The 57671-nt window shown below is 61.5% G+C and carries 46 protein-coding genes and 1 pseudogene (1 of these 47 only partly in view); 11 read left to right on the forward strand and 36 right to left on the reverse strand.

Annotated features, from left to right (window positions below; genetic code table 11):
• The first annotated feature begins 215 nt into the window (after positions 1-215).
• A complete protein-coding gene (locus ACQK2L_RS29845) occupies positions 216-710 on the forward strand; it encodes a division/cell wall cluster transcriptional repressor MraZ (protein WP_425400709.1) in 495 nt (164 codons plus the stop codon).
• A gap of 154 nt (positions 711-864) precedes the next feature.
• On the opposite strand, the gene ACQK2L_RS29850 is transcribed toward ACQK2L_RS29845, so the two are convergent.
• On the reverse strand, positions 865-1284 hold the full coding sequence (locus ACQK2L_RS29850) for a DUF1844 domain-containing protein (RefSeq protein WP_425400710.1): 420 nt from the start codon (positions 1282-1284) through the stop codon (positions 865-867).
• Positions 1285-1294: 10 nt separating this feature from the next.
• Complete coding sequence (locus ACQK2L_RS29855; RefSeq protein WP_425400711.1) at positions 1295-2989, reverse strand: CTP synthase; 1695 nt, start codon at positions 2987-2989, stop codon at positions 1295-1297.
• Positions 2990-3200: 211 nt separating this feature from the next.
• On the opposite strand from ACQK2L_RS29855, the gene ACQK2L_RS29860 reads away from it, so the two are divergent.
• Positions 3201-4049, forward strand: a complete 849-nt coding sequence (locus ACQK2L_RS29860) for a DUF3472 domain-containing protein (RefSeq protein ID WP_425400712.1) — start codon at positions 3201-3203, stop codon at positions 4047-4049.
• 166 nt (positions 4050-4215) lie between these two features.
• Here ACQK2L_RS29860 and ACQK2L_RS29865 read toward each other — a convergent pair whose 3' ends face one another.
• The 7 genes and pseudogenes from ACQK2L_RS29865 to rpsP all read right to left on the reverse strand — a co-directional run.
• Positions 4216-4821: a PEP-CTERM sorting domain-containing protein gene (locus ACQK2L_RS29865; RefSeq protein WP_425400713.1), complete on the reverse strand. Its 606-nt coding sequence runs from the start codon at positions 4819-4821 to the stop codon at positions 4216-4218.
• 215 nt (positions 4822-5036) lie between these two features.
• Positions 5037-6260, reverse strand: coding sequence for a DUF1444 family protein (locus tag ACQK2L_RS29870; RefSeq protein ID WP_425400714.1), 1224 nt, complete (start codon positions 6258-6260; stop codon positions 5037-5039).
• A 97-nt stretch (positions 6261-6357) separates the two neighbouring features.
• On the reverse strand, positions 6358-6780 hold the full coding sequence (locus tag ACQK2L_RS29875; RefSeq protein ID WP_425400715.1) for a YraN family protein: 423 nt from the start codon (positions 6778-6780) through the stop codon (positions 6358-6360).
• A gap of 6 nt (positions 6781-6786) precedes the next feature.
• Positions 6787-8256 (reverse strand): Gfo/Idh/MocA family protein, encoded by a 1470-nt coding sequence (locus ACQK2L_RS29880; protein ID WP_425400716.1) that lies wholly within the window; start codon positions 8254-8256, stop codon positions 6787-6789.
• A gap of 204 nt (positions 8257-8460) precedes the next feature.
• Positions 8461-8823, reverse strand: coding sequence for a 50S ribosomal protein L19 (rplS, locus tag ACQK2L_RS29885; RefSeq protein ID WP_425400717.1), 363 nt, complete (start codon positions 8821-8823; stop codon positions 8461-8463).
• A gap of 44 nt (positions 8824-8867) precedes the next feature.
• A complete protein-coding gene (gene trmD / locus ACQK2L_RS29890; RefSeq protein ID WP_425400718.1) occupies positions 8868-9584 on the reverse strand; it encodes a tRNA (guanosine(37)-N1)-methyltransferase TrmD in 717 nt (238 codons plus the stop codon).
• 108 nt (positions 9585-9692) lie between these two features.
• Positions 9693-10055 (reverse strand): annotated as a pseudogene (gene rpsP, locus ACQK2L_RS29895) (30S ribosomal protein S16); the annotation flags it as partial.
• Positions 10056-10603: 548 nt separating this feature from the next.
• Here rpsP and ACQK2L_RS29900 point away from each other — a divergent pair.
• Positions 10604-11254: a PilZ domain-containing protein gene (locus ACQK2L_RS29900; protein WP_425400719.1), complete on the forward strand. Its 651-nt coding sequence runs from the start codon at positions 10604-10606 to the stop codon at positions 11252-11254.
• A gap of 2 nt (positions 11255-11256) precedes the next feature.
• Here the strand turns inward: ACQK2L_RS29900 and ACQK2L_RS29905 are convergent, their stop codons facing one another.
• The 11 genes from ACQK2L_RS29905 to ACQK2L_RS29955 form a co-directional block, all read right to left on the reverse strand.
• Complete coding sequence (locus ACQK2L_RS29905; protein ID WP_425400720.1) at positions 11257-11616, reverse strand: hypothetical protein; 360 nt, start codon at positions 11614-11616, stop codon at positions 11257-11259.
• Positions 11617-11745: 129 nt separating this feature from the next.
• Positions 11746-12669, reverse strand: coding sequence for a TRAFAC clade GTPase domain-containing protein (locus tag ACQK2L_RS29910; protein WP_425400721.1), 924 nt, complete (start codon positions 12667-12669; stop codon positions 11746-11748).
• Positions 12670-12755: 86 nt separating this feature from the next.
• Positions 12756-14069 (reverse strand): formylglycine-generating enzyme family protein, encoded by a 1314-nt coding sequence (locus ACQK2L_RS29915; RefSeq protein ID WP_425400722.1) that lies wholly within the window; start codon positions 14067-14069, stop codon positions 12756-12758.
• A 42-nt stretch (positions 14070-14111) separates the two neighbouring features.
• Positions 14112-14576: a hypothetical protein gene (locus ACQK2L_RS29920; protein ID WP_425400723.1), complete on the reverse strand. Its 465-nt coding sequence runs from the start codon at positions 14574-14576 to the stop codon at positions 14112-14114.
• Positions 14577-14819: 243 nt separating this feature from the next.
• Entirely contained in the window at positions 14820-15938 is a 1119-nt protein-coding gene (carA, locus tag ACQK2L_RS29925; protein WP_425400724.1) for a glutamine-hydrolyzing carbamoyl-phosphate synthase small subunit, read from the reverse strand.
• Positions 15939-16010: 72 nt separating this feature from the next.
• Positions 16011-16676: a hypothetical protein gene (locus tag ACQK2L_RS29930; protein ID WP_425400725.1), complete on the reverse strand. Its 666-nt coding sequence runs from the start codon at positions 16674-16676 to the stop codon at positions 16011-16013.
• Between the two features lie 163 nt (positions 16677-16839).
• Positions 16840-17169, reverse strand: a complete 330-nt coding sequence (locus tag ACQK2L_RS29935) for a hypothetical protein (protein WP_425400726.1) — start codon at positions 17167-17169, stop codon at positions 16840-16842.
• 320 nt (positions 17170-17489) lie between these two features.
• On the reverse strand, positions 17490-17822 hold the full coding sequence (locus tag ACQK2L_RS29940; protein ID WP_425400727.1) for a hypothetical protein: 333 nt from the start codon (positions 17820-17822) through the stop codon (positions 17490-17492).
• An 8-nt stretch (positions 17823-17830) separates the two neighbouring features.
• Positions 17831-19057 carry an aminotransferase class I/II-fold pyridoxal phosphate-dependent enzyme gene (locus tag ACQK2L_RS29945; protein WP_425400728.1) on the reverse strand — a complete coding sequence of 409 codons (1227 nt, stop codon included), beginning with the start codon at positions 19055-19057 and terminating at the stop codon, positions 17831-17833.
• A 359-nt stretch (positions 19058-19416) separates the two neighbouring features.
• Positions 19417-20982: a PQQ-dependent sugar dehydrogenase gene (locus ACQK2L_RS29950; RefSeq protein ID WP_425400729.1), complete on the reverse strand. Its 1566-nt coding sequence runs from the start codon at positions 20980-20982 to the stop codon at positions 19417-19419.
• Between the two features lie 93 nt (positions 20983-21075).
• Complete coding sequence (locus ACQK2L_RS29955) at positions 21076-21336, reverse strand: hypothetical protein (RefSeq protein WP_425400730.1); 261 nt, start codon at positions 21334-21336, stop codon at positions 21076-21078.
• Positions 21337-21526: 190 nt separating this feature from the next.
• Between ACQK2L_RS29955 and ACQK2L_RS29960 the strand changes: the two genes are divergently transcribed.
• Positions 21527-22543 carry a sialidase family protein gene (locus ACQK2L_RS29960; protein ID WP_425400731.1) on the forward strand — a complete coding sequence of 339 codons (1017 nt, stop codon included), beginning with the start codon at positions 21527-21529 and terminating at the stop codon, positions 22541-22543.
• A gap of 219 nt (positions 22544-22762) precedes the next feature.
• Here ACQK2L_RS29960 and aspS read toward each other — a convergent pair whose 3' ends face one another.
• The 16 genes from aspS to ACQK2L_RS30040 form a co-directional block, all read right to left on the reverse strand.
• Complete coding sequence (aspS, locus tag ACQK2L_RS29965) at positions 22763-24535, reverse strand: aspartate--tRNA ligase (RefSeq protein ID WP_425400732.1); 1773 nt, start codon at positions 24533-24535, stop codon at positions 22763-22765.
• A gap of 107 nt (positions 24536-24642) precedes the next feature.
• The gene (locus ACQK2L_RS29970) at positions 24643-25686 is read right to left on the reverse strand and encodes an NAD-dependent epimerase/dehydratase family protein (RefSeq protein WP_425400733.1); all 1044 of its coding nucleotides are present in this window, start codon (positions 25684-25686) and stop codon (positions 24643-24645) included.
• Between the two features lie 125 nt (positions 25687-25811).
• Positions 25812-27524 (reverse strand): fatty acid CoA ligase family protein, encoded by a 1713-nt coding sequence (locus tag ACQK2L_RS29975; protein WP_425400734.1) that lies wholly within the window; start codon positions 27522-27524, stop codon positions 25812-25814.
• A gap of 105 nt (positions 27525-27629) precedes the next feature.
• On the reverse strand, positions 27630-29369 hold the full coding sequence (locus ACQK2L_RS29980) for a flotillin family protein (protein WP_425400735.1): 1740 nt from the start codon (positions 29367-29369) through the stop codon (positions 27630-27632).
• Positions 29370-29414: 45 nt separating this feature from the next.
• Complete coding sequence (locus ACQK2L_RS29985) at positions 29415-30017, reverse strand: hypothetical protein (RefSeq protein ID WP_425400736.1); 603 nt, start codon at positions 30015-30017, stop codon at positions 29415-29417.
• 179 nt (positions 30018-30196) lie between these two features.
• A complete protein-coding gene (locus tag ACQK2L_RS29990) occupies positions 30197-31108 on the reverse strand; it encodes an ATP-grasp domain-containing protein (protein WP_425400737.1) in 912 nt (303 codons plus the stop codon).
• Positions 31109-31217: 109 nt separating this feature from the next.
• Positions 31218-32132: an SIMPL domain-containing protein gene (locus ACQK2L_RS29995; RefSeq protein ID WP_425400738.1), complete on the reverse strand. Its 915-nt coding sequence runs from the start codon at positions 32130-32132 to the stop codon at positions 31218-31220.
• Positions 32133-32213: 81 nt separating this feature from the next.
• Positions 32214-35708: a HEAT repeat domain-containing protein gene (locus ACQK2L_RS30000; protein WP_425400739.1), complete on the reverse strand. Its 3495-nt coding sequence runs from the start codon at positions 35706-35708 to the stop codon at positions 32214-32216.
• A 3-nt stretch (positions 35709-35711) separates the two neighbouring features.
• Positions 35712-37061 carry a multiheme c-type cytochrome gene (locus tag ACQK2L_RS30005; protein ID WP_425400740.1) on the reverse strand — a complete coding sequence of 450 codons (1350 nt, stop codon included), beginning with the start codon at positions 37059-37061 and terminating at the stop codon, positions 35712-35714.
• A gap of 16 nt (positions 37062-37077) precedes the next feature.
• Positions 37078-37881, reverse strand: coding sequence for a DUF4159 domain-containing protein (locus ACQK2L_RS30010; RefSeq protein WP_425400741.1), 804 nt, complete (start codon positions 37879-37881; stop codon positions 37078-37080).
• Positions 37882-37907: 26 nt separating this feature from the next.
• Positions 37908-40706: a hypothetical protein gene (locus ACQK2L_RS30015; RefSeq protein ID WP_425400742.1), complete on the reverse strand. Its 2799-nt coding sequence runs from the start codon at positions 40704-40706 to the stop codon at positions 37908-37910.
• A gap of 24 nt (positions 40707-40730) precedes the next feature.
• A complete protein-coding gene (locus ACQK2L_RS30020; protein WP_425400743.1) occupies positions 40731-42998 on the reverse strand; it encodes a hypothetical protein in 2268 nt (755 codons plus the stop codon).
• 4 nt (positions 42999-43002) lie between these two features.
• On the reverse strand, positions 43003-45084 hold the full coding sequence (locus tag ACQK2L_RS30025; RefSeq protein WP_425400744.1) for a vWA domain-containing protein: 2082 nt from the start codon (positions 45082-45084) through the stop codon (positions 43003-43005).
• A gap of 3 nt (positions 45085-45087) precedes the next feature.
• On the reverse strand, positions 45088-45990 hold the full coding sequence (locus tag ACQK2L_RS30030) for a DUF58 domain-containing protein (protein ID WP_425400745.1): 903 nt from the start codon (positions 45988-45990) through the stop codon (positions 45088-45090).
• Positions 45987-46991: an AAA family ATPase gene (locus ACQK2L_RS30035; RefSeq protein WP_425400746.1), complete on the reverse strand. Its 1005-nt coding sequence runs from the start codon at positions 46989-46991 to the stop codon at positions 45987-45989. Before ACQK2L_RS30035 ends, ACQK2L_RS30030 begins: the two co-directional genes overlap by 4 nt.
• A gap of 274 nt (positions 46992-47265) precedes the next feature.
• Positions 47266-48729, reverse strand: a complete 1464-nt coding sequence (locus ACQK2L_RS30040) for an arylsulfatase (protein ID WP_425400747.1) — start codon at positions 48727-48729, stop codon at positions 47266-47268.
• A gap of 267 nt (positions 48730-48996) precedes the next feature.
• Between ACQK2L_RS30040 and ACQK2L_RS30045 the strand changes: the two genes are divergently transcribed.
• The 7 genes from ACQK2L_RS30045 to ACQK2L_RS30075 form a co-directional block, all read left to right on the forward strand.
• The gene (locus tag ACQK2L_RS30045; RefSeq protein ID WP_425400748.1) at positions 48997-49554 is read left to right on the forward strand and encodes a sigma-70 family RNA polymerase sigma factor; all 558 of its coding nucleotides are present in this window, start codon (positions 48997-48999) and stop codon (positions 49552-49554) included.
• A complete protein-coding gene (locus ACQK2L_RS30050; protein ID WP_425400749.1) occupies positions 49551-51311 on the forward strand; it encodes a hypothetical protein in 1761 nt (586 codons plus the stop codon). Before ACQK2L_RS30045 ends, ACQK2L_RS30050 begins: the two co-directional genes overlap by 4 nt.
• 139 nt (positions 51312-51450) lie before the next feature.
• The gene (locus ACQK2L_RS30055; RefSeq protein ID WP_425400750.1) at positions 51451-52437 is read left to right on the forward strand and encodes a PEP-CTERM sorting domain-containing protein; all 987 of its coding nucleotides are present in this window, start codon (positions 51451-51453) and stop codon (positions 52435-52437) included.
• A gap of 251 nt (positions 52438-52688) precedes the next feature.
• Positions 52689-53738: a DUF1559 domain-containing protein gene (locus ACQK2L_RS30060; protein WP_425400751.1), complete on the forward strand. Its 1050-nt coding sequence runs from the start codon at positions 52689-52691 to the stop codon at positions 53736-53738.
• A 33-nt stretch (positions 53739-53771) separates the two neighbouring features.
• A complete protein-coding gene (locus ACQK2L_RS30065; RefSeq protein ID WP_425400752.1) occupies positions 53772-54347 on the forward strand; it encodes a hypothetical protein in 576 nt (191 codons plus the stop codon).
• Complete coding sequence (locus tag ACQK2L_RS30070; protein ID WP_425400753.1) at positions 54344-54805, forward strand: carboxypeptidase-like regulatory domain-containing protein; 462 nt, start codon at positions 54344-54346, stop codon at positions 54803-54805. The genes ACQK2L_RS30065 and ACQK2L_RS30070 overlap by 4 nt, the downstream gene beginning before the upstream one ends.
• A gap of 18 nt (positions 54806-54823) precedes the next feature.
• Positions 54824-57671, forward strand: partial view of an alpha-amylase family glycosyl hydrolase gene (locus tag ACQK2L_RS30075; RefSeq protein WP_425400754.1) — the 5' portion only. Its footprint extends 533 nt past the window's final position; only the first 2848 of its 3381 coding nucleotides appear in the window; the start codon lies at positions 54824-54826; its stop codon lies off the right edge, out of view.

A 57671-nucleotide genomic window follows, 5' to 3' on the forward strand; every position in this document is an offset into this window, starting at 1 on the left:
AATCGAACCATAGGGCGCATTTTGTGGGATTTCAGCCCCCAGTGCTTGCATTCGCTAGCGAAACCGCTACCATGACTGCTGAGACGTGGGATTTTGGCCCAAACAGCTGCCCGAAAGGCCAATTCTCGCGGGTTTTCAGCCCATCACAACGGAAGGGAGTCTAGTTTTCAGCCCAGCGTGGCGGCCACAGACGGCATGCACGCGAAACGATTGCCATGCCGTCTATCGAAGGTCTCTTACTCGGTGAAGTCACCCGCACGCTCGACGACCGTTATCGGTTGTCGCTGCCCAGCGAGCTGGCGAGTGGCTTGGCCGAAGGCGAGACGAAAGACGCCACCTGCCTCCTGGCGAAGGAACGCCCCGGCTGTCTAAGCCTGTGGAACCTCGCCCGCTGGCAGAAGCACCTCGACGAGGGTGTCGCGCTGGTGAAGAGCAAGATCGAAGCCGGCAGGCTCGACGGACGCGTGGCCGATGTACAGCAACTCGGGAGACTGCTGTCGACCCGCCACCGCGAAGTCCCGCTCGCCGGGCGAGGCCGACTGGTCATCCCCGAGGGCTTTCGCGAGTTCCTCGGCGTCGAGGCCGGCGGCAACGTGATGCTGGTCGGAGCTGCCGTGTGCGTCGAGATCTGGAACCCCGAACAGTGGGCCACCACGATTGGCGACCAGATGCCGACGTTCCGCGAATTGTTCGACCAACTGTCCAGTTAACCAGAACAACTAACGAGCCACCCTCGCCGAGCTTGTCTCGGCAATAACCACGTTCAGTTTTCTTTCGCGCAAAGCGTTGTTACCCCGTCCGTTGTCACCCGGCGCGGGATGCAAGTCGCCGTGTAACGCTAACGTGAAGGGAGCTGAGCGTGGTTTATTCTTGCGCAGATGAGGCCGACTGCGGCATCTGCACGAACGCCATCTTAAGCGTGTGCAGCAACTCTTCGACGCCGGCGGTTTCCTCCGCCGAGACGTTGCCCTTGGTCTTCTCGTGGAGCATGTCGATCGTGTCGATCAGGTACTTCGCCTGATTGCGGCGCGGCGTCACTTCGCCAGTCAGCGGGTGAGGCATCTGGCCCAGGGCCATCATCGCTTCGGTAGCCAGGGTGGAGATGAGCATCGTGAACGAGGCCGGCGGCATCGGCGGGTCGGCGTCGCTGGCGGAACCAGCAGGCTGGTCTGCGGCGGCTTCGCCCGACTGGGGTTGCTCGCTCGCGGCCTTGGCGGCTTCGCGTTCCGCTTCGACCTGCGACTTCCAGTCCTCGTCGATAATGATCTTCTTTTCTTCAGACATCTTCTATCAATCACGAACTAGTGTGCTGCGTAACGTCGTTCGGGTTTGCCGTGGGTGCGGGCTGGCTAGCCGCTTTTTTTTCGCGGCGCTGTCGGCGATGGTCCACCGCGGCGGCGATGAATCCCGCGAACAGCGGCTGCGCGGCGATCGGCTTGCTCTTGAACTCGGGGTGGTACTGCACGGCCAGGAACCAGGGATGATCCGGGATTTCGATCACCTCGACCAGCTCGCCGTCAGGGCTGGTGCCGCTGATCGAGAAACCGTGCCCCGCAAACTGCCCGCGGTAGGCGTTGTTGAATTCGTAGCGATGGCGATGCCGCTCGGAGATTTCCTGCTGGCCGTAGCACACCGCGGCCTTCGAACCTTCGGCCAGCACCGTGGGCTGCGCGCCTAGACGCATGGTGCCGCCCATGTCGGTGACCGAACGCTGCTCGTCCAAGAGACAGATCACCGGGTGGTCGGTGTCCTTGTCGAACTCGGTACTGTGGGCGTTCTCCAGTCCGCACACGTTGCGGGCGAATTCCACCACCGCGCACTGCATGCCGAGGCAGATGCCGAAGAACGGAATGCCGCGTTCGCGGGCGTAGCGGATGGCTTCCACTTTGCCCTCGATGCCGCGTTCGCCAAACCCGCCCGGCACCAGCACCGCGTCGCAACCGCTGAGCAGCCGCTCGGGCCCTTCGGCTTCGACTTCTTCGCTACGAATCCGCGAAATCCGTACCCGCGCCTTATTGGCAATGCCGGCGTGGTCGAGCGCTTCGTAAATCGACTTGTATGCATCGGCGTGCTCGGCGTACTTGCCGACCACGGCGACGTGAATCTCGTGATCGGGATGACGCAGCCGATGCAGCAACTCGCGCCAGTCGTCGAGGTTGGGCTCGCCGGTCTTCAGGCCCAGCCGCTCGCAGATCAACCCGTCGAGCTTGTTGTCCACCAGGCTAAGCGGCACTTCGTAGATCGAGAAGTCCTTGTCCCGCTCTTCGATCACCGCACTGGGCGGCACGTTACAGAACAGGGCGATCTTCTCGCAGTCCTCGCGGCTAATCGGCTGTTCGGTGCGGCAAATAAGCACGTCCGGCTGAATACCGATCTCGCGAAGCTGATTCACCGAGTGCTGCGTCGGCTTGGTCTTCAGTTCCTTGGCCGCCTTAAGATAAGGCACCAACGTCAGGTGGATGTACAGGCAGTTTTCCTTGCCGACGTCGATCGGGAACTGGCGAATCGCCTCCAGGAACGGCAAACTCTCGATGTCGCCCACGGTGCCGCCGATTTCGGTAATCACCACGTCGGCCGCCGGCTCGTCGCCCTTGGCCTCGCCCACGCGGGCGATGACGCTCTTGATCTCGTTGGTGATGTGCGGGATCACCTGCACGGTTTTGCCCAGGAACTCGCCCCGCCGCTCCTTGTTGATCACCTCCAGGTAGATCTGGCCGGTGGTGTAGTTCGAGTAGCGATTCAGCCGGCTATCGGTAAACCGCTCGTAGTGGCCCAAGTCGAGGTCGGTCTCGCTGCCATCGTCCAGCACGTACACCTCGCCGTGCTGATAGGGGCTCATCGTGCCAGGGTCGACGTTGATGTAGGGGTCGAGCTTCTGCATGCGAACCCGCAGCCCGCGCTTTTCGAGCAGCATGCCAATCGAAGCGCTCGTCAGGCCTTTGCCCAACGAGCTTACTACACCACCAGTAACGAAAATGTGCTTGGTCATCGGCCGAGGTGCCTTCCTGGCGAGGGGGAGAACGGAACGCCTGCTGCCGTTTGATTCTAAACCGAAACGGCCTCGTTGCGGAGGGGTTTTCCGCGGGCTGAGAAAACACGTAGGATTTGCCGCGAATGCCGATTGGCGAAGCGGTAGCCGCTGGCCGCGATGGCGCCGGCCAACTAGATTGGAAACTTCCCTCCCCCAACAGGAAAACACCATGAAGCTGCAGCGTATCGCCCTCTTCATCCTGCTTGCCACACCGGGCCTGGCGCACGCCGATGAGCGGCTGACCGGCATCGCCTGTCGATCTGTTCACCTGCAGTATCCGGGCCCCGAGGCGGTGCTGCTGTACAACGAAATGTCGGTCCAGCAGTCGGCGCCGGGCACCTACTTCATGGCCTGCGGATTCCACGGCGGGTACTTCGGCATCCAGCAACTGGCCGACGACCGCAAGGTGGTGATCTTCTCGGTTTGGGAACCCGGCAACCAGAACGACCCCAACGCCACGCCCGAGGAGCGCCGCGTGAAAGAACTCGGCCACGGCGAGGGAGTGCGTGTCAAGCGTTTCGGCGGTGAGGGGACCGGCGGGCAGTCGTTTTACGACTACGATTGGAAGCTCGACACCACCTATCGCTTCGTAGTGACCGCACGAATTGAGGACGAGCGTTCGATCTACACGGGCTACATATACCTTCCTGAGGAAGAACGCTGGCAGCAAATGGCCACGTTCTCCACGCTCGGCGACGACCGCCTGATCCGCGGCTGCTATTCGTTCGTCGAGGACTTTCGTCGCAACCGCGTTTCGACGACACATCCACGAAAGGCGACTTTCGGCAACGGTTGGTTCAAAACCGCCAAAGGCGTCTGGCACCCGATCGATTCTGCCCGCTTCACGGCCGACTCGAACCGTGCGACGAACATCGACGCGGGCCTAGCCGAGGATCGGTTCTACCTGGCGACCGGTGGCGAGATCGCCAACGACGGGGTGAAGCTCAGAGAGAAAATGGATCTACCCGAAACGGAAGCCAAGCCACCGACGAAACTGCCTAAGCCAGCGGACGACTAATAGCCGGGGTCTGACGACCAATGAAAAGGATTGTAGGCTAAGCGGTCTTTGGAACCGGACTTTCCCGAAAACGATGCTTGGCGATAGCGTCACACGAATAGAAACGCCGACGATTTCAGCCCTCGGCGTGAGCGACTTTCCGGATAAGGGTCAGAAGTGGGAGAGTTCAGAAGCGAATGCGAAGTCCGAAACCCAAAAGAGTCAGTACAGCTAATCCGAGTGTCCCTGGCTCAGGGACGATGTTGAACGTCAGATTATCAAACCCTACCCCATCATTGGATACTACCGATAACGGCTGATAGAACTCGATGCGTCGAATATCTTCACCGGAGACGGACAAGACACTTGTGTCTTGAGCCGTCAAGGTGTTTCCCAATTCTGACAAGCCCTCGTACGTTGACGAGCCAACTAAGTTGTCGGCACTGTCATAAGCATCAAGTTGAGCGTCATTGAAACCAACGTCTATTGCAGAGATTGATACCGAATCCACCGGTGCCGAGAATAGCGCGATTATTGGATTGCCAGCTTTCGGCTGCCGAGCACCATCACTGGACCCAACTTGGAGGGGCGAAGACGTTCCTGGGCGGCCATCAAAGATATCGTCCCAGAAAGCACCTTGAAAAGAGACACCGAGGGCATCGTAGAAGTTATCTATTGCAATCCCCGTTCCTTGCCCGTCGTCAAAATCGATGGATACAAGTTGCCCGTATGAAGCAGGAACAATAAGGAAAACAGAAGCTATTGTTCCGAGAAATCGAAGATGCCAATGCATGGTGTCTGTCTCGATTCGAAGTATCAAGAACGTAGTCGCCAGTTATCGCACGAAGAGAATGTCTTCCACTGGCGGGTGGAACCGCTAGTCTAAGGTCGGGATGCGGGCAAATCAAGCAAGCTGGGGAAGGCTTGCTTTTTCGCGGTTTCTGGGGCTATTTCGCCCTTAACATACAATCCTGTTCCATTGGTCGTAGCACCCGCTACTCGTCATTCCTACGGCGACCCCATCCAATCGGGCGTGCCGAGTTCGGCCAGCACCTCTCGATCGGGAAATCCATCCACGCGATACCGCACGGGGTAGCAGTCCAGAGGCGTAATTAGCTCGCCTGCCACCTGCTCGACCTCTTCCCACTTGGCGGCCGCCGCCAAGTGTTTGGGCATGCCGGTTTCGTCGGAGGCCATGAACATGATGTAGTCCACCTTCGGCAGCAGCGCCGGCATGGCGGCCGGCCAGATGGTGTAGCTCCGCACTACTCCGTCGTCGCCCTGCATGGCGGAATATCGCGACAGAAACGTGCTGTCGCCACTCACTTCGGCTCGCTTGCGGAGCAGTTCCTCCTGCCGTTCGTAGTCGGCCATCAGCCCCTGCACACGCAGCAGTTCGAACGCCGACCGCAGCGGATGGTCGGGCTCCGGCAGCCATGGCGACCACGTTCCCTGCGACAGGCGAAAGGCCATGCTGCTGATGCGTCGCTCGTGCTCCAAGGCTTGTTGCGACATGGCGACCATCGACTGCAAGCCTTCGTCGTTGCCCTCGCCGGTGACGAGCATCATTTCGCGGTTGGGCACCATGGCGATCGGCGCGCCGCTCACCTCGAGGGACTCGATCACGTCGGTCAGCAGCATCCGAGCGGCATCGTGACTGTCGCCGCTGGAGAACAAGAACAGCTCGCCCGCCTGGGCGCACTGCTGCGTCATCTCGCGCAGGTTCTGCTTGGCCAGTTCGATCACCTCGTACAGCGTCACATCCCACGCGGCCAGGTCGTCGGCGCTCAGCGAGCGGATGGAGGTCGGCATGTCGTACACCGGCGCAATCGCCAGGCATTCGGCGAACTCGGTGTAGATCAACTCGTCGGCCAGCGCGAGTTCTTCGGAGCAGAGCGGGATGTCGACTTCGAAGTAGCTGCGATCCCGCACGGTCACCAGTACGTCGGCCTTGGCGTCGTCGAGCGTCTTGGGCAATTCGAACTGCGAGGTAAACCACGTGCTCAGAAACACCCGCACCACCTGCTCGCGGTCCTCTTCGCTCGCCCGTTCGTACTCGGCGAACGCGTTGCCCAGATAGAACGTCTGGTCGTCCTCGTCGCGACACAGGGTGAACGACTCGGCGTCGTACGACACCTGCCGGGTTTCGCCCCCTTGCTGCAACCGCTCGAGCAACATCTGGGCGAACTCGTCCTGGGGGTTTTCGGCGCCAACGGCGTCCGGCTGTCCCATGCGCGGGCCTCCTTGGATTGGGTAAAGCTGACAACCGCCAGCTTACACCAAATCGCCCCCCGCGCCATGCGAGTGCATACTGCGGAACGTCCGAGCCCTAGCTGAAGAACTGCCCCTTATCCTGCGGCTCGAACGCGTTGGGAATATGCATCAACTGGGGCTGCCGGGCGCCGTCGGGCCAGACGAGGGCCACCACGTCGAAACGCACGGGATATTCCAACAGGCCGTGCTGTTTGAGAAATGCCAGGGCGGTGCGGACCAGGCGTCGCTGCTTTTCTTCGTCCACGGCTGCGGCCGCGTCGGACAGCTCGTGGGCGGCGCGGGTTTTGACTTCGACGAAGACGATTGTCTCGCCAAGCACGGCGACGATGTCCAGTTCGCCGTACCGCGTGCGCTTGCCGCCGGCGACGATCTTGTAGCCCTGCCGCTTAAGCCAGCGGGCGACGTACTGCTCGCCACGCTGGCCAAGCGACCGCGGCGCGGGCCGCAGCCACTCAATCCAGCCGGTGAGCGATGCCATGACCGTTTAGACGTTCGAGACCGAAGGCACTTCGAAGCCCGGATTGTTCGGATCCTTCAGCAGCACGTTGGCTTCATCCGCACGATCGCCCACGAATACTTCCTTCGTGGCGTCGAACTCCAGCCATGGACCGACGTTGTAGTTGGTCGAATCGGTCAGTCCGCCGTCCTTTTCCATCATGTCGTGCAGCTTGAGGAAGTGCTCGGCCGCATCGGCGTTGTCGCCGAACTTGGCGGCCTTGGCGTTGAACGGAACCTTCTCGCCCAAGCGGTAGCTGTTGTTGATCAGGTGGCCAACCACGCACGAGTAATGCGCGTCTTCCACGTTTCCGTTCACCAGCGAAGGATCGTTCGCCTTGACGGCCGTGATGAAGCTAGCCCAGTTGCCACCCGGGGTAACCTTGCCCCTGGGCAGTGGCAGCGATTCGAACTTGTCGCTACCGGGACGCTTGATCTTGTAGCGACCTTCGCCAACGATCACGCTGCCGTCTTCCAGGTAGTACTCGTTCTCCACGTGCTTCTTGTAGTTCTTGTGCTCCCAGTTGCGGACGTCGAACATCAAGTACTGACCATTGGGGTATTCGGCCACACCAAACATGGTGTTCGGCGTTTCGCCCTGATCGTCCCAACCGAAGCGACCGCCGATGGCCATCGCCCGCGCGGGGTGCGTTTGATCGGGATCGATCGCCCACTGGGCGACGTCCAGTTGGTGGGTGCCCTGGTTGTTCAGTTCGCCGTTGCCGGTCTTCCAGAACCAGTGCCAGTTATAGTGCACCAGGTTCTCGTGGTACGAGTCGAGCACCGCGGGACCTTTCCACAGCGTCCAGTCGAGGTTGCTCGGCGCCATTGAGGGATCCTTGAATCCAATACCGCGACGCGGCTTGCAGGCGTAGCCGTAGGCGATCTTCAAACGCGGCAAACGTCCTTCCTGCAGCGCTTCGTGCAAGCCGGCGATGCCAGCGTTGCTCCGCCGCTGCGTGCCGTGCTGAATGACGATCCCGTGCTTCTTCTGGGCTTCGACCACCACGCGACCTTCGGCGATGTCGTGGCTCATCGGTTTCTCGACGTACACGTGCTTGCCATGCTGGGCGGCCCAGATGGTCATCAGCGAGTGCCAGTGGTTCGGCGTGGCAATGCTGATCGCGTCGATGCTTTCGTCTTCGAGCACCTTGCGGATGTCGGTCTCCGTCTGGCACTTATGCTTGCCACCCGTGACCTTATCGACCAGCGGCATCTGCTCTTCGAGCACCTTCGTGTCGGGATCGACGATGTAAGCGAGTTCTACGTCCGATCGCTTCCCAAAACCTTCGATGTGAGCCTTGCCGCGGCTGTTGACTCCGACCACCGCCATGCGGACACGATCGTTGGCGCCCTGCACTTGGCCCGATGCACGCGTGCCGGTGATGAGCAGCGAAGCTCCAACTGCTGCGGAGCTGGTTTGCAAGAACTGACGCCGAGAACTGTGCCGCTTGGTCATCGAGAAGTTTCCTTGAGATTAGGTGGGAAGGTAGGCGGGAGGGAGGGAACCGCCAGTATAGCGTGAAAACCGGCAAAACCACAAACTTGCCGGCGCAGGTTCCCTATGTAGGTAACACCACTTGAGGGACAGATTTCCCTCAGTTTCTCCACACAAACCCCAAGGCATCCGAAATATGCGAATCGTCGCGAAGAGATTTCGGAGTTACTTGCCCGTATCGCGGCGACGCTCTTTCAGGCGGACCGCCTTGCCGACACGGTCGCGAAGGAAGTAGAGCTTCGCGCGACGGACCACACCGGAGCGCTTCACGTCCACCTTGGCAACGCGGGGCGAGTGCAGCGGGAACTTCCGCTCCACGCCTTCGTTGTTCACGATGCGGCGGACCGTGAACATCTCGCGAGAACCGGAGCCGCTGCGGGCGATCACCACACCGGTGAAGACCTGGATGCGCTCCTTATCGCCTTCGAGGATCTTGGTGTGCACGTCGACGGTGTCGCCGATTTCAAACTCGGGCACCTCGGTCTTGAGGCTGGTTTGCTCGACCAAATCAAGAATTTGTTGGCTCATGACTTTGTACCCTCGAACTCTCGTTTATCCTTGTCCACCGACAGCTAGTCGGTGCTGTTACCTGATTTGTCTTCTTCGCTTGTGAGCAAATCGCTGCGCCGTTGACGCGTTCGCTCCAGGCTATTTTGCTTTCGCCACTCGGCAATCTCGGGATGATTGCCGCTCAGCAGTACTTCGGGCACCGCGTGGCCCCGGTACTCGCGAGGTCGCGTGTACTGGGCGAACTCCAACAGGCGGTTTTCGCTGCTGAACGAGTCCTGCTTGTTGCTTTGCTCGTCGCCCAACACGCCGGGCACCAGTCGCACCACCGCGTCGATCACCACCATCGCGGCGACTTCACCGCCGTTGAGCACGAAGTCGCCAATCGAAAGCTCATCGGGTTGAAGGATGTCGACCACTCGCTGATCGAATCCCTCGTACCTGCCACACAGCAGCAAAAGCCGCTCCTCATGGCTGTATTCTTCCACCACCCGCTGTCCGAACTGCCGACCACCAGGAGTGAGCATCACCACACGGCCCGGCGGGCTGTCCATCTGCTGGACGGCTTCGACACACTCGACCACTGGCTCGGGCGACAGCACCATGCCCGGTCCGCCGCCAAAAGGTCGATCGTCGACGTTTTTGTGTTTTCCTTTGGCCCAGTCACGTATGTTGTGAATCTGGACGTCCACCAACTCACGCTCAATCGCCAAGTTCAACAAGCTTTGGCTGAGGTAGCCCGGAAACATCTCCGGAAACAGCGTCAGCACGTCGAACCGCATGGCGTGGGTTTACTCCGCCGCCTTTTCCTCGGCAGCCTCCTCGGTGCTCGCTTCGTCGGCGCTGGCCTGCTCGCCACCTTCGGCCGCTGCCTCTTCGGCAGGAGCCGCGTCGCCAGCAGCTTCTTCGCTGGGGGCTTCTTCAGCCGGTGCCTCTGCGGCCTTGGCGGCCGCTTCTTCAGCGGCAATCTCTTCAGCTGTCTTTTGCTTGGCCACAGGTTCGCCACGATCGGGAACCGCCTTGGGCTGGGCCAACTTCTCCACCGCCGATTGATTCGCCTCGGCGTGGGTACCGCCGGTGCCGTACTTCTTGATCAGCACGGCCACTTTCTCCGACGGCTGCGCGCCGACGCCCAGCCAGTAGTCGACTCGCTCGCCGTTGAGCTTCACGCGAGCGTCGGTGTCGGCCACCATTGGATCGTACGTGCCGAGTTCCTCGAGCACCTTGCCGTCTCGCGGGGCGCGCTTGTCCATCGCGCAAATGCGGTAAAACGGGCGATGGGTACGTCCCATCTGTTTCATGCGAATGCGAACTGCCACCTTGTTGGCTCTCCAGCTAGGAATCAGGCGTAACGGGGAATCGCATATTATTGTGGCCTCGATGCCAATTCTGCAAGGGGCTCGCTACCACTAAGAGCAACGGAATTCGAGATTTCTGCCAGCCCGATCCGCCAGAGCCGGAATCTCCCGCCAGCCCCCTCAAACTGCCCGTCTAAGCTTAGGAAACTGGCCATTTTTAGCCCTCGGATTTCCGTACCGCCACCCCCTCTTTCGCGGGGATATCCATACGGCAAGCCGGTGAGATTCTGCTCTCCTACCCCCCAAACGGCGTGCTCCAGCCGGAATGACCGTTCCTTGAACTGGCAGCCCGTCCGCAGGGCGCACGCACGCAGGGCGCACGCATGCGCGAAACCACCATCTTTGATCTAGAGTTTTAAGTGCTTCATCCGCTCGAGTATGACAAAGCACTTGCGCAACGGGCAACTGAACCTGACGCCCTCAGGGATCCATGGGACGCCAACATGGCCGACTCACTCAACAAAGAGATCGAACTGCATTCGATCAACTGCAGCGAAGAGTACCAGGGATCCTTGATGATCACCCGGTGCCAGGGTTGCTACCGCAACCTGCGTTGGCCCGCCCCCTGCGCCGACTCCTGGGCCACCGCGATTTCTTGCCCCGAGTGTGGACAGTACTTCTTCACCGAGGGCCGCTCGACGGATCCGCCCACGCTAACAGAGCAACCAGCTTCGACTCATCCTGGAATCGACATGTCGCACTGGTTGTCGAAGCTGCGACTGATGCAAATGGAACGCCCCCAGTCGATCGAACTGATGACTCAGCTTGTTGGCAATAGCCGGGAAGTCGACGAACGGCGCGAGCACGTTCGCTTCGAAGTCGAGAACCCCATTGTCGGCGTTCCTTTGGACGAACAGGCAAAGCCCACCGGCGTGGCGGTCGATGTTACGCTTACGGACCTCTCGATCTCGGGCATGCAATTGGCCGTCGCCGACGCATGGCACGCGCCGCTGGTGGCGGTCGACTTTGGCAAACTCGGACTGCCCGGCGCGCAACTCATCGCCGAGATCGTTTGGCAAGATGCAGACGACACGTCCACGCGACTTGGCTGCCGGTTCTTGCTCAGCCCCGATGGCCGATTGCCATTAAGTTGAGATTACTCATCAGCCAACAGGCCAAGCACTTCCAGCGCAGCAAAGGCGCGGGTGAGCGACTCTTCGGGCCTCGAGCGCGAGGCATCCCACACCATCAACGCTCGCTTGGCGTATTGCTCCTGCGATTCTTCGATGAGTGGTGTTGCCACTTCGCGGCGCGCGGCGGTCCAGAGTTGGCGCGATCGGTCGAGCGCCGCCGCATCGCCTTCGAGGGCGGCGAAGATCGTGTCGTCCAGCTCTTCGAGCTGATCGAGATCCACGGAGTCCAACTCCACCCCGTCGGCGCAGTGCGATACCGCTCCATCGGCACTCGGCCTGCATGGATGGTTGAATCGGCGTTGGCAGGAGTAGGGACGGTTCATCGTGAAATCTTGAGAGCTTGCAGGGGAACGTAAAAGACAGGGAAATCCAGCTGAGGAGTAGCGCCTCCTCGCTGGGTAGGACCAAACTTCCGGCAAAGTGGTTCACTCCGCTCGATTCCCCCCTCAGAATTACGGCATCTGCTCGATCAGCCAGCCGAAGGGCTCCACGATGCCTGCCGGCTCGACTCGCAGCGGCACTCGGCACCGCCGGCCGCCGATCAGCTTGTATCCCGTGGCGCCGGTCACCGAGGCGGCGAACACCTTGGTGCGGGGGAAGCGGCGGCGGCAGTCCTGCCACAGGGCGCTGGCGTGGTTTTCGGCGAACGTTACCGGATCGTCCGCACAGGCGGGCGTCGAGTCGGCCTTGGCGAAGATTAATGCCAGCGGCAGGTTCTTGGTGCGGCTGACCCAGTGCTTCTTCTTTTTGTCCTTCTTGTTGCACTCGTCGATCAGCGAAAGCATCTTCAGCGCGATGTAGTCGTCGTCGTGCTCGCCCGCTTGCAAACGCTGAGCGTCGGCCATAACCATCACCGCCGAGCACTTGCCCAACACCGCCCGAATGGCCGGGAAGCTGCCAGGCTGTTCGAGTTCTTCGACGAAGGCGTCGCCCGAAAAGTCGGCAAACGCCACGTCGCTGCGACGTCGCCGCCGCCCGCACTCCACACGGCAGTGCACCCAGCAGGTGAGTTCCGGATCGCGTGGCGTCTTGTCGGGATACCAACCGGCCGCCAGCGCAGTGGTGGTCGCCTGCTGCAACGAAATGGACCGCGGGCCCAACAGCGTGGTGTGCAGCGATCCCGCGTCGCGCATCAGCATGTCCATCAACATGCCCAGGTAGGCGGTCTTGCCGGTGTTCGCGGCACCGATGCACGCGATGAGGTGCGCTGGACGTTTGACCTCCTTGTTGATGCGGGCGATCGACAGCGGCGCGGCGCAGATGTGGCACACCTCGGCCGACACCCGATTCTCGTGCTGGCAAATAGCACACTCCAAGGGTGCCGCCTGCCCCGCCAGCAGGTAAGTATCCAGCGGTAGTCGTGTAAGTGTGGCCATAATCTTCTGGGGGCTAGAGGAGGCTTGCGACGCGGGTTACCGGCCAGCAGGCCTGATGTAATTTGCAGATGATTGTTACTCGTTGGCTATTCTTCGGCTTCTGGTGCTGACTCGGCGTCGGCCAGTTCCTGGTCGGCGATCACGTCGAACGAGAGCGCCAGGCGGAAGCCGATGTTGTTGCGACGCGCCAGCGGCCGCTCGCCGCTTCGGAAGTGGCACGTGGCTTGATTCTCGAAGTAAGTGTTGAACGCTCCGCCGTGCAGCACCTGCATCGAGTGACCATCGTTCGAACTGGCCGCGTCGCGGCTGGTTGCGTCGAGCGACGAGGAGGTCCACTCCCACACGTTGCCGATCAGTTGGTACACGCTGCCCAACGACGCACCGAGTTCGAACGAGTCGACCGGCACCGGGCCACGACCACCACTGGCCCACAGCGCGGCGCGACGCGACTCGAACGTGTCGCCCCACGGATAACGCCGCTGCGAGACACGCCCGGGCGAGGTCTCCACCGGCCACGCACCAGCCTTGGTCCACTCGGCGTCGGTGGGAAGTCGCTTGCCGACCCAGCGAGCGTAGGCGCAAGCTTCGTACCAACTGATGCCGACCACCGGAAGGCGTTCGGAACCTTCAGGCATCTGGCCATCGTGCCAACTTGCCGGCGCTGGGATGCCGGTGCGGTCGACGAACTCGAACAGTGCAGGCAGGGCCTCCTCGGGCCACAGGTGGAATTGCTCGTAGCCGCAGTCGTCGACAAAGTGTTGGAACTGTTCGTTGGTGACGCAGAACCGGTCGAGGTAGCAACCATCGATGTGCACCAGCCCGGCGCAGTCGGCCGCCACAGGCGAACTGCCCCAGGTGGCCCGCTCGGCGTACTCGCCCACCAGCACCCGACCGGCGGGCACCACCGACATCAGGTCGTCCAACTCCGCCAGCACTTCGGCCAGCTCTTCGTCGGCCAACTGCGAAGCGGTCTCATTCCGCAGCAGCAGTGCGTATCGCCCCTGCGAGATCATGGTTTGCACCAGATCGGAAGTGGCGGTCTGCTTCCGCTTCGCCTGCCGAGCACGGTGCTCGGCAGGACTTTCGGGGCGGGGTGATTCGGGGGACTCCGACTCGGGATCGGGCGATTCCGGGTTGCGGCGACGTGTAATCTCGGCGCGCACCTGCGACGGCAACACCGTCCCGCGGCGCGAGGCCACCAGACTGTGCACCTTGGCCGCGGCCGCCGCGCCGACACCGCGCCACAAGAAGCACAGCGCCACGGCGCCAACGGCCATCAGGCTGATGTTCTGGAACAACAGTCCCAGCAGAAAAGTACTGACGGCCGCCACCGGCAGTGCAATCGATAGCCATCGCCGCCACGATGGTACGAATGTGTCTTGTTGCAGCGTAGCTTGCATAGCAGTTTCGCAGAGAGAGGAGGGGTGGCTAGGAAGCCGCGGTTAGCGGGAACGACGGGCGGCTTGCTGCTGGCGCAGTTTCTGGAACTGCTTGGCCACGGCGCTAACCGCGGGATCGAGCAGTTCGACACCCGATTTCGTTTTGCTGTCGCGGCTGGGGTACTGCTCCGTATCGGTGACTGCCGCACTGGCTGCGACTACAGGATCTTCCACTTCGCTCAAGCGCTGTCGCAAGTCATCCAGTTCGGCCTTTGCTTGATCCAACTCGGCGGTCATCGCCACGTCGGTCGCTTGCTGTTTGACCAGCTCCTTGCGCCGCTCCTCCACTTCGGAGCGTTGCTGTTCGATTTCCTCCGCCTTCGACGTCAGTTGCTCTTCCCACTGCCTCAGCTCTTGCTCGTACGCCTGCAAACTCGCAAGCGAATCAGTGAGCTGCGCAGCATATTCCTCCTGTTCCTGGCTCCAGGCTTCCATGCACCTACGGATGATGTCGTCGGGCTCGGGCACGGGGTGACTCGCTGGGCACCTTCGGCATCTTACCGCCAACGCGGAATACACCGCGTACGCGATCCTGTGCGTGAGTGCCAAATTGGGAAAAGTAACTGCCGACTTCCGACCGCGGGAGCCAAGGAGACTCAGCCGGCGACGACAGGAGGGAAAAGGGCGTGCCCGGTTGTGGACTTTAAGCGCACAACAGACAACATCAGAAGACTAGGTCACGATTCGAGCGCTGGCAAATCGACTAGCCAATCACTTGCCCATCGATTCGTAAAATCGCTCGAACAAATAGTGACTATCGTGCGGACCGCTTGAGGCTTCGGGGTGGTATTGCACCGAAAATGCCGGAAGTTCACGATGTCGCACACCTTCGACGGTGCCATCGTTCAAGCTGCGGTGCGTCACTTCCAGTGCGTCGGGCAGCGTCGATTCGTCCACGGCGAAGCCATGGTTTTGGGAAGTGATCTCCACTTTTTCGGTCAGCAGGTCGTGCACCGGCTGGTTGGCTCCACGGTGACCGAACTTCATCTTGAACGTCTTCGCGCCGCACGCCAGCGACAGCAACTGGTGACCCAAGCAGATGCCGAACACCGGCTTCTGGCCCAACAGGTCGCGGATCGTGCCAATCGCGTACTCAATCGGCTCCGGGTCGCCAGGTCCGTTGGAAAGGAATACTCCGTCGGGATCGAGTTCAAGGATTTGCGCGGCGTTGTACCCACCTGGCACCACGGTTACCCGGCAGCCCATGTCGACCAGGTGGCGCGGGATGTTCCACTTCATGCCGAAGTCCATCGCCACGACGTGTGGACTATCGGCATTCGCCTCGCGAGTGTCCGACTCCAGCTTGGTCCACGTGCTCAGCGGCTCGCTCCACTGCTTGGCCTCGGTGGCGGCAACTTCCTGCACCAGATCGCGCCCCACCAGGCCGGGGCTCGCCTTGGCCTTGGCGACCAGGCTGGCGTCGTCCATGTCGACGGTCGACAGCACGCCCCGCATCGAGCCCTGCGAGCGTAGTCGCCGCACCAGCGCCCTGGTGTCGATCGACTCGATGGCCACGATACCGTGCTCTTCGAGGTACTCGCTTAGGCTCCGCTCGCAGCGAAAGTTGCTCTGCGTGCGGCTGTGCTCACGGACGATGAACCCGGCGAGATGCGGTTTGGCGCTCTCCACGTCTTCGGCATTTACGCCGTAATTGCCGATCTGCGGGTACGTCATCGTGACGATCTGCCCGCGATAGCTCGGGTCGGTGAGAATCTCCTGATACCCGGTCATCGACGTGTTGAAGCACACTTCGCCGTCGACCTCCCCCTCGGCTCCAACCGAAGTGCCGGTGAAAACAGTTCCATCTTCGAGGGCGAGTTTAGCGGTCATCGTGGGAGGGGTCAGGATTCAGGGGTCGGGGGTCAGGGTTGTAGCAATGGTACGCGAGGTGGGGTTCGATCTTCAAGCCGCCCAATAGCCGCTGGAAGTACGCTGCCGCGCGACGAACACACTTCCGAGCGCCACCCCCAACAGCCCGAGCATGACGGAATTTCCCTCTGGCACTGCCGTGCCGTGAACAATGAGGGTGAAAGTTTCCAGCGAAACGGATGCGCTCTTCACGGTGAAATAGAGGTCTGGAACGCCCACGATGCTGCTACCCGCCAACTCCGCTCGGCCATCCAGTAAGAAGCTGTAGTCGATCGGCTCGTCGCCGCCGGGCAACAGTGATGGCGGGTCATAGACGACGGTCCCCCGCATCGACAATTCCGAACTGAAGTCCTCATCGCCCTCGCCGAGTTGCAGCGTGGTGTAGGCCAACTTCTCATTCCAAGCGGAATCAGTATCCCCTAGTCGCCACCACATGTGCATGCCGTGGTAACTCAGCTCGGGCCCCAAGCCTCCCAAGGCAACACGCTGGACAATTGACGGGCTGTATCCCCCCTCGACGATTAGCTGCACTTCATCTATCGAAGAGAAACCATGAGGAAACTCGACGGGGATCCCACTCCCACCCGATCCTACCAGATCCTTCAAGTCAAGCGCGAACATCTCTGCCCGCGCGGAGCCGCCCACAATGGTGACAGCAAGAAGAAGAACTACCGGGAATGTCCAACAACGCGAGTTCATGACTGCCTCTTCATCCGAACAACTGACTCCCACCTCCATCCTTATACTCCAGAGGTGTTAGACAGACAACGAGCACGACTACAATTTCCGAACAAACACCAGAACACTAGTGTATTCTGATTAGTTTCATGCTCCAAGGGATTTACGCCTTCCTCGAAAGTCCTCACGTGTAGATCGTTGTATTCAGCGGAAATCTTGGCACCTCCTCTGGACCTCTCTTCACAATCCGCAGGTCGAGCGTTGCTTCCGCGCCTAAATCCCCCTCGTCGTGCTGCACGAGAACGACGTGTCCGAGGGGGTAAGTCCATCCAGCAAAACAAAGTACTTTTCCTTTGCTGAACCCTGCGCCAACATACCTGCCTTCGAAGCTCGACTCGCCAAGTTCTCGTGCAACGACCATTCGATTGAATTCGAAACGTGCATTGAAGGATGCAAGTGTCAAGCTCGATACGGCCTCCCATTCTGGGTCAATATGCCCACTCGTGTTGAGCATGCTGATCCCACATGCCGCGTAGCAGTCGAGGCCCTCAAAGCAAACCACGATCCGGTACCATGGCTCACCTCGACAAACCTCAAAAGCCTCCTCGGGCCAGTGCTCTTCTCGCGATGGGTTCCACCCCAGCTTCTCGCACGCGTGGAAGTACGACTCCACGCCAGGTTCCACCTCGCACAGTTGGCGAAACCCTCGGACGATCTCGGTTGGGATGATTCGATCGGACAGTTTTGGTTACCCTTCCGGATTGTCCAGTATCTCCTTCAACCGCTCGGCCAACTTCGCGTCGAACCGAGATTCCCAATAGCCAATGTGCCAACTCAATCCAGGCCAAACCAAGTCTCAATGACTTCCTTCAACTCGCCAAACTCATCGTCCTGCAATTCAAAGACGAATTCGACTTCTTCGTCCAATTCAAGCTTACTGGCCAATTCGGGGGCAAATCGCATGACCAATGAGGCCCTACTCATGGAAACAAAGTCAGGAGGCCCAGTTCCGGAGCGTACAGGCATCTCTCGCGAGCAATGATGATCTCCGTCCACCTTGAGCGACATTTCACCGTAGGTTTGATCACTCCAATTGAAGACGACCCAACCCTCGTGCTGGTCTAGATCAGCTACAACACCAACTCCTGTGGTGACGATTCGCTGCATGGTTCGAGTTACGCCTCGGCCGCCACTTCCTCCTTCGCCCACTCCTCTTCCGCTTCCTTCAAGCACTGCTTGATCTGCCGCACTGCTTGCTTCAGGCGGTTTTCGTTTTCTACCAGGCTCATCCGCAGGTAGCCTTCGCCGGCGGGGCCGAAGCCGCTGCCGGGGCTCACTGCGACGTTGCCCTTCTCCAGCAGCATCATGGCGAAGTCCATCGTGCTCATCCGGCTCTTCCAGGGCTCGGGCACCGGTTGCCAGACGAACATGCCAGCCTTCGGAACGTTCGATTCCCAGCCCATTCGCGCCAGGCCATCGCACAGGGTGTCGCGGCGGCTTTGGTAGATTTGCGATTGCTCCTCCACGGCCGCGTCGGTGTGACGCAGCGCGACGATCGCCGCGATTTGGATCGCCTGGAACATGCCGTAGTCGTAGTAGCCCTTGATGGTGCCCAGGGCGTTGATCATCTCGCGGTTGCCGCAACAGTAGCCCACCCGCCAGCCGGCCATGTTGTAGCCTTTGCTCATGGTGGTGAACTCCACGCCCACGTCGCTCGCTCCCTTCGAAGCCAGGAAACTCGGCGGGTGGTAACCGTCGAATGCCACGTCGGCGTAGGCGAAGTCGCTGATCACCATCAGCCCGTACTTCTTGGCCAGCTTCACCACCTCGTCGTAGAACGCCTGCTCCACCACTACGCTCGACGGGTTGTGGGGATAGCACAGGATCAGCAGCTTCGGCCGCGGGTACAGCGTCTCGCAAGTGTAGGCGATGTCGCTGAGGAACTTCTCGCTGTCGGTCACCGGCAGCGTGATCACGTTGCCCGAGGCCAATGCCACCCCGTACACGTGCACCGGAAAGTAGGGCGCGGGCACGATGGCCGTGTCGCCGGGGCCCATCATCGCCAGGCACATGTGGCTGAAGCCCTCTTTCGAGCCAAGGCAAACCATCACCTCGTCCGTGGGGTCGAGACGCACGCCATACTTCTTGAAGTACTTGGCCCCCACCTCGCGGCGGAGGTTCGCGATACCGTTCGACTTGCTGTAGCGATGGTTCCGCGGATCGCGGGCAGCTTCCACCAGCTTCTCGATCACCAGCTCCTGCGGCGGATCGCTGGGATTGCCCATGCCGAGCTCGATCACGTCGTCGCCGGCCGTGCGTTTGTCGTAGATCATCTTGTTGATCCGACCAAACAGGTACGGTGGCAATCGCGTCACACGCTGGGCAACTTGAATTTGGGACATCACACGCGGAAGGGGTCAGGATTCGGGATTCAGGGGTCAGATTCGAGGGACCAAAAACCGCTCGGATCGGTTCGCTATTAGCCGACGAGCTACAACGCCATCGGAGCTTCGGGGAGTTTTGCCGCACTTCCGCGACAAAACCCTCCCTGCGACAAAACTCTGCGGCATTTCGTAAGTCCTTCTACTGCTGGAGCTTACAGTACTGGCTGGAGGTTTTGTCGCAGTTGCCACGTGACTCAAATCACAACGGGTGCGACAAAACCCCTGCTGCAGCGCGGAGGCTGCGGACAGCCCGCTCCGCAACTTTGGTTTTAGCCGACTGGGTGTAAGAATTCTATCGGGAAACGGCAAGTTCGCCGTCAATAGAGCGGCCGCCGCGCGGTGCGGTGAAGCGAGATGGCCGCACATGCCAGCAGCGCAGCGAACAGTGAATTCGGCTCCGGAACCTGCGCTGCCACCACTGGAGGCACGTAGCTGCTGGCCATCTGGCCGAAGTGATCTCTCCACACCACGTAGTCCGCGGCCGTGACCATGCCGCTGTTGTCGCCATCGGCGGGTAGGTCGGCCCCGGAGCTGCCCAGCGTGTTTCGCCACACGGTGTAGTCGGCCAGATTCACCGTTCCGTCGGCGTTGTAGTCCCCTGGCACGACCGCGTCGGTGTCGATCCGCCAGATGTTGTTGAAGGTGAGGATGTAGACATTCCCATTGGCGTCTTCGGCAAACGCGAGCGGCCCGCCAATCGTGTTACCGTCCATGCCGGGGAATAACTCGTCCTCGATCTGCTCGACCGATCCAACGGGATTGGCCGCGTCGAGACTCCAGAACGCGTCGGACTCGGGGAAAACATCGCCGAACAGATAACGCCCTTGAACTTCCGGATCGGGGCCACGGTACACCACGCCGCCGATCACTGAGACCCCACGAAACCCTTCTGGCGAGTAGGGCTGTCCGTTGTGCGAATAGTCGTACACCGGGTCGACCACGTTCGCGCCGGGTGTGGCTTTCAGCGCATCGCAACTTGTGCCGCCGAGCAGCCCTTCGCAGGGCGACCATCCGAAGTTCTCTCCTCCCATGCTCCCCGCGCGAATCACGTCGATCTCCTCGCGATTCCCTTCGCCGACGTCGCCAATCCACAAGTCGCCCGTCAGTCGATCGAAGCTCGCGCGGTACGGGTTTCGCAACCCGTAGGCGAAGATCTCATCTTCGCCCGTTGTGTTTGCATACGGATTCGATGCGGGGATCGAGTAGTTGCGATTCGTCTCGGGAAAGTCGTCGCCATCCACGTTGATTCGCAACACTTTGCCAAGCAGCGAACCCTCCAGCACTTGTGCTGGTTGATCCGGCGAGTTGGGCTCGTGCCCGCCATCGCCGAGCGTGATGTACAAATTCGATCGATCGGCGCCGGTCGCCGTGGGATCGAAGCCAATCCAGCCGCCGTTGTGATTGGCGAACGGCTGCGGCACTTCCAGCACGGTGGTCGGCGTCGGATCGGCCACGCCGGGCGTGGTGGACGACATCGTGTATTCGAGCACCGTGGACACGAACGGATCGAAGAACCCCGGATTCGCATCGCCCGGGTCGAGCGTCGCATGCACGTAGAACCTGCCGTTCGTTGCGAACTCCGGGTGGAACGCGAGTCCCAACAGTCCTCCTTCCAGCAGCTCATCCACCCCCGACACCTCCACCAGCGGCTGCGCGGCCCACTGGTTGGTCCGCAGGTCGAGCACATCGATCCGCCCGTTACGCTGAGCGACATACAAATGGTTGGGGTTGTCCGGCGCGTGAGTGGCCGACAAGGGCGCGGAACTGGTGGACGCCAGATACGAGACACCAGAAATGGCCGCCCGAGCGTTTGCAGCTGGCAGCAAGATCGCAACTAGCAAGGTACCGGAACACAGCCAGCCGGGGCTACGGTGGTTCATCATTCGATCATGGTCAAGACGTTGCCCCGTCGAGCTTCATGCTAGTTGGCGGGTTTTGGAGCGTCAACGAAATTGCGGTAATGCTCACACGCCTGGCTAGGCCGAGTGTGTCTCCAGTTCGTAAGCGTCCCGCAGCTTCTCGATCGCCTCGGTGTTTCGCTCCTTCGAGGTGGCCACGCCGCCGTAGTTGATCTTCAGGCTACCCGCCTTGCTGGAGCGTTCCTGCGTGGCGACCACGCGGAACTCGCCGCCAAACTGCTGAATCTCCCGTCCGTGCTTGGTGCAGAGCCGCGTGTCCGCCAGGGCCTCCGCTCGCTCGGCCTCAATCTCCTGCTTACAGATCTCACAAAATCGCATGTCACCTCCTGGTTTTAGAGACAGCGCACAAAAAAAGCCCGCCGAGGTTTTCGGCTGGCTTCGTCGATCTATTGGGAGTATCGGCTCGAGGACGCCGGAAGTCAAGATGAAAAGCCAAACTGGATGCAGTACAATCGCATTCACCGCGACCCTACCCCCGGCCCATCGAATCCCCTCCTGAGGCCCTCCCATGAAGTATCTTGCATGCGGCGCCGCGTGTCTGTTTGCTTTCTCCTGTCTAGCCATGGCCGACGAGCCGGGTGACCAACCGGTAACCTTGTCGCTGCTCGAAAGCACGCGAATCTGGGACCAGGCCCCGCACAATGCGTTCACCGACCTGGTCCAGTGGCGCGATCAGTACGTGTGTGCGTTCCGCGAAGGGCGTAAGCATGTATCGACCGACGGCGCGATTCGAGTGCTCACCTCGCCCGACGGGAAAGAGTGGCAGCCGGCCGCGCGACTCGAACTCCCAGGCTACGACCTCCGCGACGCCAGCTTGTCGGTCATGCCCGACGGCCGGCTAATGGTGCTCGGCGGCGCGGCTCCGCGCAAAGCCGATCATAAAGGGGCGCCGACCGGAACATTCACCGCCACGGCCACCGATATCGACCAATGGACAACACCGGAGATCATCGTCGAACCAGGCCGCTGGCTGTGGCGCGTCACTTGGCAGGGCGACGTCGCCTGGGGCGTGGCGTACGCCAAGCAGGAGGGCCGCCCATATACCAGTCTGTTGAAGCTACGCGGTAGCAACGACGTCGCGACGCACGTCGCCGACATGTTTGGCGAAGGCTACCCCACCGAAGCGACGATTCGCTTCGCCCCCGACGGAACGATGCTCTGTTTGCAGCGCCGCGACGGTGAGCCCGGCAAGCGCTCCGCGCATCTCGGCGTGAGCAGTGCGCCTTACACCGACTGGAAGTGGCACGACCTGGGCGAGTACCTTGGCGGCCCCAACTTCATCCGCACCGCCGAAGGCAACTGGCTGGCCGCCGGCCGAATGTTCATCGACGACGAGCCGCGCACCGTCGTCAGCCATCTCGACGTAGAGAACGCGAAGTTCACCAAACTCTCGATACTCCCCAGCGGCGGCGACTGCAGCTACCCCGGCCTGGTGCTCGACGGCGACCGCCTACTGGTGAGCTACTACTCGTCGCACGAGGGTAAAACCGCGATCTACATGGCAGAGCTGCGGTTGGAGGAGTAAGGTCCGTGAGGAACAATGGGGCGTAAGGGTGCCTGGGGACGAGCTCCGCGAGCCCCAGAGTTTGAAATACCGCGAAGCGGTTATGGCACTCAGCCCAGGGTTGCGGCTACGCCGCTACCCTGGGGGATTTGTGGTTGCACCTCATGTACCCAGCGTAGCGGCTAACGCCGCAACACTGGGCTGATAGACGAAACGCCTTCGGCGTAAACCGACGGGCGATTACAAATCCAATTTAATCCCCAACTCCCTCAGCTGCTTGGTGTCCACCGTGCCGGGGGCTTCGGTCATCAGGTCGGTGGCTTTCTGCGTTTTGGGGAAGGCGATTACGTCGCGGATGTTGTCCAGGCCGGCGAATAGCATTACCACCCGGTCGAGGCCCAGAGCCAAACCGCCGTGCGGCGGCGCGCCGTAGGCCAGCGCGTCCAACAGGAACCCGAAACGGTCGCGGGCGGTCTCTTCGTCGATGCCCAGCAGGCCGAATACCTTGCTCTGCGTCTCGGGGTCGTGAATACGAATGGTGCCGCCGCCCGCCTCGTGGCCGTTGATGATCAGGTCGTACGCCTTGGCGCGGCACTTGTGCGGGTCGCTCTCCAGCAGGTGCACGTCCTCGTCCTTCGGCGCGGTGAACGGGTGATGCGTGGCGAACCACCGCTTCTCGTCCTCGTCGTACTCGAACATGGGGAAGTCGACCACCCAACTGAAGTTCATTTCCTTCGGGTCGTACAGCTCCATTTCCTTGCCGATCTTGGTGCGCAGCGCGTGCAGCACTTGGCAAGTGGCTTGCCACGTGTCGGCCGAGAACAAGATCAAGTCGCCCGGCTCGGCGTCGAGGCGTTCGGCGAACTTCGCCAACAGCTCCTCGCCGAAGAATTTGGCGATTGTCGAACCGAGCTTGCCATCGTCCTCGCAGCGGAACCACGCCAGGCCCTTCGCCCCGTAGCCTTTGACGAACTCGGTCAGCCCGTCGATGCCGCGGCGGCTGTACGTTTCGGTGCCCTTCTTGGCGTTGATCGCGCGGACGAAGCCGCCGCCCTCGACCACGCTCTTGAACACACCAAAGTCACTCTCAGCCGCCAGGTCCGAGCAGTCGACCACCTCCATGCCAAACCGCAGGTCCGGCGCGTCGTGCCCGAACCGCCGCATCGCCTCTTCGTAGGTCATCCGCGGCAGCGGCAATTCGAGGTCGATGTCCAACACGTCCTTGGCCAGCTTCTGCATCAGTCCGTCGATCATGCCAATCACGTCGTCGGCGTCGACGAAGCTCATCTCCAAGTCGACCTGCGTGAACTCAGGCTGGCGGTCGGCTCGCAGGTCCTCGTCGCGGAAGCAGCGGGCGATCTGAACGTAGCGATCGTAGCCAGCGATCATTAAAATCTGTTTGTATAGCTGCGGCGACTGCGGCAGCGCATAGAAGCTGCCGTTGTGCACGCGGCTCGGCACCAGGTAGTCGCGTGCCCCTTCCGGAGTGCTGCGGCCCAGGATCGGCGTCTCGACGTCGATAAAGTGATGCTCTTCGAAGTAGTCGCGCATCCGCTTGGTGATCAAGTCGCGCAAGACCATCGTCTTTTGCATCGCCGGGCGGCGAAGGTCCAGATAACGATGCTTGAGTCGCAAGTCCTCACCCGGCAGTTCGGTGATTTTCTCCGAAGGCGACACGTCGGGCGTCTTCGATTTGTTGAGCACCTCGAGCTTCGTAGCGCTCACTTCAATCTTGCCGGTGCCCAGCTTGGGATTCTCCTGCCCCTCGGGACGCTCGTTCACGATGCCCGTCACCCGAATGACGTACTCCGCCCGCAGGTGCTTGCTCTGCTCGATCACGTCCTCGGGCGTTGCCGGCGGGCCGAACGACACCTGGGTCATGCCGTAGCGGTCGCGAAGGTCGACGAACAGTCCGCCACCATGGTCGCGGTAGGTATCGACCCAGCCACACAGGGTGACCTCTTTGCCGGTGTCGGAGGAGCGAAGTTCGCCGCAGGTATGAGAACGGAGCATTGGGGGAATCCGGAGTTCGGAAGGGGAGTTCGGTATATGCGGGCAGATTGCCGCGGGGAATTGAGCGTGGCCAAACTGGCGATTGTAGTTGGCGGTCGAATATCGGGCTAGGCGACCAGCTTTTTGCCGTGTTCCAGGCCCCCTGCGGCGATCCACTCGCCCAGCCGCTGCATGCCTTCGGCCGTCGACACGCGGGGCTCGTATCCCAGGTCTTTTCGGGCGGCCGAGATGTCGAAATAGTGGTCGGTGGCCAGTTGCAGGGCCACAAATCGCATCATCCGAGGCTCGGCGTCCCACCGGCGAGTGGCCCAATGGGCCGCCTCGAGCCCGGCGCCCACCCAGTAAGCGGCCCCGCGGGAGATGTGCTTCTCCACCGGCGGCAACTGGGCCAGAGCCAGGATCTCGTCGACCCACTGCCAGCAGTTCACCGGTTCTCCCTGGCTGAGGAAGTACGGTTTGCCAGCGACGGGGGTATCCGGCGACGCTAGTGCGTCGGCCGCCAACAGGTGGGCCTCCGCTGCATTCTCGACATAGATGCAGTCGACAAGGTTCGTTCCGGTGCCGACACGTCGAAGTTGCCCCGCGCGGGCTCGCGCGACCAATCGGGCCACCAGATGATGATCCCGCGGGCCCCACACCAAGTGTGGCCGCAAGGCACAGGTTCGCAGCACACGGTCGCCTTCGATCGCCTCGCCATTGGCGGCCAGCACCATTTGCTCGGCGATCGCCTTGGAATGCGGATAGTGCGACAGCCAGCGATCTGGGTACGGGGCCGACTCGTCGACGCCCTGTTGGTCCACGCCGGCGAACGTAACGCTGGGACTGCTGGTGAACACCAACCGCTCGACGCCCAACTGCTTGCAGGCGCTTAGCACGTTGAGCGTCCCGTGGATGTTCGAACGAAAATACTGAAACCACTTGCCCCACACACCCACCTTGCCGGCGGTGTGAATCACACAGTCCACGCCCTCGCAAGCCTTCGTCACCGTCGGCAGATCGGCCAGGTCGCCCCGAACCATCTCCACGCCCTGCCCGATGAGCTCCGGATACTCCCCACGCGCGAGCCCCCGCACCGAGTCGCCCCGAGCGATGAGCTGTTCGACAATGTACCGACCGAGGAAACCTCCCGGGCCGGTGACGAGGACACGCATTTAGGAACTTTGGATTGGAAAACGTGCTGGGATTCTGTACGCCCTAGCGGACGAGCTACGCCTCGTCGGATCTGAGGAACGCTAATCTACGCTAATCAGCACTTATCTGATAAGTGCCGAGCAAATCAGCGTTCCCGCTTCAACTGCTTCGCTGCCCATTTGGCTAACTCTTCGCGGTTGATTTTGGCGTTGTGACGGATGTCGGTGGGGAGTGGGCCGGCAGATCCATACACTTCGCCGAACGGGATCGGAGCAAGTCTATCAACTAGCCAACCCCTTAGATCGAGCACTAGGTCATCGACGTGGACTTCGCTCGACTTCATCGAGTCATAGTCGTCGTCCAAACGAATGGAGGACTCTGGTTCAATGACAACACAAGGTCGCTGCTCACCGCGCCGGCCTACTCCGACTAGAGCACTTCGAGTAACACCGCTTTGCGCATTCACCACCTGCTCCACGCACTCCGTATACAGCGTCCCCTCACTCGTCACCACGCGCTGACTCTTCCGCCCGCAGTACCAGAAGCGACCTTGCTCGTCGAGGTAGCCGACGTCGCCGATGCGATGCCATACGGAGTTGCCGTCAGCGATTTTCGCAAGCTCGTTATGCGTCGCGATGGTTTGAACCCTCGACTCCCGTCGAGGGCTGGGTGATAAATAAGTGCGCGAGACTTGTGGACCGCGAACAATCAACTCTCCGATTTGGCCTTGTGGCAGTTCTTCCGTTTCGTCAATCTTCGCGATCGGTTCGTCGGTAATCTTGATCACCCGCCATTCGATGCTGTCGACCTTGCGGCCGACGCACACGCCGGCGCCTTCGCGGGTCTTTTCGGCGGTTTCGGTGAGGATCTCTTGGGCTTCGATTGTCGAGACCGGCAGGCTTTCGGTCGCGCCGTAGGGGGTGTGTAGCTCCGCGTCGGGGCAGACGTGGGTGAGCGTCCGCTCGATCACCTCCGCGCCGACTGGCGCGCCGCAGCTGAAGACTTTCTTGAGCGTCGGGATCGAGTCGCCCGTCCCTTCGCAGTGGCGACTCAGCAGGTCCCACACCGCTGGCGAGGCGAACGACTGTGTGACCTGAAACTCATTAGCGGCAGCTAGCAGCTTCTTGGGGTCGGCGCTCGCGGGGCGGCTGAAGTCCATTTCCGGCAGCACGGTCGTAATGCCCATCGCTACGTTGAACAGCCCGAACAGCGGAAAGCAGGCGAGGTCCACCCCGCCGGGCTGCAGGCCGTACATCCGCTGAATCTCGGTGAGCTGCGTGCTGAACGTCTCGTGCCGATAGACCACGCCCTTCGGCGGTCCGGTGCTACCGCTGGTAAACACGATGGCCGCCGAATCGTCGGCCGTGGTGTGGGGGAGTTCGGCCGTGGAGTTCGCACCCAGCTCGTGCAACTTGGCGAGCGGCGTTCCCAGTGGCAACCACGTCGGGCCGACGTTCACGCTTAGCTTGGCCTGCGGGAACTGCTTGCGTTTCACCAGTCGCAAGGCGTGACCGATCGGAATCGCCACGAACCCCTCGGGCTCGGTCGACGCCAGGCAGCGGACGATGTTCTTACGGCCCAGGCCCGAGTCGACGAGCACCATCGTCGCCCCGCTACGCAAGAGAGCAAACACCAACGTCACGAACTCGATACTCGGTTTCACCAGCAGCGCGATCCGCGTGCCAGGCTCGACGCCGAGTTCGATGAGGCCGCGAGCGTAGATGTCGGCTTGCTGGTCCAGTTCCGCGCAAGTGATCGAGCGGCCTTGTCCCCACGCTTCAACGAGTGCCTTCCGCTCCGGCGCAGCGGTGGCCGCAGAGTGCAAGGCGTCGGCAACGTTCACGCGGGGCAATTCCATCGGCCCATTGTGTTCGGTCAAGCGCGACAATGGTAGGCACCAACGAAAAAGCCCCCACCGAGCTTGGTGGGGGCTTTGTTCAGGTTTCCAGTTCTTCTGGGTTGGTTACGCTCGTGGCGGCAACTCCTCTTCGTCGGGCCCCACATCGACCGTCGAAACCGCAGCTCCATTCGAGGCAACCGTAACCGGCTCCTCGCCACTTTTCTCGCCGGCCAACTTGGCCAACGCGTCGGGGATTTCGACGCCCCCGATGTCCTTCATCACTTGCAGCATCGGAGGCAGCGTGCCGGCCATGCCGTGCAGGAAGTCGGCCGTGCTGCTGCGGCCATTGCCGCCGCGGCCATTCTCCCACACCACGACCTTGTCGAACTTGATGTTGCTGATCGCCTTGGCGCTGGCCTCGGCCAGGTTGTCCAGGTGCTCCAGCATCATCAGCTGGAATGCTTCCTTGGCTCCGCCGCAGGCGCTAACGATCTGCTTCAGACCCTCGCCCTTCTTGGCCAGGATCTCGTACTGACCGCGGGCTTCGGCTTCCAGCTTGGCGTAGATGGCGGCCGCTTCGCCTTCGGCTTCCAGGCGGCGCTTTTCGGCTTCGGCTTCCGCTTCGACCACCACGCGGGCCTTCTCGGCCTTGGCCGGGGCTTCGAGCTCGGCTCGTTTCTCGGCTTCCACGCGTTCCGCATCCGCCATCGCCGCCTTGGCCATCGCGCGGTTCTGAATCTCGATCACCGCCGCCTCGGCTTCGCGTTTGCGGGCTTCACCCTTCTCGTAGGCTTCGGCCTTTTCTACCAGCAGCGTCGCTTGCGACTGGGCAATTTTACCCTCAGCAATGTTCTCGCCGTCCACGGCTGCCGCGTTGGCGTCGGCCACCGCGATACGCTTTTCCTGGTCGGCCTGCTTCACCTGCACTTCGCGCTGGAACTCGGCAGTGCGTTCACCAACGGTCTGTTCCTTGAGCATGTTGGCCACTTGCACTGCACGATCGCGCTCGGCCGCTTTCTCGCCGATGGTCTGCTCCTTCTCCAGCTCAGCGATACGCACAGATTGCTCCCGCAAAGCTTCGCGGGTACCGATCTCACGCAGCTTCTGGGCGTTGGCCACCTCGACGTCCTTCTCACGATCGGCGTTGGCGACGCGGATTTCACCCTTCTTCTGCTCGTCGGCCACATCACCACGCGCCTGCTGAATCGCTTCGCTGGCGGCCTTCTGGCCAATCGCATCGATGTAGCCCGACTCGTCGGTGATGTCGGTGATGTTCACGTTGATCAGCACCAGGCCAATCTTCTTGAGTTCCGGCTCGACTGACTGCTGAATGTGCGTGAGGAACGCATCGCGGTCGCGATTGATGTCCTCAATCGGCATCGATGCGACTACCTGACGGAGCTGACCAAAGATGATTTCTTCGGCTTGTTGGCGAATCTCCTGAGTGGAGAGGCCGAGCAAGCGGACAGCCGCCTGGTTCATTACGGAGGCTTCTGTTCCAACGGCCACCGTGAAGACGCTAGGCACGTTCACGCGGATGTTCTCGATGGAGAGCGCCCCGCGAAGCGGAATCTCGATCTGAATCGGTTCGAGGCTCAAGTACTCATACGACTGGATCACGGGCAAGACGAACGAGCCTCCGCCGTGAATGGTTTTGGAAGTTCGACCTTCGCCACCGGTTCTGGCACCATAGACAACCAAGACCTGGTTGCTAGCACAGCGCTTGTAGAACATCTTCGTCACACTTGCGAAGAAGATGATGATCGCTACGAACAGACAGAAGCCGGCGAATACCCAGACAAAGGTAGGGACATCGCCCAATTCAACGGCAATGACTGGCGTGGAGAGTAGTTTCGCATACATGTGTAGAATCCCCTTTTATGGTTGCTGTCGAAGTTTGTTGTTGCGTTAGGCAACGTCCCTTGTCACCCGTACCGTGTCGGCATTGACGACTTCCAAGACGAGCACGCTTGTCCCAGTGGCCAACTTCTCTTCGTCGCTTGTCATCGCTTGGTACTCGGCAGTGCGACCCTGCAATTCAACGTGTACCTTTCCAAGTCCTTCGTCGTTGGGCGGAATCGGTATGTACACGGTGCCCGGTTGGCCTAACGCATTGCGAATGTTCTCGTTGCCCGAAGTTTGGAGCACGCGAAATAGCTGCCGAAAAGCCCAGTACACGCCGTACAACGCTGCGATGCCCGTAGCCGTTGCCACACCGAGCGAAATGGTCGGATTGAGTCCCGCGGATCGCGCGGTCAGCCCGGCGAGCCCGAAGAACGACGCCGCCGATGCGACGGTGCGCATCGAGATCACTTCCAACAGCCACAGGCCGTGATCGTGACTCGTGCTGGCGTCTCCATCAACGCCATCGACATCGAAATCCACGTCTACATCGCCGCCGATGTCGAGATCTCCGGCATCGTCACCAACGCCAAACAAGATCATCACCAGCTGCAGAAGGAGGAACGCCCCACCCAGCGTGGCCGAGTAAAAGAAGATGGATTCAAGCATCGCAGTGGTTCCCTTGCGAGATTTCGTTACAGAATCATGCGTTCTGTTGAGAGAAATTCGTCGGCAATCCACGAATCTTGGCGAAAATCGCCCCCGATGGTTGTGCCGCTGGTGACGGTTTTTCCGCAGGTTTGGCTGTTGTCGGCTGGTGGGACTGGTCGCCAGCGGCGGTGCGCTACCTAACCCACCTGCGACCCAAGCCATTTGAGAACCACTCCCGACACGTCCACGCCGGTCGCCCGGCCGAGTGCGCGCCAGCCGGGCACGGCGTTGATTTCGATGGCGTACAAACGGCCATCGCGGCATGGCAACAGGTCCACGCCGGCTAGCGGGGCGCCGACCGCTGCGGCAGCGCGGCGGGCCATTTGCAGTTCCTGCTCATTCGCTTCGTAAGCTTCAGCCTTGGCCCCGCGGCTGACGTTGGTACGCCAATCGAGTTGGTTGCGCCGCCGCATGGTCAGCGCCGTGTCGCCCACCAGCAGTACGCGCACGTCGTAGCCTTCGTGCTCGATGAACTCTTGCAAGTAGAGAACCCCGCCGAGTTGCTCGACAAGCTTGAACGCTCGCAAGGCGAAGGCTTCGTCCGCCAGTCGGGTAATGCCGCGACCCTCGCCACCGAACAGCGGCTTGAGCACGACGTCGCGGCCGAGATCGGCAAACGCCTCGATCGCCGCGTCGGCCGTCTGGCAAACCATGGTCCGCGGCACCAGCAGCCCGGCCCGCGCCAGGCGGCTGGTTGTCAGGTACTTGTCGACCGCCACCTCGATAGCCTTGGGCGGATTCACCACCAGAGTGCCGGCGGCTTCGAGACTAGCCAGCGCGTCCATGCGAAACACCACCTGCTCGAGCGAACCCGGAGGCATTGTCCGCACCAGCACGCAGTCGGCGTCGTTCAGCCGGCAATGCGAACTCTCCAGCGAGCTAGCTCGTCCTCGAGTGCGGACAGAACTCGCAACCTCGATCCCCTCCCCTGCGACGCGCGACTCGAGATTGCTGAACGGAGCCGCAGTGATCGAGTGGCGATTGCCAGCCGCGCGCGACAGGTCGCGGAAGTACCAGCTATCGGCGGAGCCCAGGTATAGAAGGTGCATGGCGATCGCCAAGAAGCGTGCAAGTGAAACGAGCGGCAGCCGACGCGTCGCCGCCAACCGCCATTAGAACAACTTGCGTGCCGATTGCCATCTCCCCAGGATTGAAACGCTATTCAATTGCAAACGACGCTTGAATCGTTGCGCGAAGCGCAAGCGCTTCGGGCGAGGGGGCAACCACCTCGTTGTCGTTGGGTTCCTCGGTATCGCCAGCACCTGGGTAAACTCCCATGTAGCGCATGTACTCGTAGTTGTAACCGCTGCTCGAAGACGTGGGGCTGGCCTCGAGCGCCTGAAGCGGTCCCAACTCGACTCCGGCGGCCGCGGCCAGCATCTCGGCTTGCGACTTGGCCTTAGCAAACGCGTCGGCCATGGCCTGCTTGCGCGCCTCATCGGACACCACAGCCACGTAGTGGAATTTCGGCTCGCCGGGATTCTCCGATTCATTGCTGTAGTAACCGCCCATCATCTGCTCCATTTCCGCCTGCATCTCTTCCTCTTCAGGAGTCAACTCTTTCGGCTCGTTCAACCCCGCCAGGTCGGCCTCGACTACCTTGTCCTTCACGCCTGAAACGAACATCAGCATTTCCTGGTTGGTTTCTTGATCCAGCGGCCACTCGGCAGTCACGGTGCTGACAACCGTGACACTCTTGACCGGCTTGAGCCCCTCCGGCACACGCCCGCGTGCTCGCATCTGCGACATGGCCATCATGCGCATCTGTTGCTGGGTATCCGACTCGGTCGACGGGAAAGTGGCGTCGGTGACTTTGATCGAATCGGCACTCGCGCCGAGCGATTCGAGCTGCAACTTGGCGGCTTCCTTGCGATCGGCCAGTTTGTGCAAAGCCTCTTCGGTGGTGCCAGCTTTCTCACTCAACTGCACTCGCATGCGAAGAATCGTGGGCTTCTGTTTCGCCGAGGCGGTGCCCATGCCCACGATGGCTCGCTGCCCGGGCTGTTGCGCGTTGGCCGCGGCGGGAACCATCAGCGACAAGGTGATGGCCAATAGAACAAGGTTGCGTCGCATCGGAAACTCCAAAGTTGTCATGGTCGTGATTTGCGAATGGAAGCGAATAGAAAATGAGTGCAGCTTGGCTGGTTGCGCGGGTCACTGTAGTTGGTCCATGCCCCGCTCGTCGCGAATCTCCTTGCGAAGTTGCAGGACACCAGGAACGCTCATGATGCGAACGGTCCAGTAAAAGTCCGACACCTGGTGGTCGTCCAGGCCTTTGTAGATGTCGCGCAGCACCTGGGTGTGTTCGGAGTCGTTTAGCACAGCAATCGCCCGATAGGCCAGCTTGTCAAGTTCGTCGGACTGCTCGCTGACGGCGCGGTACTCGAGCAACGGCTCCAGCCCCGCGGCGTCTTCGAACGTCGTGAGCAGATACCCTGCATAAGCTTTGATCTCAGGATCGTCGCTTTCCAGCAGCGGACGAACGTGCTTCGACTCCAGCCGAAATGGCGGTGCCGGCACGATGGGTTGGCCGGAGCTGGAGTAGTAGGTAGTCGACGTTCGTTGCACGTGCAGCCCTGTAGCCGGCAACTGGGTCATGGCCTCAGCGCCCAAGGCAAGGAAGCGCAAAGCCACGCGGCGTCGATGCTCGTCCTCGCCCGTGAGCGCCGCGATGGCGGCCTTGTTGCTCTTGGTGCGACTGCCGGTAAGCAGCGTGATCTGGAAGGCGTCGCTCCGCAGCGCGTCGGCGGCCGTTTCGTCTTCCAAAAGCCGTTGGGCTCCCTCGGCAGCCGCGTCGGCGGCGAACTGCATCAGCATGTTAATGGCCGTTAGTCGCTTTAGCGCGGTTCCTTCGTTCACGTGCGGCGTGATCTTCTCCGCCAGTTGCTCCCGTTGCTCGCTCGTCAGGCTGTCGGTGTCCCAGTAGCGTTCGCCCAGGTACGCCTGCATGATGGCCCTCTGGGCCGTTTCCGCCACGTCGCTCGATGAGTCGTCGCGCGAGAGCACCTGCCAGTACAGATCGGTCGCCCTGGCATCTTCCATGTTGGAGAGTTGATAGAAGATGGTGGAGCGAACCCCATCGTCGTCGGTCAGGTCGTACAACTTCAGGAAAGTGTCGGCGCGGTCTTCCCACACCAACCAGCGAAGCACACGGGAGGCTTCCCGCAGGCGCTTCGTGTCGTCAGCCGCGTCGGCGAGCAACTGCGGCAACGCCTCGACCGAGTTGCCTAGCGGCACCAACGCGAGCGCCGCCGCGGTACGCTGTTCGGCATCATCCGATTGCAGCATCTTCTGTAGCGGCTCGCGGAGCTGCTCGGTCCACTCGGGTCGGTTGTCGCCCGCGTACAGACCGCGGAGCCACTCGTCCAGCGGATCGGGTGGTTCGGGCTGCTCCTCTTCCGTCTCCTCGGCATCGTCCGACTTGCGCTCTGCTTGTTGATCGCTGTTGGCTGCGGCGTCGTTGTCTGCTTGGTCCTCCTCTTCGCTTTCCTCCCATGGCAGCGCGGCCTGCTCTTCAGGCGGTTGTGCTTGAGGCTGGGCAGCGTTCTCGGCCTCCGCTGGCGCGGCATCCGCTGGAGCCTCATCGCCGAATAGTTGATCCGCCTCGTCATTCGGTTCAGGGGCGGGGGCGGGACTGCTCTCAAAAAAGGCGCCTATCAGATTGGAGAAAAAACCACGCGGGGGAGCAGGCTCCGCAGGGACGATATGCACCCCTGGACCAAATAAGTCGTCCAACTCGGCCTCGCCGGAGAACATCGATGTGGTGGCCGTCGCTGGCCGGTCGGTGTCCAAGAGCCCCATCAGCGACGTGGCGGCCGCCAGGCGGACCTCACTCGCTGGATCGCTCATGGCCGCGATCATCTCGTCTTCGATGCCTTCGGTCGCGGTTTGACACAACCCCCGAATCGCTGCGGCGCGGACCACGGGGTCTTCGTGCTTGAAGAACTTCTGCAAGTGGGGCACCGAAGCCTCGCGCATCTCCGAGCCGTTGGCCAGGAGTTGCACAATCTGCGAAGCGAGCGCCGGGTGCTTCATGGCTGCTGCCACCAGCGGCTCGACGGCGGCCTTCTGGTTGACGTCTTCGAGCGACTCGAGCACCTTGCTCACGACAAACGCATCGGGATCCTTGATCGTCTCGAGTAGCGCCGCGCGCACCTTGCTCGTTTCATCATCCTGTGGACCATTGGAACTGAAGTAGTGATTCTCGATCGTCTTGCCAATCGCCTCGGCCGCCTCGGCGCGAACTTGCCAACTGTCGTGCTTCAAGAGCTTGATGAGCGTCGGCCGCGCCTGCTTGTCGCCCGTTTCGCGGAAGTAACGAATCGCGTGCACCAGCAGATTGGGATCCTGTTCCTCTTCGACGTAGTCCATCACCTTTTGCAGCATGGTCGACGAACCGTCCTCAGCCAATTGCTTGAGCACCGCCGCTCGCACGTTGGGTTCGGGATCGGAGAGCAGCGAGGCAAGCGCTTCGGTGGCGCGTTCGCCTTCGAGCTTTCGCAAACCGCGTAGGCTGATTTCGCGGACCAGCGGATCGGCGTCGCTGAACAGTTCCAGCAGCAGCGCTTCGTTATCGGCGCGGCCCATCTCGGCGACCTCTTCGGCCGCTGCATGCCGAACGCTGGCGTCCGAGTCGGCCAGGCGTTCTAATCCGCCCGGCCAGTCGAGTTCCAATCGGCCCGGCGCGGCCAGCCGATATCGCAGGGCCACCAACCGCTCGCGCGCCTGGTCGGTCTGGGCCGTTTTGATTCGCTCCAGCACCTCGGGCAGCACGCCGCCGCCGAGTCGGGCGATCCGCTCGCGGATGGCGATCACTTCATCAGGCGTGGCGGTGATCATTCGCTCGATGTCGCCGCGCACTCCATCGAGTTCCTCATCGCTCAACTTACGCGCCACGCCGGGCGTGAGACGCGCGTCGATCGTTGTCATCCACTCGGTCACTTCGTCGAACCGCTCTTCGGTCAGCGTTTCCGGCGTCCAGGGATCAATCTCGCCGAGCGGAGCCTGCCATTCGCTCATCAATTCGTACGCGGCCAGCCGCGACGATAGTCCGCCCTCGCGAAGAGTCTTGATCACCGCGCCGGCCGACGCCTTGGGGTACGGCATCAATCTCTGAATGGCCGCTTCGCGGAGCGAAGCATCACGCGCGTCGAACTGCCGCACCACGCGCACCACTTCCAGCACCGTGGGCTCGCCTTCGGACATCAGGGCGGCGTCGACCGACACGTCGGTCGACTTTTGGGCGTCTTGCAGCCACTTCTTCAGCGGTTCGGCTTCCAGAAAACCATCCTGCGAAGCGATCAGCCGCCCGTGCGGAGTGATCACTCGCAGAGCGGGCACCGCATTGATGTTCAACTTAGTGGCCAGCTCCGGCTCGTCGTCGATGTCGATTTCCAGCAGGGTGACCTTCGCCAATTCCTCTTGCACCTCGGGCTTGGCGATCTCTGCGTCGAGCAACTTGCACCACGCGCACCACGGCGCGCCCGCGCGCACCAGGATCAGCTTTTGATCGGCGAGCGCCTGCTTGGTGGCCTCGTCGTAGTCGGCGTGCCACTCCAACAGCTCGTCTTCCGCCACGGCAGCGCTAGCGAGCGCCGCGCTCAGCAGGCAACCGAACATGAGTTGGTACAAACGGGTCGGCTTGTTCATCGTTCACTCCGATTGAGCGGATGCCGGCTGGGTTCCGTGGACAATCTTCTGCCAGTACTCGTCGTAGTTGAACCGGGGACTGTTCTCCCGGTCGTGACAAGTGATGCATTGGTTACGCGACTGCTCGGCGTAGGCCGTTTTGAATTGCGGCGTCTCGGCGTGCGCCTGCGACGGGCCGTGGCAACTTTCGCAGCCAACGTTTACTAGCTCCGGCGTCGTCAACCGCGACACAAACCCACCCGGCAAACCGTACCCGGTGGTGTGGCACTGCTGGCAGTACGAATCGACGTGCGCACCGCTGGTGGTGAGCGTTGCCCAGGCGTGGGCGTGTTTGCTTTTATCCCAAAACTGGCAATCCTGCTGGTGGCACTTCTGGCAGCTCGCGTTGCCGGCCACGCGGAACCCTTCTGGCGGCGCGACTGGCAGGTCGTCGACGAAGCTCGTCTCTCGAGGCGAGAGGTCTTCGCGCTCGAGCTTCGCGTAGAACGCGTCCAGGTTCTCCCGCTGCTCGGCGTCGTCACCGTAGTCCTGGCCGAGTTCGACGATCTTGCCGTCCCAAGTCTTCGCGTCGCCCATCGGCGCGTCGAGCACGGCGATGAACTTACCCTTGTTGGTAGCCGAGGCCACCAGCGTCGGCCCTCGCCGCGTTGGCAGCACGCTCTGCCCCGTTGGACCGCCGAGCACCAGGTCGGCCTCGGGCAGGTTGTCGGCCAGATCCAGTAGCTCGCCCTCGGGCAAGTAGCCGAGCACCACCAGCGTGTCGTACTTGCCAAGCTGTCCGATGGCCGCGCGCACCGCGTCGAGCGGTGGATCAACCGCGATCTCGGACGTCGCATACTCGGTTGCCACCACGCCCACGATCGCGAACTTGCGACCCGCTCGCTCAACGGTGATCGATGGCCGCGTGACCAGCGATCCGTCTGGCTTACGCGTGTTGCACGAGATAAGCGGCGCACCAGTGCGGCCTGCGATGTCGGCGAGATAATCAGCGCCGAAAGCGAGTTCCGCACCGCCCAGATTGTGAGCCGCGACTTCTAGTTGCTGTTCGCCGGTCAGGATGGCCTCGAATTTCAAGCGGTCGTACTCCGAGTCGCCGCTGGCCGCGCCGCCGACGTCGACGTACAGTACTGCGCCATCTTCCTGCTTGTCGGCGATGAACGTACCGCGCCGCAGCATGCCGCCCGACTGATTGGCGGTGCAGCCGCAGGGGACGATCCACCCGGCTGTGTCGCCGCTGGCCACCAGCGTCATCTTGCCGGGCGGGGTGCTCCGCGGTTGGCAGCCAATGCACCCGCACAGGCAGGCTTGTGCCAACAGCAGGGAGGTCGTGCGTGGTGAGTCGAACAGATGCAACAGTTTGCACTCGGGCTTAGAACATCAGGGTGTACGCCAGAATGTTGACGTTCACTTCCATCGCGTTGGTGATCTCGTTGCCGCCGCAACAGCAGCACCCTTGGGTGTGAGCCGTGTCGTTCAAACCATCCTGCGAGTACGCCACGCCCAGGCGGCCTTCGATTTCGATGCCTTCGATGGGCCGCGGCTCGCCATGTTTGGCTTTCAGCTCCTTGATGTCGGTCGCCGTGTGGTAGATGGCGTGGCTCATGTCGAGCGGTCGCAACGGGTGCTCGGGAAAGATGGTGGCCATCTCGCGGCGGAACGCGCGGTCCCACTCTTGCGACGAGCAACCAGAGGAAGCCAACAGGAACCCGCCTCGCTCGATGTAGCGACGCAGGTTCTGCCGCTCTTCTTCCGGCAAGGTGAAGTCGCCCTCGCCGGTCATGATCACCAGCGGGTAGCCATAGATTTCACTGCTGCTGAGCTTCACGGCCGAGAACCTTCGGCTGGTGGAAATCGAAGTTTTCTTCTCCGCTTCGATCAGAAAGTGATCGGCGAAGCATTGGCTACTCTTCACGCCGGCGTACACCAGGTTCGCGACTTGCACCACGCTGTCGGGCTCGCCACCGACCTGGCGGTGATCGGGAATCTGCGCCGATTCGGCATCGCCCGACTTTTCTTCTGTGGTCACCTCACTCAACGGTGCATCGCTAGATGAGGTTTCACTCGCGGGCGTTTCATTTTCTTGGCCACCCGCGTAGGGAACCGGCGCAACGGCTGCCAGAACCAAAGCGGCCGCCAGACAAATGCGGGTGATGTGAGCGTAGGAAGTACGCATGCGAACCTCTCGATGGATTGCGACGTTCATTCTTGATTCAGCTCCTCGGCCAACTCCTGCAAGTAGCGGCCCACTCGACGACGATACCGCAGCGGCACCGAACCCTGGCTGCTGCCGGCCGCTTCAGAGTTGAAGTTCATTTCCACGCGATTCGGATCGCGGCCGGTGCCACCGATGCCGTAACCGCTGCCATCGCCCTGGCCATCGGCGTTAGCGTTGCGCGAGCCCTGCCCTTGCTGGTTGCCGCTCGACTGGCCCATGCCCCGCATACCGCCGTACATGCCAACGTTGCCGCCGGTGCGTCGGGCGCTGTAACCGCCGCCGCGGCCGCCGGAGCCTTGGCCCATGCCGCTGCCGACTCCGCCCAAGCCCGATTCATTGAGCAACTGCTGCAGTGTGTTGCCCATGCCATTGCTGAGCGTGGGATTGAACCCGAGCGCGCCCTGGCACTGCCCGCCCATTCCGTTGCACTGGCCGAGCAGGCTTTCGAGGATGTCGGCCGCTTTGGTCGCGTTCTCTACGGCATCGTCGCCGTTGAATTCCAATAGACCCATCTCGGCGTCGAGCATCGCTTCGGTGGCGCCGCTTTCCAGCACCGCGGCGGCGAACTGCATGGCGCTCTGGCGGAGCTTGTCGAGTCGCTCGTCGTTGGGAAGCCGCTCGGCACGCAGCTCGATGTCGGCCACCAACTCGTCGAGCTCTTCGCGAATCTTGCGTTGCTCGCCTTCGAGGTCCCGCATGCGAGCCTTCATCGCCGGATCGTCGGGCGAGTCGAGCCCCTTGAGCACGGCCATCCGCTCGGCCAAATCGCGTTGACGCTGCACCAGGATGATGAACTTCGACTCGTTCTCGAGCAGCGGATAGACCTTCGAGAGCAGGTCGAGCGGCAGGCTGGCCTGCTGATCGAACTCTTTGCGTTCTTCGCTCAGCTGGTTGGCCATCTTTTCCATCTCGCTCGCCGCTTCGGAGTTAGTCGCCGGCTTCTTCTTGGCCAGCTTCTCCGCCGCCTCGGCCGCTTCGGCAAGCGTTTCGGCCGCTTTCTTCAGCTCGTCGGTCAGCGCCTCGTCCAGGTCGTACGGCAACAACTGCTCGGCTGCCTTCTCTACCGCCTCGGCTTCTTTCTTCATCTGCTCGGAGAGTTCTTGAAGCTTGTCGCGGATTTCGTCGGCCAACTCCGAGTCGGGCGGCAAATCGTCCAGTTGCTCCTGTAACTCGCGGAGTTCTTCGGCCATCTTCTCCATTCGCCGCGCGGCTTGCTGATACTTCGAGGTCAACACCTCCAGACCACGCTGCTGCCGGACCATTCGCTCGAAGTCTTCCTGGGAGATGATTCGCACCGTGGCCACCGGGCTTTCGCTGCCCTTCGCGCCAGCCGGGTCGTTGTCCTCGACGCGAGCGTAGACCTTGATTTCGTCGCCCGGCTGCAGGCGATAGTTGGGCAGCGGCAGGTAAACCATCTCACGCATCCGGCGAGGCGGAACGTCCTCGATCTTGTATTCCAGTGGCAACGGGCGCGAGTTATTCAAGCTGCGATAGAGTTGCAACCGCGCAACGCCATAGTCGTCTTCGGCCGAAATCTCGATCGGCAGGTGGATGTGTGGCGTAGCGATCGACGTCTCACGCGGCTGGATCATCCTTACAAACGGCTTTTGATCTTCCAAGAGCGTGATTGCCCCGGCGAATGGTTCGAGCGACTCCTGGTGCTCGGTGTCGCTCACGGTCACTGCGAAGCGGCCGCCGGTGTTGATGGTGAACGTCCCCGTCACTTCGTTGTCGCCTTCGGCAGTCGGCTTGAGGTCGACCATTTGCGATCCCTCTTCGGTAACCACTTCCACACGGCCACCCGACAGCGGACGATTGCTCTTCGCCCACAGCTTGACCTTGGCGCCGGCGAGGCCCGACAGACCGCCATCGGGCAGCGGGCCTTTGTACACGGCTTGTCGTGCATACTCGGGCTGCGACACCTGAAAGCGGACCGATTCGATGTTCGGCACGGTGATCACTTCGATCTGGTAGCGCTTGCTGCGCGATCCCTCGGCGCGGACGAAGTAGCTGCTCGGCTCGGTGACACGAGACAACGCAGCCCGCCACTGCCCGTCGCCTTCGGGGAACATCGGCACTTCGTCCTCTTCGCCAGCCGACTCAAACACGAGCGAAGCTTGCTCTATCGGCTCGCCCGAGATGGTTGCGCGGACGTCGAGGCCTTGGCCATAAACCACTTCGGTGTCGCCGGGTGTGACTTCGAATTCCAATCGCGAGAACGGTGGCACATCGGCGTACGGGCTGACGAACCGGCGCCACTGCGTGGTGGCGAGCGTCGGCAAACAGAGACCGACGAGCAGAATCCCGCCACCAAGTGAAAGCAGCACCGTGGCCGCGCGTTTGGCGGGGTCGACCGGCACCGCTTTCGACGTGGGCACGCGAGAGCCAAGCTCCGCCGCGCGGCCCACGGCCATTTGACTCAAGCCAGCGCTCAGTGAATGTGAGTTGGCAGTGGCCGGCGCGCGGGAGAGTTCCCAACCGCTGAGCATCATGCCACCCAGTCCGCCGGCGGAATCCAATCGCCGCGCGGCATACTCGTCGCTGGTCAGTAGCCAGGTGCGCCATACAAGTAACGCCAACGCGCCCAACCCCACGATGCTGGCCACCACCATCGCGGCGATGCGGACCTGCGGGGCGAGTTCCCACACCAGGTCGAGCCACATGGCCACCAGCAGCAAACCGGCCGCGGCCACGATCGCCCAGCAACAGGCAGCCGTGCCATCGATCCACCACTGTCGCTGACGAACACGCTTTAACAGCGAGCTGACGCCGGAGTTTTCCATGTCGTTTCCCTCCCGGATTGAACGCTAGACAAGGCCAGATCGACGTCTGAACCCCCAGCTTACCGCCCATACACCCATCACGCAAACAAGCACCCACCAGCGATCCCAGGCCGGCACACGTTGCACGCGCGTGGGGAAATTCTCTTCGAGTTGCTTTTGCAACTTCGCCGCCAACTCGGCGCTATTGCCTCCGTCGATCACCTCGCCGCCGCTGCCCATAGCGATCATTCGCATCATGTCGGGCCGCGAGGCAATCGTGAGACGCTCCGACAGATTGCCCTTTACGTCAAACGCCGTGGTGGCGTCGGTGTCGCCTACCACTTTCGCCTGATAGCGACCTTCAGGCAGCTCTCCGAACACCACGCGGAACTGCCCGGGCGTGTCGCCTGCCGGCGAGGCCGGGAACCGCTTCGGCTCGTCGAGCGTGTCGCCGGTGAGTTCGACCTCGAGTGGCTCACCCGCTTCGGTATCGCGAACCAGCAGCGTAGCAGTCGCGCGTTCGGTGGGATCGAACGTCACCTTGTCGCTCCGCACCGCGAGCGACTCGCTCGGCAGCAGCCCAGTGCTCGACACCAACCAGCGTACGAGGCTCCGCCATAGGTGACCGTACACGTCGTCGCGTTCCTGGTGCTCAATCGGCAAAAACGCCCATCGCCACATGCCGGCACCTTCGACCACCACCACACGTCCTGAGCCGATGGGTTGGTAGGTAATTACCGGTTCGGTATCGTCCGACGAACCGGCCGCCGCGGCGAGCACCACGGCCAGCGGCTTGGGTCCTTCGGGTCGGGCCATGGTTGCCAGCGACGGCAGCCCGCGCAGTTGGCCACTCGTCGACGGAAGCCACGCCATGCCCTGCCCCGACTCGGTTAGCTCCACGCGGAACCGCGATTCGGTGGCCGCCGACCAGCGGACTGGCATCAAGCCGCCCAACCGCTCGCTGAGCACCGACGTGGGCGGCCCCCGCATGCAGACCATCGCTCCCCCGTCCTCGGCGAGCCAGCGTTTGACCTGCTCGACGCGGAGGTCGTCGAGGTACACTTCGGCGTCGCGGCCGAGCACCACAACCTGGAAACTCTTCAGCCAGTCGGGATCGTCAAACAACTCGTCGACATTATCCAGCACGTCCCAAGTCTGCTCGCGGGCAGTGGCGGTTGGTTCGGGCGCTGCGGCATCGCCTTCCGCGTCTACTTCGACGTCGTCAGTAGTCGTTGCCGGCGAGTTTTGAATCTGCCGGCGGATAAAGCGATCTTCGCCCACGCGGACGATGCTCGTCAAGTCGATCGCCTGATCGCTGGCCAACATTCGTAGCAGGAACTTGGAGTCCCAGTAGGGTTTGCCTTCGAGCACCAGCACTCGCACCGGCTCGTCGACCACTCGCACGAGCAGCGTTGTGCTGTTGTTGAGCGTGGTGACCTCGTTGGGATGCCCGCTCACTTGAACTTCGTAACGATAGAGCCCACTGTTGTCCTGCTGAACCTCGAGCGTGGCCTCGGCCGTGCCGTCGGGCTGGATGGCGACCTCTTGCTCTTGGACCTTCTCGCCGTCGAGCAATAGCGACACCGTGACTTTGTCGGTTAGCCGGCCTCGCTGACGGAGCGTCACCTCTACCGGAAGCGTCTGCCCGGCGAATGCCATTTCTTGCGGCAGCGCGAGCGCCACTTCCAGGTCGTGGACATTGGCGTCGCCGCCGATCGTTTGCGTGTAGATCGGCGCGGCCATCGCCCGAGCCTTTTCGACGCTGGCCCGCACGCGATTCGCCCCACCGCCAGCGTTGTGAATGCCATCGGACAGCAGCAACATCGCCTGCCCTTGCGGTCGCTCGTCGAGCGAATCCTCGATAGCGGCCGACAGGTTCGTCGCATCGGCGTCGAGCCCTTGCGCGTCGAACTGATCGATTTCGATCGTCTCGCTGCCACTGTCGAACGTCCGCACGCGAAGCTCGAAGCGGCTCTCCAAATCGTCGGCCACTTCGTTGGCTACCTGCACGGCTTGCTGGTAGCGTGTCTTGTCGCCTTCGGTCGTGGCCATGCTAGCCGAGCGATCGACCAGGATCGTCAACAGCGGCTTACCGGCGGGCGGGGGCAGTTCTTTCACCCACGTCGGATTCAGCAGCATGATCATCGGCAGCGCGGCGGCTAGCGTCATCAGCGTGACAATTCTCCACCGCGCCGGCTTCGCCGCCCGCTGGCGAAGCACGTAGGCGTACACCACAATCGCCGCCACCACTGCCACCAGCAGCGGGAACCAAAGGGCGAGCGAAATGTACGGGTCGACGGTCAACATAGGCAAGCGACTAACTCTTGAAGGCAATGAGCGTGGCAACTTCTCCCACGATGCAGGCCATACAACCAACCAGCAGCCAAGTCCACAGCGTGTCCTGCTCGGGGTCGGCCGAACCGACCGCACGGAAGTGACTCGCCCGACCGCCGGCAAGCCGCTCGGTCAACACGTCGGGCGAGAGGCTTTCGAGCGCACTCTCTTCGGCGTCGGCCGCTACGGGGAGGGCGAACACGGTCTCGTCGCCGCGCACCACGCGATAGACGCCGGGCTCTTCGGGCGAGGTCCATCGCCACAGCACACCGCCGGAGTCGCTGGCGAGTTCGCCGACGTCTTCGGTTTCACTCGTTTCGCCACTTGGCGACTGAATCGATAGCTCTTCGACCACTGACGCTTCGCTGGGCAGTCGCACCACCAACGGCTCGCCCGGTGTGGCGCGGACTCGCATGTCGCGACCTTCGAGCAGCCGTTGCACGAGTTGGTCGAGCAGCGGAACGAACGCCGCGCTAGTGGGCAGGTTCGAGCGGGCGAGGTCGGTGTTGAGTACGGCCAGCTTGCCAGCATCCGACGAAGTCAGCACCAGGCACGCGCTTCCATCGCTGTAAGTCGCTAGCAGATCGTCGTCCAGGGAGTTTTCGATCCTCCTCGATGTGAGCCCGCCGGCAAAGCGAAGCGGCTCGGTCATACTCTTAACGCTCTCGCCAAACACGCGAAACGGAACATCGCCCGCGCGGTAGCTGGCCAGGAATAAGCCACTGCGGTTGGTGGCCTGCGACGGAGGAGTAAACTGCACCGGCATCTGCAGCCCACCGCCGAGTTTGTCGACCAACAGTTGCAGGTTCGTAGCGTCGATCGGCTCGCTGGAGACATACAACATGCCCCGTCCACGACGCAGCAGCCCGCCGAGGTAACCAATGTCTTCGTCTTCGAGCTTGCCGGGGTGGTCGATCACCAACAGGTCGGCCTGGCCTAGCTCGGTGCGATCCAAGCTCGTTGGATCGAGCCGCACCCCTTCGAGTGGCTCAAGCGCTTTCTCCAGAAAGTAGCCGGAACTCGGCCGGCGATTGCGGCCTTCGCGCGTGATCAACGCATAAGTCGGTGCGCGTCGCACTTCGGTCGCCAGCCCGCGCGTGTTGTCGGCCGCCAGCGCGTCTTCTACGCCCAACAGTCGCGCTTCGCCTACCTGCCAGCCGGGCTTCGGCAGGCGAATCACCTGCGACAGCGTGGTCCGAGTGCCAGCCGGGCAAGTGCCTTTGAGCTGAAACGCCGCGTCGGCGATGGTCACTTCGACTGTCACGGGGCGGGGTGTGCGCGAGTAGTTGCCCACCACCACTTCGAGTTCCCCGTCCCCGCCGGCCGCGCCGAAGCTGCGCACCTGGGCGTCGAGGATGCCCAAATTGGCAGGCGTGTCGCCGGCCGAGGCCGATTCGAGTTGGATGTTCGTTTTCTCAGGTAGTATCGAAAAGTCGGCCCGCGCCCAGTTCGAGCGTTGGAAGTCGCTCACTACCACCAATTCCAACCGCTGCGAACTTCCTTCGGCGTACGGCGCGAGCAGTTCAGCGGCGCGTTCGATCGCCTGATTGATGTCGAGCCGATCACCTTTTACTTCAGCTTTGGAAAGCTCGTCGCGCAAGACGTCGAAGTTCTGACTCAGCCGTTCGAACACCGCATTGGGCGTCGCGCCGGCGAGGATGAGATTCGCCCGCAGGCCCGGCTTGTAGCGCAAGTAGTTCTGCGCGGCCGAGCGGGCGCGCTCCATGCGGGCGACGCCGCCGTCGGTGGCCGCCATGCTTTGGCTCACATCGAGCACCACCACCCGCGCGGCCGCGCCCGAAGTGGCGTCGGACACCAGAGGCTGCTCGCCAAATCGCGGTCGGGCGATCGCCAGCGCAACGAGCGACACCGCTAGAGTTCGTAACGAAAGGATCAAGAAATCCCGTAGCCGATGACGCGCCTGGCGCTGCTTGAGCGACTGGCGAACGAACTTCAGCGTCGAGAGCGGCATCCGCACCGGGCGGGCCTTCGTCAACCAATGCACGGCCACCGGCAACCCGATCGCCAGCACGCCCAACCCAATTGCCCACGGATGCAAGAACATACCTCAGCCCGCCCTTTCCATCAGGAAGCCCTGCAGCACATGCAGGTAGGGCACGGCCGTGGAGGCCAAGCGGTAGTCGCAACCGTCGGCCAGCGCCAGGCGGCGGACGACACTCATGTGTTCGGCAAAGTGTTTTTGATACTCGCTGCGGATATCGGCCGGCGTGCAGGGCACGATCGAGTCGTCTTCCATGCCCTCGAACCGAAACGCCGCGCCCATCGGCAAGCGTTCCTCGTCGGGATGCACCAAATGCAGCACCACCACTTCCCAGCCGCTCTGGCGGTAGAGCCGCAGCACAGCGAACACGTCCTCAACGTCGTCCATCAGGAAGTCGCTCAACAGCATCAGCACGCCACGGTTCTTCGAGCGCTCGAACAGTCGGCGAAGCGACTCGGCCATCACCGTCGATTGCCGCGGCTGGAGTTTCTCGATCACTTCCTGCATCACCGCGATGTTCGTGGCTGCCGAACTGGGCGGTAGGTACTCGCCGAGTTCATCGCCCAGCACGGCCACGCCCACCTGATCTTGCCCCTGCGTAATCAGGTGGGTGAGCGCCGTGGAGAGGTACTGCATGTACTCGAGCTTGGAGGCCTGGCCGTCGAAGCCGCCAAAATTCATCGAGCCGCTGCCGTCGAGCGCGAGCGTGCAGAGCAGGTTGGTTTCGTCCTGATGCAGCCGCACGAATGCCTTGCCGGTGCGGGCGAACACCTTCCAATCGAGCCGGCGCAGGTCTTCGCCGCCGGTGTACTCGCGAAAGTCAACGAACTCGCCGGCCCCGCCTTGTTGGCGCGAGCGATGCCGCCCGCTGTACGCCCCGTCGATGCGACGTCGGGTCGTGAAGCGGAGCTGCGCCAGCGGCGCCAGCGCTCGCAGGTCGAGAAATGGGCTGGTTGTGGCCGGAGTCATGCGGGCACTTCGCTCAGCAGTTTGTCGATCACTTCCTGCGAGGTAATCGAGTCGCCGATGGCGCGGTGATTAACGATCAGTCGATGACGAAGAATGGGATGAGCCACCGCGCGCACGTCCTCGGTGGTCGGCGTGGTGCGGCCTTCGAGCAAAGCTCGCGCTTTGGCTGCCAATACCAGGTTCTGCGAACCCCGTGGCCCCGCACCCCAGGAGAGATACTCCTTGGTAATGGCTGCCGCCCGCGGATCGTCGGGGCGACTCGCACCGCACAGCGCTACGGCGTAGGCCGAAACGTTCGGCGGTAGCGGCGTGGCGTAGACCAACTCCTGCAATTGCAGGAACATCTCCTTATCGAGCGCCGAGGTAGGCATCTTCGTCGGCCCGGCGGTGGTCATGGCCACCACCTGCTGCTCTTGCTCGGGTGTGGGATAGCCAACGCGGATCTCCATCATGAAGCGGTCGAGCTGCGCTTCGGGCAGCGGGTAGGTGCCTTCCTGTTCGATGGGATTCTGCGTGGCGATCACCAAAAATGGCGCCGGCAGGTCGTACGTCTTGCCACCCACAGTCACGTGGTGCTCGGCCATCGATTCCAGTAGCGCCGATTGCGTCTTGGGCGCGGCGCGGTTGATCTCGTCGGCCAGCACCAGGTTGGCGAACACCGGCCCTTCGCGGAACACCATCCGCGGCTCGCCATCGTCGCTGCGGCCCAATAGCTCGTAGCCGGTGATGTCCGACGGCATCAGGTCGGGCGTGAACTGCACGCGGGCGAACTCCCAATCGAAGGCCGACGCCAGGGCTTTGACCATCAGCGTCTTCGCCAGCCCAGGCACGCCGACCAGCAGGGCGTGTGAGCCGGTCAGGGCACAAACCAACAGTTCGTCGATCGTTTCGTTCTGCCCCACGATCACCTTGTGCAGGCTTTCGCGAATCGACCCCACACGGCTGGTAAACTCCTCAACCCGCTCGGTGGCGAGCGAAACCTCTTCAGATGCAACAGACATCAATTAAGCCAATTCGAGTAAGTCAGGCGAAAAAGCGTAACAAGCAGCCAGCAGCGCGCACACGGCCGGCACCCCAGTAGTAGACGTTTATAAGCCCCGCAGAGTTCAACCAGCAAGCAAAAAAGCGGTGCAGAAGGAGCAGAAATCTGCGACGCGACCTCAAACCGCGCGGTCGCCACGGGTCCACCCCTGCTGCACTGTACTGTTCGCATGCACTGCGACGATCTTTTGCACCTGAAGCAATCGGTGCGAGAAATTCGTGCAAAAACTCTGGCTAAGGGCGATTGGGCCGACGGCGCTGGAGTGGAAATAACGGCGATTCGGTCCGGTCGGCCTTCAGCAACTCTTGCATTCTGGCAACCCGATCGGGGTGCTTGTGGGCAACATCGTTCGACTCGGCGGGATCGTCCTTCAGGTTATACAACTCCAAGTTCCGATTCCCACGCTTCGTGTTGCGAACCACGCCCTTCCAGTCGCCCATCCGAATCGCCTGCTGCCCACCATAACCGGGGAACTCCCAAATCAAATACTCGCGGTCGTCGACCGAGCCTTCGCCAAGCATCGCGGGCAAGATGCTGATGCCATTGGCCACCTCGGGACACTCGGCCCCCGCCACTTCACATAGTGTCGGCATTAGATCCCAGAACGCGCAGATCTCATGCGACTCCGTGCCCTCTGGAATGTGACCGGTCCACCGAGCGACCAAAGGAACGCGAATGCCCCCTTCGTAGATCGAGCCTTTCAGTCCGCGGAAGCCGGCAGCGGAGTTGAAGTAGTCGGAGTCCGATCCGCCCAACCGATTGTAGGTCGGGCCGTTGTCGCTGGTGAACAGGATCAGCGTGTCGTCAGATAAATCAAGTTCATCTACCAGGTCGACAACCTGCCCCACAGCCTTGTCGAGGTGAGTCACCATGGCAGCGTAGCCGGCGCGTGGCGCGGGATGCTTCAGGTAAGCGTTGTGCTCGTACGGTTCTTCGGGAATTCTGCCTTCGTATTCGGCAAGCGAACTTTGCGGCACCTGGATCGAAAGGTGCGGAATGACCACTGGAAGATAGAGAAAGAACGGCTGATCCTTGTGATCGCGAATGAACCCGAGGGCTTCCCGAGTGAACTCGTCTTGCGAGAAGGTCGCGCCAGTGAGGCTCCTACCATCGTTGCCTGGGTACTCGACCTTCTCCGCATTGCGCCACAGGAAACGCGGATAGTGATTATGGGCGTGACGCTGGCAGTAGTAGCCGAAAAACAGGTCGAATCCCTGCGTGTTGGGATCCCCTGAAGTGCCGCAGTGCCCCAGCCCCCACTTGCCGATGGCCGCGGTCGCGTAGCCGCGCTGCTGGAGTGCCTCGGCCAGCGTCACTTCGTCGGCAGGTATCGGCTGCTGTCCCGGAAACTCCCAGCCTTGCTTCGCCTTCAAAGCCGCTCCGCCTCGGAAGTCGCCGTTATCGCGAATATAAGCATGCGCGGGCGAACGGCCGGTCATCAGCACGCTTCGAGACGGCGCACACACCGGCGAGCCACAGTAAAAGTCGGTAAACCGGACCCCCTCGGCAGCCAACTGGTCGATGCGCGGGGTGCGGATCGTCTGCTGTCCGTAGCAACCGAGTTCTCCGTATCCCAGGTCGTCGGCAACAATCAAGATGATGTTCGGCGTTTCGGAACGATCAGACGCAACTGCCGTTGCTGAAAGAAGCGCTAAAACTGCCGCGATGGCAGCGATCATGTGTTTGGAGTGAATCATGTTCTAATCGCCTGCTGTTTGGGTGTCCGGGGACGCAGCTCCAAATCTACTCCCCGACCGCGAGGCTAGTAAACAAACCCGCTGGATTCCTCTGGGGCCACTGTCCGAGTGGTCATATCCACTGCCGGCGATTCGACGTAAGCCACTACCATCAAATCACTTATGGAAAATGGCGGTTATTCGCCATTTTTTCCAATACCAATTCCATCCTCGGCGCGCCTCTTAATATGGATAGAGGGCGGTACTTTTCCATTCCGAGGCGGAATCGTGCAGGACGAACAATCGCTGGTTCCCGACGATGACAAGCAACAGCGGGCGGGTTTTGCGCGGGTGTTTGCCCAGCACGACCGCTGGTTGTTCGGCTACCTCCTCACCCTGCTGGGCAATCCGGCAGACGCGGAAGAAGTATTCCAGGAGACGTGCGTGGTGCTGTGGCACGAGTACGAAAAGTTCGATCTTTCGACCAACTTCATGAAGTGGGCTGGCACCGTGGCCCTAAATCAGGTCCGCCGGTTCCGCCGCAAGCGATCACGGCAAGAAAAGTCACTATCCGACGATGTGATCGAGCTATTGGCCGTCGAAGCGATCAATCACTCCGATTTACTCGAAGCTCGGCAGGCCGCGCTGCACGGTTGCTTGGGCAAGTTGCCCTCGAGCGATCGGCAGATCGTCGACCAATGCTACGGCGATAACAAGCAAACTATCCGCGAGGCAGCCGAGTTGCTTGGCCGTCCCGCTAATACCGTCTACAAGGCACTCAATCGTATTCGGCGAGCGTTGCACGCTTGCATCGATCGCCAACTGGCCGGGGAGGGCTCCCTATGAACGCCGACACCCGACTTCAAGCACTGCTTAACGAAATGTGCAATGGCACACTCGACGAGCAATCCTCCGCAGAACTCGATCAGCGCTTGGCCGCCGATCCAGACGCCCGTAAGGCGTACCTGGAATGGATGGCAACCGAGGCCGCTCTGAACCGCAATTGCTTGCCAGCGACTTGCAGTCTGCCGGCGGCCACATCCCCCAAGGAAGCCGCGCCGACGACACGCAAAGCAGCCAAGTCCGCCAAGCTCGTCCATCTGCCAGCCTGGGTGCTGGCGGCGTCGTTTGTCGGTGTGGTGCTGGCCTCGAGCCTAATTACGGGACTCATCGTGCGTCCAACGGGCCAAGGCAAAGTGGCGCAAGCGGCCACCACGCCGGGCGAAGCCTGCCTGGGCCGAATCACTTCGACGCTGAATTGCCGATGGGCAGAGCCGCGGCGGGGCGTTGGCTACGCCACGGAACTTCATGCTGGCGACCAATTGACACTCGAGGCGGGCCTCGCCGAGGTGACCTTCGACTCGGGTGTGCAGATCATTCTCGAAGGCCCGGCCACGCTCGACCTCCGCGACGCCACCGAAGCGGTGCTGCTCGACGGCCGCTTGGCCGCCTTAGTGCCCTCCGAAGCCAAGCAGCCTCGCTTGCGAGTCGACCGCTTCATCGCGTTTGAACCCGGCAGCGAGTTCGGACTGATGGCCAACAAGTCGGGCGGCGGCGAAGTGCATGTGTTCAGCGGGCACGTCTCTGCCACGCTGGTCGACGAGGTGGGTGAAACCCTCGAAACGTTGCGTCTCCAGCAACTGGAAGGAGCACGCATTGCTCCCGCTTCCACCAGCCTGACCAAGGTCGAGGCCGATGGCGATCAGTTCGTCCGCTCGCTGAACCCCACGTCCGGCCCCCATGACGGACTCTACTTGCACGAAGGTTTCGAGTACCTCGACGGTCCGCTTGGAACACAGAACGGTGGATTTGGCTGGGCTGGCCCGTGGGAAGAGATCGAGACCGCCCTTGGCTCCGAGCATTGTACGAACTGCGTCGCATCGGGAAGCCTCGAGGCCGGTGGCATGGTTTCCACCGGTGGCCGCGCCATTCAAACCGCTCAGCACAATCGCGTTCGTCGCGCACTCAGCACCTCGATCGGCGGCGTGTTCGACGCGGCCGGGCTTGTTGAAAATCGCGACGGCCACCGCCTGATCGGCCGAGATGGCCGCACGGTCTACGTGTCGTTCCTGCAACGAGTCGACAAGTTGGACGATGTCTTTTATGGCTTTGAACTTCACCGCGGCGACGGCAATGGCAATCGAGTCCTGTGCATCGGCAACGGCGCCCAAGGCGCCGCCTACGGCGTGACTTCCAACTTCAACCGCTATGGCCAAGACAACTATCCGCCACTGGGCGAAGAGAACACCGAGACTAATCTACTTGTGGTGCGCATCGACTACGGCGTCGACGACCGCGATACCGCCACTGTATGGCGCAATCCCCGTTCGCTGGCCGACGAAACGGTAAATATTGCGTCGGCCACGCTGCAAGGCAACTTTGGCTTCGATCGCATCAGCCTGGGCAATTTCGATGGGTCCAAGGTGCACGAAATAGATGAAATCCGTGTGGGCACCAGTTACCGCGCTGTGGTTGGCCAACGCGACCGATTCCGTCACGACCTGGCACGGCGATTCACGTTCGATGTCGGCACGACACCAAGAAAGCAAAGTGTTGTATTAAGGCGCTACCACTGGCCGCTTGCGACCAGTGCTTTTCCCTGATTAAGGGCGTTGCTCCACTAGGGCAACAACTGGCTCAAACGCCCTCAGGCGGGTTTTGACGCCAAACGATGCTTGCGGACGATCCGCAAGGCTTGTGGAAGGATGGCTGTTACTATTCTCAACTGTGGAGGTCATGTTCATGAGACAATTTGTTTTGGGATGCCTGGCGCTCGCACTTTGTGCGCCCGCCATGGCGAACATTAACGTCGACGGAACGCTGGACGCCAGCTATGGCGCCCCGTTGGCGGTGCAGACAGTGCAAACGAACTTTGGCGACGCCAGCGACCCTGCCGGGCTTGGTGGTGGTGGTGAATTGGATGCCGGTTATGCCAAGATTTGGAACAACCGTTTGTATGTGATGTTGACTGGCAACATCGAGCCTAACTTCAACAAGGTTTCGGTGTTCATCGACTCGAAGGCGGGTGGCGAAAATGTGCTTGACGGAAGCCTGGCCTACGATTTTGGCGACGTTTCGTCCAATTTCGGCGGGCTTACGTTCGACACCGGCTTCGAGGCCGACTACCACCTGTTCGGACGTTGGGGTGGCGGCAATTTTGAAGTCGATATCGTTGACCGTTCTGCCAGTTCGGCAGGTAACGAGTTCGGCAACTTTGGGGCGGCTACCAGTGGCTCCGGTACCGGAATCCAATCCGGTGCGGTGCTTGCCGGCGGATCGGCCACCACAGGCGCCGATGGCGGTATGTTCCTCACGCAGGACGTGCTGTTCGGCTTTAACAACACCAATACCGCTGGCGTAGATGGCGGTACAGATGTGCCCCCCGCAGGTGCTGCGGAACTGGTCACCACCGGCTTGGAGTTCTCCGTCGATTTGGCCGACATTGGCAGCCCCGCCGAAGGCGATCTGATCAAAATCCATGCTGTCTACGGCAATGGCGACAACAACTACCACTCCAATCAGGTGCTTGGCGGGCTTATGGCTCCGCAAGGCAACCTGGGTGGCGATGGCGGTGGCAACTTCACCGGAAACCTGGCTGGAATCAACTTCAACCAGTTTGAAGGCGATCAGTTCTTCTCGCTTCGCGTGGTGAATGAGGTCCCCGAACCATCGTCCATCGCCTTGGTTGTGGCTGGATTGGCCGGATTGGCATACATCCGCCGCCGCTAGGACTTGGCAAAAGAAACCTACCCTGATGGCTGACACACGTGATCGGCCGTCTTGAGACAGCTTGGCTGTACCGAAGGTCCCGCCCTATTGGCCCCCTGACAGAGGGCGGGACTTCGGTACACGCCGCACCAGTTAACAGGCGCTACTTTTCGCCGAATCGACGGACGCGGCCTACCCCAACCGGGGCGGCGTCCCTCGCTTCGAAGACTGCTCGTGGCGCGAAGCGTTTCTCTCAACACGGAGCACTAATCATGTCTATACGACGAACTTCACGTGCCTTTACCCTGGTCGAACTACTGGTGGTAATCGCCATCATCGGCATCCTGGTCGGCCTGCTGTTGCCAGCCGTGCAAGCGGCCCGCGAAGCCGCCCGCCGCATGAGTTGCTCGAACAACCTGAAGAACATCGGCCTGGCGTGTTTGAACTACCATGACACGAACAACAAGTTCCCAATCAGTGTTGGCCAATGGGACGAAGAGCGGGATTGTACCGGACGCCGTTTGGGCCCTAGCGGTGGTAGTCGTGGTGGCAACGCTGGCGATGGCTACAGCGGCAAGGGCTGGATCGTCGACATCCTGCCGTACATCGAACAGCAAGCCATGTACGACGGAATGAAACCTGGATTTGTGGGCGACTTCGAGAAGCGTGGCGCTGGCCGTGGCATGGGTCTCAGGGAAGTGCGTAATAACTACATGAATCGGCAACTCGATATCCTCAGTTGTCCATCCGACGCCCTCGCCCGAACCTCAACCGACATGTGGTGGTGGGTGGACCGAGAAGTCGCCACCACTTCCTACAAAGGCTGCATTGGCGACGGCATTATATCACTCGATGCACAAAACACGCCGGGCGCGACCAACTCTCCGTTTGGCAACGGAGATGGCGGCCCCACCGCTGTAGGATCGCCCGACTGCCACAATACCGTGGAGTACAACGGCATCTTCAATCGCAATTCCTACTTTCGGCCTTGCTCCCTGCGAAAAGTCACCGACGGCGCCAGTAACACGTTCATGGTTGGTGAGAACATACCTTCGCAGGACCTGCATTCGGCCGCCTACTTTGCCGATGGCGACTTCGCCACCTGTGGCATACCACTCAACGTCTTTATTGTTGACGCGCCCATTGATGAGTTGAAGAGCCGTTGGCAGGAAACCCGAGGTTACAGCAGCTACCACGCTGGCGGAGCCCAGTTCGTGATGGTCGATGGATCCGTTCACTTTGTGACCGAGGACATCGCAACGCTAACTTATCGTGGCTTGGCAACCAAGAACGGCGAAGAAGTTGTCTCGCTGAGTAACTGAGGACGCTACCAACAACCCCTAATACATCTCGCAATGTTTACGAACAAACAACATTTGAAACTACTGCTGGTCGGTATGGTCAGCCTTGGTCTGCTTGGTTGTGGTTCCGGTACAAAACGGGGAGCCAAGGTATCGGGAACCGTCGTAGTCGACGGAGAGCTTGCCCACAGTGGCACCGTTACTTTTCACCCAACGGAACCAGGGCCACTGGCAGTGGGACGTATTCTGGCCGATGGCAGCTTTACGGTCCGTACCGGGCAGGGTGATCTCTCCGACGTGGATGGGGGAACCGTTACCCCGGGTGAGTACAAGGTAACGATCGTAGTCACCGCCGAATCAGGTGAGAAAATCGGCGAGTCCGGTCCTCCGAAAGCAGGGCCGCGACTCACCGCCGCTAAGTACGCGTCCAGTGAGACTTCGGGCTTGGTCCGAACCGTGAATCCGGGTGACAACCTGTTCGTGTTTAAACTCGAAGGTGCGGCCTCCGACATCGACGATGTACCCAGCGAAGAACCGGAGGCTGACGCCACCAGCGATTCAAACGATGAGCCTGCCACCGAAGGCGAATCACCCAGCGACAGTCCCGCCGAAGAGGAGGAGCAATCGTGAAGCATTTCACTCTTCGGTTCTCTTTTGCTGTCACGGCCATCGGCCTCGTGGCCACAACCGGTTGCGGCGGTAAGTTCGATTCGACCGTGCAAGGCAAGGTCACTCTCGATGGTGAAGCGGTACCGCAAGGGACCGTTTCGTTTCTGCCAACCGCGGGCGGCCCCACAGCGTTTGCACGTATCGACAGTTCGGGCACCTATGAAATTCGGACGGGTCGAGAAGCCGGCCTATCGCCTGGCGACTACTTGGTGGCTGTCGTGGCCAACGAGCCGGCACCGGTAAGCCAAACCGCCGATGGCGGCCCTCCACCCCCCGGCAAGCCAATCACGCCCCCTTGGTATCGCTCGCAAGAAACCTCGGGCCTGAAGTTCACGGTCACGCCCGGCAAGAACGAAATCAACCTCGACCTCACATCGCAGCCACCCGAGGGCTGGAAACCACCGCGTCGCCGCCGCTAGCGATACTACGTCTCTGATATGCTCACTTTCGATCGTCCATTTTGTCTCACCTCGCGCGCTGCGGTGCAGTCGCTGTTGCTGCTGGTGTGTGCTGCGCGGGTAGTCGTCGCCCAGGACGTCTCGGCGCCGGCGTTCTTGCAGGTGTTCGAAGCCAAGTGGGATGTGGTCGACGATCGCATGGCCGACATCTTCGTCGCCGGCTACGGGCGGTTGTGGCTGCCACCACCCGCGCGGGCCGACTCGGGCAATCAGTCGGTCGGCTACGACGTGTACGATCGCTTCGATCTGGGCCAGCCACGTAACGAAACCCTTTACGGCACGGAAACTGGTCTGAAGAACCTGATTTCTCAAGCACACACCGCCGGCATCAAGGTCAACACCGACTACATCGCCAACCACAACGGATTCAGCGACTCCAGCACGTTCGACAACTACGGCACGCCAGAAGACGCCTCGGATGACATCACATTCGTCGAAGCAGGCGGCTATCCAGGCTTCGTGCTCACGCTGCCCGGCGATGTCGATGGCGACTTCCATGGCGCGTTCGAAGAGGGCGAAGAGTACTTCCGGCTGTCGGGCCTCATCGACATTGCCCAGGAGAAGAATCACCAGTTCATTCGCAACCCCGTCGAAGCAGACAATCCGGCCAACATCCCGGCAGGCACCACCGGCATCTACGGCCGCCCACCCGCCAACGTGCCGGATGCCAACAACGCCCGCTTTTATCCCGATCAGGACCTGGGCGGCACAAGTGTCTTCGATCCGGCCATCGGCCAGAACATCACACTGTACGATTTTAATACCGCGACTCCCCTGGCGGGTGATGCGGTCAGCGAGAACGGCACCGGCCTGTTGATCCGCAACATTCGCTGGATGATCCAAGAGGTTGGCGTCGACGGTTTCCGCTTCGACGCCGGTCGGCACTTCCCCCGCTGGGTGATGAACTACCTCGACCAGGGCGCGTTCCTCGCCAAGCAAGAGACACTGCTCGACGGCAGCCCCGACCATGTGTTCTCGTTCACCGAGGTGGGCTTTGACTCGCACGCGTTTCAAGCAGGTTTCATTCGCAAGGACATCGACGACAACAATTTGGGCCAGGTGGGCGGCAATCGTGACGCGCTCGACTTCAATCTGTTTGGCGCTATCAAGGAGAATCTGACTGGAAACGGATTTGACAACGATTGGCGAAACATCAAGAACGCCAGCATCGACATCGAGGACGACGCATTCGCCAATAATGGCAGTCAGGGCGTAGCGTTCTCCCAAAGCCACGACGATGGCCCGGCCTACCTCAACAACGTGGCCCACGCTTACATGCTGATGCGGCCCGGCAACGCGCTGGTGTATCTCAACGCCGATCAGTTTGACGACCCGCTGCGTGCTTTCCCTGAAGGCGGCCGTGGCGATGCCTTGGGCGGCATGTTTGGCGATCGCGTTACGACGCTCGTAAGTCTGCGCAACACCCACGGCCGGGGCAACTACATCGACCGCACTCCTGGCGGCGATGAGAAAGAGATCCTTGTTTACGAGCGGGAGAAGTCAGCACTGGTGGTGCTCAGCAACCGCTTGGACGGCGGTTACGACTCGCGAACCGTGCAAACCGCGTTCGCCCCTGGCACTCCGCTTATCGAGTTGTCGGGCAACGCCGCGGACGCGACGATCGACCCCTTTAACGACTTCCCGGAAGTGCTGGTCGTCAAGAGCGACGGAACGGTCGACCTCCGCGTGCCCCGCAACAGCGCACCCGACGGCACCGAACATGGCAGCGGCCATTTGATCTACGGAGTCTCCGGCCCGCAGGGACAAATGCGACTCACCAACACGGCCGGAAACGATCTGACCGATGTGCTCCCTGGCCACACTCCCACTCCTGGCGAAGGCGGTGCGGGCGGGCCTTCGGACAACACTCTGAACGGCACCACGCGACTTTCGGACATCACCGTCGTGCAGGACCCCTCGTTCAAGCTTCGCATCGAGACCACCGCGGTGAATCTGCTCGGCAGCATTCGCGATCGTCACGCGGACGGAGACTTCGCCCAATTCCGCATCGATGGCGGCCTGGATGCAAACGGCAACGGCTTCGTCGACGAAGTCGCGCCGGGCTCCGTGGCGTACGCCTTTGAGAACTTCACCGAAACCAACTCGCCTGGTTTTTTCAACCCCTCGGGCGATGGCCTGTACGAGCAGACAATCGACGCGACCCAACTGTCCGAAGGGCGTCATTACCTGACGGGCCGCGTCTACCGCCACCGCAACCCCAACACCACGACCGACAACGACCCGAGCACCGCTGGCGATGGTGGACCCGCAGTGTTCACCGAGTTCCGCCAAGTGATCTACGTCGACTTGCTACCTCCAGAGGCCGAAGTGGTGAGCTTCGAGCCGTTCGCCAGTAACCCCGGCGAGACGCAAAACCGTGATCTGGTGGTGCGCTCGGTCGACAAGACGGCCGACAACATGCACGTGTTTCTAGATCTACCAGCCAACCTGACTGATGCACAAGTTGTGCAGATGGCGCTCGGCGGCCAAAACGACGCGGGGCAGTACGACGTCGACTCTTGGATCTTCGGCTTCACGGCCGACACGCTGGGTAATGGGCTGGGCGTGACCACCGGTAACCATGTGGCCACGGTGGTCACGTTCGAGCCCACCTACGATGGCACCCGCGGCATCAACGTCCAACGTTTTGCGGGCCTGCTCACCAACACCACGGCCGGCGCCGGGTTTGGCGACATGGATCACGACAACCAACTGGAAGTGAGCGACTTAATCGGCGCGGGTGGCTTCGAGCAGATTCTCGAGTCAGGCAACTCGCAATTCAACGCCGCGGCCGACGCGACCGGCGACGGTTTGGTCGACAACCGCG

This window comes from Aeoliella sp. (assembly GCF_965227375.1).
In the GTDB taxonomy this organism is placed as follows: Bacteria; Planctomycetota; Planctomycetia; order Pirellulales; family Lacipirellulaceae; genus Aeoliella.

What these genes read in the sequence shown, in the direction of transcription:
- ACQK2L_RS30040 (WP_425400747.1), bottom strand. Translation starts at nt 48,729, where the DNA reads ATGATTCACTCCAAACACATGATCGCTGCCATCGCGGCAGTTTTAGCG.
- ACQK2L_RS29950 (WP_425400729.1), bottom strand. Translation starts at nt 20,982, where the DNA reads ATGATGAACCACCGTAGCCCCGGCTGGCTGTGTTCCGGTACCTTGCTA.
- ACQK2L_RS29985 (WP_425400736.1), bottom strand. Translation starts at nt 30,017, where the DNA reads ATGCTTGAATCCATCTTCTTTTACTCGGCCACGCTGGGTGGGGCGTTC.
- trmD (WP_425400718.1), bottom strand. Translation starts at nt 9,584, where the DNA reads ATGCGGTTCGACGTGCTGACGCTGTTTCCGGAGATGTTTCCGGGCTAC.
- ACQK2L_RS29850 (WP_425400710.1), bottom strand. Translation starts at nt 1,284, where the DNA reads ATGTCTGAAGAAAAGAAGATCATTATCGACGAGGACTGGAAGTCGCAG.
- ACQK2L_RS29975 (WP_425400734.1), bottom strand. Translation starts at nt 27,524, where the DNA reads ATGGAATTGCCCCGCGTGAACGTTGCCGACGCCTTGCACTCTGCGGCC.
- ACQK2L_RS29990 (WP_425400737.1), bottom strand. Translation starts at nt 31,108, where the DNA reads ATGCACCTTCTATACCTGGGCTCCGCCGATAGCTGGTACTTCCGCGAC.
- ACQK2L_RS29915 (WP_425400722.1), bottom strand. Translation starts at nt 14,069, where the DNA reads ATGCAAGCTACGCTGCAACAAGACACATTCGTACCATCGTGGCGGCGA.
- ACQK2L_RS30060 (WP_425400751.1), top strand. Translation starts at nt 52,689, where the DNA reads ATGTCTATACGACGAACTTCACGTGCCTTTACCCTGGTCGAACTACTG.
- ACQK2L_RS29960 (WP_425400731.1), top strand. Translation starts at nt 21,527, where the DNA reads ATGAAGTATCTTGCATGCGGCGCCGCGTGTCTGTTTGCTTTCTCCTGT.
- ACQK2L_RS30050 (WP_425400749.1), top strand. Translation starts at nt 49,551, where the DNA reads ATGAACGCCGACACCCGACTTCAAGCACTGCTTAACGAAATGTGCAAT.
- ACQK2L_RS29875 (WP_425400715.1), bottom strand. Translation starts at nt 6,780, where the DNA reads ATGGCATCGCTCACCGGCTGGATTGAGTGGCTGCGGCCCGCGCCGCGG.
- ACQK2L_RS29910 (WP_425400721.1), bottom strand. Translation starts at nt 12,669, where the DNA reads ATGGCCACACTTACACGACTACCGCTGGATACTTACCTGCTGGCGGGG.
- ACQK2L_RS29955 (WP_425400730.1), bottom strand. Translation starts at nt 21,336, where the DNA reads ATGCGATTTTGTGAGATCTGTAAGCAGGAGATTGAGGCCGAGCGAGCG.
- ACQK2L_RS30030 (WP_425400745.1), bottom strand. Translation starts at nt 45,990, where the DNA reads ATGACTCCGGCCACAACCAGCCCATTTCTCGACCTGCGAGCGCTGGCG.
- ACQK2L_RS29900 (WP_425400719.1), top strand. Translation starts at nt 10,604, where the DNA reads ATGGCCGACTCACTCAACAAAGAGATCGAACTGCATTCGATCAACTGC.
- rplS (WP_425400717.1), bottom strand. Translation starts at nt 8,823, where the DNA reads ATGAGCCAACAAATTCTTGATTTGGTCGAGCAAACCAGCCTCAAGACC.
- carA (WP_425400724.1), bottom strand. Translation starts at nt 15,938, where the DNA reads ATGACCGCTAAACTCGCCCTCGAAGATGGAACTGTTTTCACCGGCACT.
- ACQK2L_RS29945 (WP_425400728.1), bottom strand. Translation starts at nt 19,057, where the DNA reads ATGTCCCAAATTCAAGTTGCCCAGCGTGTGACGCGATTGCCACCGTAC.
- ACQK2L_RS29865 (WP_425400713.1), bottom strand. Translation starts at nt 4,821, where the DNA reads ATGCATTGGCATCTTCGATTTCTCGGAACAATAGCTTCTGTTTTCCTT.
- ACQK2L_RS30035 (WP_425400746.1), bottom strand. Translation starts at nt 46,991, where the DNA reads ATGTCTGTTGCATCTGAAGAGGTTTCGCTCGCCACCGAGCGGGTTGAG.
- ACQK2L_RS29940 (WP_425400727.1), bottom strand. Translation starts at nt 17,822, where the DNA reads ATGCAGCGAATCGTCACCACAGGAGTTGGTGTTGTAGCTGATCTAGAC.
- ACQK2L_RS29880 (WP_425400716.1), bottom strand. Translation starts at nt 8,256, where the DNA reads ATGACCAAGCGGCACAGTTCTCGGCGTCAGTTCTTGCAAACCAGCTCC.
- ACQK2L_RS29935 (WP_425400726.1), bottom strand. Translation starts at nt 17,169, where the DNA reads ATGCTCAACACGAGTGGGCATATTGACCCAGAATGGGAGGCCGTATCG.
- ACQK2L_RS30010 (WP_425400741.1), bottom strand. Translation starts at nt 37,881, where the DNA reads ATGCGTACTTCCTACGCTCACATCACCCGCATTTGTCTGGCGGCCGCT.
- ACQK2L_RS30065 (WP_425400752.1), top strand. Translation starts at nt 53,772, where the DNA reads ATGTTTACGAACAAACAACATTTGAAACTACTGCTGGTCGGTATGGTC.
- ACQK2L_RS29860 (WP_425400712.1), top strand. Translation starts at nt 3,201, where the DNA reads ATGAAGCTGCAGCGTATCGCCCTCTTCATCCTGCTTGCCACACCGGGC.
- ACQK2L_RS30055 (WP_425400750.1), top strand. Translation starts at nt 51,451, where the DNA reads ATGAGACAATTTGTTTTGGGATGCCTGGCGCTCGCACTTTGTGCGCCC.
- ACQK2L_RS29970 (WP_425400733.1), bottom strand. Translation starts at nt 25,686, where the DNA reads ATGCGTGTCCTCGTCACCGGCCCGGGAGGTTTCCTCGGTCGGTACATT.
- ACQK2L_RS29845 (WP_425400709.1), top strand. Translation starts at nt 216, where the DNA reads ATGCCGTCTATCGAAGGTCTCTTACTCGGTGAAGTCACCCGCACGCTC.
- ACQK2L_RS29930 (WP_425400725.1), bottom strand. Translation starts at nt 16,676, where the DNA reads ATGAACTCGCGTTGTTGGACATTCCCGGTAGTTCTTCTTCTTGCTGTC.
- ACQK2L_RS29980 (WP_425400735.1), bottom strand. Translation starts at nt 29,369, where the DNA reads ATGTATGCGAAACTACTCTCCACGCCAGTCATTGCCGTTGAATTGGGC.
- ACQK2L_RS29870 (WP_425400714.1), bottom strand. Translation starts at nt 6,260, where the DNA reads ATGGGACAGCCGGACGCCGTTGGCGCCGAAAACCCCCAGGACGAGTTC.
- ACQK2L_RS29855 (WP_425400711.1), bottom strand. Translation starts at nt 2,989, where the DNA reads ATGACCAAGCACATTTTCGTTACTGGTGGTGTAGTAAGCTCGTTGGGC.
- ACQK2L_RS30000 (WP_425400739.1), bottom strand. Translation starts at nt 35,708, where the DNA reads ATGAACAAGCCGACCCGTTTGTACCAACTCATGTTCGGTTGCCTGCTG.
- ACQK2L_RS29905 (WP_425400720.1), bottom strand. Translation starts at nt 11,616, where the DNA reads ATGAACCGTCCCTACTCCTGCCAACGCCGATTCAACCATCCATGCAGG.
- ACQK2L_RS29995 (WP_425400738.1), bottom strand. Translation starts at nt 32,132, where the DNA reads ATGCGACGCAACCTTGTTCTATTGGCCATCACCTTGTCGCTGATGGTT.
- aspS (WP_425400732.1), bottom strand. Translation starts at nt 24,535, where the DNA reads ATGCTCCGTTCTCATACCTGCGGCGAACTTCGCTCCTCCGACACCGGC.
- ACQK2L_RS30015 (WP_425400742.1), bottom strand. Translation starts at nt 40,706, where the DNA reads ATGGAAAACTCCGGCGTCAGCTCGCTGTTAAAGCGTGTTCGTCAGCGA.
- ACQK2L_RS30025 (WP_425400744.1), bottom strand. Translation starts at nt 45,084, where the DNA reads ATGTTCTTGCATCCGTGGGCAATTGGGTTGGGCGTGCTGGCGATCGGG.